Origin of the sequence: Rhizobium azibense, assembly GCF_004342325.1 — a bacterium.
Lineage (GTDB): Bacteria > Pseudomonadota > Alphaproteobacteria > Rhizobiales > Rhizobiaceae > Rhizobium > Rhizobium etli_B.
Map to the genome: position 1 here is coordinate 1 of NZ_SMBJ01000017.1, position 56,358 is coordinate 56,358.

Annotated in this window: 55 protein-coding genes and 1 tRNA gene; 25 read left to right on the forward strand and 31 right to left on the reverse strand. The window is 59.7% G+C overall.

All coding sequences use genetic code 11. The features are described from left to right. Positions 1-337 precede the first annotated feature (337 nt). Entirely contained in the window at positions 338-1,147 is an 810-nt protein-coding gene (locus tag EV130_RS29605) for a class I SAM-dependent methyltransferase (RefSeq protein ID WP_074061285.1), read from the forward strand. A gap of 34 nt (positions 1,148-1,181) precedes the next feature. Here the strand turns inward: EV130_RS29605 and EV130_RS29610 are convergent, their stop codons facing one another. Genes EV130_RS29610 through metG form a run of 3 tightly spaced genes read right to left on the reverse strand, consistent with a single transcriptional unit; the run spans position 1,182 to position 4,356 of the window. Continuing rightward, the gene (locus tag EV130_RS29610) at positions 1,182-2,009 is read right to left on the reverse strand and encodes an MBL fold metallo-hydrolase (RefSeq protein WP_132662483.1); all 828 of its coding nucleotides are present in this window, start codon (positions 2,007-2,009) and stop codon (positions 1,182-1,184) included. A gap of 4 nt (positions 2,010-2,013) precedes the next feature. Then, positions 2,014-2,796: a TatD family hydrolase gene (locus EV130_RS29615; RefSeq protein ID WP_074061287.1), complete on the reverse strand. Its 783-nt coding sequence runs from the start codon at positions 2,794-2,796 to the stop codon at positions 2,014-2,016. A 9-nt stretch (positions 2,797-2,805) separates the two neighbouring features. Further along, a complete protein-coding gene (metG, locus tag EV130_RS29620) occupies positions 2,806-4,356 on the reverse strand; it encodes a methionine--tRNA ligase (RefSeq protein WP_074063159.1) in 1,551 nt (516 codons plus the stop codon). 238 nt (positions 4,357-4,594) lie between these two features. Between metG and EV130_RS29625 the strand changes: the two genes are divergently transcribed. Next, positions 4,595-5,395 (forward strand): sulfite exporter TauE/SafE family protein, encoded by an 801-nt coding sequence (locus EV130_RS29625; RefSeq protein ID WP_074061288.1) that lies wholly within the window; start codon positions 4,595-4,597, stop codon positions 5,393-5,395. Here EV130_RS29625 and EV130_RS29630 read toward each other — a convergent pair whose 3' ends face one another. From EV130_RS29630 to EV130_RS29645, 4 genes are all read right to left on the reverse strand, one after another. Next, positions 5,396-6,421 (reverse strand): DNA polymerase III subunit delta', encoded by a 1,026-nt coding sequence (locus EV130_RS29630; RefSeq protein WP_132662484.1) that lies wholly within the window; start codon positions 6,419-6,421, stop codon positions 5,396-5,398. Then, a complete protein-coding gene (gene tmk, locus EV130_RS29635) occupies positions 6,414-7,097 on the reverse strand; it encodes a dTMP kinase (RefSeq protein ID WP_132662485.1) in 684 nt (227 codons plus the stop codon). The genes EV130_RS29630 and tmk overlap by 8 nt, the downstream gene beginning before the upstream one ends. 136 nt (positions 7,098-7,233) lie before the next feature. Continuing rightward, positions 7,234-8,427, reverse strand: coding sequence for a D-alanyl-D-alanine carboxypeptidase family protein (locus EV130_RS29640; RefSeq protein ID WP_132662486.1), 1,194 nt, complete (start codon positions 8,425-8,427; stop codon positions 7,234-7,236). A 72-nt stretch (positions 8,428-8,499) separates the two neighbouring features. Beyond that, a complete protein-coding gene (locus EV130_RS29645) occupies positions 8,500-9,585 on the reverse strand; it encodes a septal ring lytic transglycosylase RlpA family protein (RefSeq protein ID WP_132662487.1) in 1,086 nt (361 codons plus the stop codon). 820 nt (positions 9,586-10,405) lie between these two features. On the opposite strand from EV130_RS29645, the gene EV130_RS29650 reads away from it, so the two are divergent. Continuing rightward, positions 10,406-10,651, forward strand: a complete 246-nt coding sequence (locus EV130_RS29650) for a DUF982 domain-containing protein (RefSeq protein WP_074061292.1) — start codon at positions 10,406-10,408, stop codon at positions 10,649-10,651. Positions 10,652-10,988: 337 nt separating this feature from the next. Then, a tRNA-Ser gene (locus EV130_RS29655) sits at positions 10,989-11,078 on the forward strand. A gap of 312 nt (positions 11,079-11,390) precedes the next feature. On the opposite strand, the gene EV130_RS29660 is transcribed toward EV130_RS29655, so the two are convergent. Both EV130_RS29660 and EV130_RS29665 read right to left on the reverse strand, forming a co-directional pair. Continuing rightward, a complete protein-coding gene (locus tag EV130_RS29660; RefSeq protein ID WP_074063161.1) occupies positions 11,391-11,729 on the reverse strand; it encodes a hypothetical protein in 339 nt (112 codons plus the stop codon). Between the two features lie 260 nt (positions 11,730-11,989). Continuing rightward, positions 11,990-12,961, reverse strand: coding sequence for an acyltransferase family protein (locus EV130_RS29665; RefSeq protein ID WP_165918593.1), 972 nt, complete (start codon positions 12,959-12,961; stop codon positions 11,990-11,992). Between the two features lie 833 nt (positions 12,962-13,794). Between EV130_RS29665 and EV130_RS29670 the strand changes: the two genes are divergently transcribed. The 4 genes from EV130_RS29670 (at position 13,795) to EV130_RS29685 (ending at position 16,760) form a co-directional block, all read left to right on the forward strand. Beyond that, positions 13,795-14,265, forward strand: a complete 471-nt coding sequence (locus tag EV130_RS29670) for a cupin domain-containing protein (protein ID WP_074061294.1) — start codon at positions 13,795-13,797, stop codon at positions 14,263-14,265. A gap of 369 nt (positions 14,266-14,634) precedes the next feature. Next, positions 14,635-14,922 (forward strand): DUF1236 domain-containing protein, encoded by a 288-nt coding sequence (locus EV130_RS29675; protein WP_074061295.1) that lies wholly within the window; start codon positions 14,635-14,637, stop codon positions 14,920-14,922. A gap of 383 nt (positions 14,923-15,305) precedes the next feature. After that, positions 15,306-15,551: a DUF982 domain-containing protein gene (locus EV130_RS33900; RefSeq protein ID WP_074061296.1), complete on the forward strand. Its 246-nt coding sequence runs from the start codon at positions 15,306-15,308 to the stop codon at positions 15,549-15,551. A gap of 954 nt (positions 15,552-16,505) precedes the next feature. Next, positions 16,506-16,760, forward strand: coding sequence for a GlsB/YeaQ/YmgE family stress response membrane protein (locus EV130_RS29685; RefSeq protein ID WP_074061297.1), 255 nt, complete (start codon positions 16,506-16,508; stop codon positions 16,758-16,760). A 170-nt stretch (positions 16,761-16,930) separates the two neighbouring features. Here the strand turns inward: EV130_RS29685 and EV130_RS29690 are convergent, their stop codons facing one another. After that, positions 16,931-17,212 carry a hypothetical protein gene (locus EV130_RS29690; protein WP_074061298.1) on the reverse strand — a complete coding sequence of 94 codons (282 nt, stop codon included), beginning with the start codon at positions 17,210-17,212 and terminating at the stop codon, positions 16,931-16,933. Positions 17,213-17,430: 218 nt separating this feature from the next. Between EV130_RS29690 and EV130_RS29695 the strand changes: the two genes are divergently transcribed. The 5 genes from EV130_RS29695 to EV130_RS29715 are packed head-to-tail and all read left to right on the forward strand — an operon-like array spanning position 17,431 to position 22,896. After that, positions 17,431-19,323: a peptidylprolyl isomerase gene (locus tag EV130_RS29695; protein WP_074061299.1), complete on the forward strand. Its 1,893-nt coding sequence runs from the start codon at positions 17,431-17,433 to the stop codon at positions 19,321-19,323. A gap of 12 nt (positions 19,324-19,335) precedes the next feature. Continuing rightward, positions 19,336-20,352, forward strand: a complete 1,017-nt coding sequence (trpD, locus tag EV130_RS29700) for an anthranilate phosphoribosyltransferase (protein WP_074061300.1) — start codon at positions 19,336-19,338, stop codon at positions 20,350-20,352. 9 nt (positions 20,353-20,361) lie between these two features. Continuing rightward, positions 20,362-21,174, forward strand: a complete 813-nt coding sequence (gene trpC, locus EV130_RS29705; RefSeq protein ID WP_074061301.1) for an indole-3-glycerol phosphate synthase TrpC — start codon at positions 20,362-20,364, stop codon at positions 21,172-21,174. 1 nt (position 21,175) lies between these two features. Further along, positions 21,176-21,676, forward strand: coding sequence for a cyclic pyranopterin monophosphate synthase MoaC (moaC, locus tag EV130_RS29710; RefSeq protein WP_074061302.1), 501 nt, complete (start codon positions 21,176-21,178; stop codon positions 21,674-21,676). Continuing rightward, the gene (locus EV130_RS29715) at positions 21,673-22,896 is read left to right on the forward strand and encodes a molybdopterin molybdotransferase MoeA (protein WP_074061303.1); all 1,224 of its coding nucleotides are present in this window, start codon (positions 21,673-21,675) and stop codon (positions 22,894-22,896) included. Before moaC ends, EV130_RS29715 begins: the two co-directional genes overlap by 4 nt. 37 nt (positions 22,897-22,933) lie before the next feature. On the opposite strand, the gene EV130_RS29720 is transcribed toward EV130_RS29715, so the two are convergent. The 6 genes from EV130_RS29720 to EV130_RS29745 form a co-directional block, all read right to left on the reverse strand. After that, positions 22,934-23,584 carry a class I SAM-dependent methyltransferase gene (locus EV130_RS29720; RefSeq protein WP_074061304.1) on the reverse strand — a complete coding sequence of 217 codons (651 nt, stop codon included), beginning with the start codon at positions 23,582-23,584 and terminating at the stop codon, positions 22,934-22,936. A gap of 32 nt (positions 23,585-23,616) precedes the next feature. Then, complete coding sequence (locus tag EV130_RS29725) at positions 23,617-24,048, reverse strand: GNAT family N-acetyltransferase (RefSeq protein ID WP_074061305.1); 432 nt, start codon at positions 24,046-24,048, stop codon at positions 23,617-23,619. A 56-nt stretch (positions 24,049-24,104) separates the two neighbouring features. Further along, positions 24,105-26,003: a DEAD/DEAH box helicase gene (locus tag EV130_RS29730; protein WP_132662489.1), complete on the reverse strand. Its 1,899-nt coding sequence runs from the start codon at positions 26,001-26,003 to the stop codon at positions 24,105-24,107. A gap of 109 nt (positions 26,004-26,112) precedes the next feature. Continuing rightward, a complete protein-coding gene (locus EV130_RS29735) occupies positions 26,113-27,972 on the reverse strand; it encodes a CHASE2 domain-containing protein (protein WP_132662490.1) in 1,860 nt (619 codons plus the stop codon). A 6-nt stretch (positions 27,973-27,978) separates the two neighbouring features. After that, a complete protein-coding gene (locus EV130_RS29740; protein WP_074061308.1) occupies positions 27,979-28,497 on the reverse strand; it encodes a FecR domain-containing protein in 519 nt (172 codons plus the stop codon). Positions 28,498-28,647: 150 nt separating this feature from the next. Continuing rightward, on the reverse strand, positions 28,648-29,793 hold the full coding sequence (locus tag EV130_RS29745) for a citrate synthase (protein WP_132662491.1): 1,146 nt from the start codon (positions 29,791-29,793) through the stop codon (positions 28,648-28,650). Between the two features lie 83 nt (positions 29,794-29,876). Between EV130_RS29745 and EV130_RS29750 the strand changes: the two genes are divergently transcribed. After that, entirely contained in the window at positions 29,877-30,962 is a 1,086-nt protein-coding gene (locus EV130_RS29750) for a citrate synthase/methylcitrate synthase (protein WP_074061309.1), read from the forward strand. A 344-nt stretch (positions 30,963-31,306) separates the two neighbouring features. On the opposite strand, the gene EV130_RS29755 is transcribed toward EV130_RS29750, so the two are convergent. The 4 genes from EV130_RS29755 to EV130_RS29770 form a co-directional block, all read right to left on the reverse strand. Continuing rightward, on the reverse strand, positions 31,307-32,935 hold the full coding sequence (locus tag EV130_RS29755) for a CTP synthase (RefSeq protein ID WP_132662492.1): 1,629 nt from the start codon (positions 32,933-32,935) through the stop codon (positions 31,307-31,309). Between the two features lie 140 nt (positions 32,936-33,075). Continuing rightward, on the reverse strand, positions 33,076-33,543 hold the full coding sequence (gene secG, locus EV130_RS29760; RefSeq protein ID WP_132552950.1) for a preprotein translocase subunit SecG: 468 nt from the start codon (positions 33,541-33,543) through the stop codon (positions 33,076-33,078). Positions 33,544-33,647: 104 nt separating this feature from the next. After that, a complete protein-coding gene (gene tpiA, locus EV130_RS29765; protein ID WP_132552949.1) occupies positions 33,648-34,418 on the reverse strand; it encodes a triose-phosphate isomerase in 771 nt (256 codons plus the stop codon). 134 nt (positions 34,419-34,552) lie between these two features. Then, positions 34,553-35,437 carry a dienelactone hydrolase family protein gene (locus EV130_RS29770; protein ID WP_132662493.1) on the reverse strand — a complete coding sequence of 295 codons (885 nt, stop codon included), beginning with the start codon at positions 35,435-35,437 and terminating at the stop codon, positions 34,553-34,555. Positions 35,438-35,651: 214 nt separating this feature from the next. Here EV130_RS29770 and parE point away from each other — a divergent pair, with 214 nt between their 5' ends. Both parE and EV130_RS29780 read left to right on the forward strand, forming a co-directional pair. After that, positions 35,652-37,706 (forward strand): DNA topoisomerase IV subunit B, encoded by a 2,055-nt coding sequence (gene parE / locus EV130_RS29775; RefSeq protein ID WP_132662494.1) that lies wholly within the window; start codon positions 35,652-35,654, stop codon positions 37,704-37,706. 152 nt (positions 37,707-37,858) lie between these two features. After that, entirely contained in the window at positions 37,859-38,992 is a 1,134-nt protein-coding gene (locus tag EV130_RS29780) for an esterase-like activity of phytase family protein (RefSeq protein ID WP_132662495.1), read from the forward strand. 12 nt (positions 38,993-39,004) lie between these two features. Here EV130_RS29780 and EV130_RS29785 read toward each other — a convergent pair whose 3' ends face one another. Continuing rightward, positions 39,005-39,460, reverse strand: coding sequence for an OsmC family protein (locus tag EV130_RS29785; RefSeq protein ID WP_132662496.1), 456 nt, complete (start codon positions 39,458-39,460; stop codon positions 39,005-39,007). Between the two features lie 234 nt (positions 39,461-39,694). Here EV130_RS29785 and EV130_RS29790 point away from each other — a divergent pair, with 234 nt between their 5' ends. Next, positions 39,695-40,888 (forward strand): AI-2E family transporter, encoded by a 1,194-nt coding sequence (locus tag EV130_RS29790; protein ID WP_074061316.1) that lies wholly within the window; start codon positions 39,695-39,697, stop codon positions 40,886-40,888. Here EV130_RS29790 and EV130_RS29795 read toward each other — a convergent pair whose 3' ends face one another. Next, positions 40,889-41,347 carry a GNAT family N-acetyltransferase gene (locus EV130_RS29795; protein ID WP_074061317.1) on the reverse strand — a complete coding sequence of 153 codons (459 nt, stop codon included), beginning with the start codon at positions 41,345-41,347 and terminating at the stop codon, positions 40,889-40,891. It abuts the gene before it with no gap. Between the two features lie 122 nt (positions 41,348-41,469). On the opposite strand from EV130_RS29795, the gene EV130_RS29800 reads away from it, so the two are divergent. Further along, entirely contained in the window at positions 41,470-41,877 is a 408-nt protein-coding gene (locus EV130_RS29800; RefSeq protein WP_132662497.1) for a hypothetical protein, read from the forward strand. A gap of 3 nt (positions 41,878-41,880) precedes the next feature. Here EV130_RS29800 and EV130_RS29805 read toward each other — a convergent pair whose 3' ends face one another. The 3 genes from EV130_RS29805 to EV130_RS29815 all read right to left on the reverse strand — a co-directional run bounded on the left by EV130_RS29805 (position 41,881) and on the right by EV130_RS29815 (position 44,329). Continuing rightward, a complete protein-coding gene (locus tag EV130_RS29805; protein ID WP_074063163.1) occupies positions 41,881-43,020 on the reverse strand; it encodes a DUF2336 domain-containing protein in 1,140 nt (379 codons plus the stop codon). 92 nt (positions 43,021-43,112) lie between these two features. Next, a complete protein-coding gene (locus tag EV130_RS29810) occupies positions 43,113-43,745 on the reverse strand; it encodes a flavin reductase family protein (protein WP_074061319.1) in 633 nt (210 codons plus the stop codon). Further along, entirely contained in the window at positions 43,745-44,329 is a 585-nt protein-coding gene (locus EV130_RS29815; protein ID WP_132662498.1) for a nitroreductase family protein, read from the reverse strand. The genes EV130_RS29810 and EV130_RS29815 overlap by 1 nt, the downstream gene beginning before the upstream one ends. A gap of 114 nt (positions 44,330-44,443) precedes the next feature. Between EV130_RS29815 and EV130_RS29820 the strand changes: the two genes are divergently transcribed. After that, a complete protein-coding gene (locus EV130_RS29820; protein ID WP_132662504.1) occupies positions 44,444-45,538 on the forward strand; it encodes a hypothetical protein in 1,095 nt (364 codons plus the stop codon). Between the two features lie 160 nt (positions 45,539-45,698). On the opposite strand, the gene thrS is transcribed toward EV130_RS29820, so the two are convergent. From thrS to EV130_RS29840, 4 genes are all read right to left on the reverse strand, one after another. Beyond that, the gene (gene thrS, locus EV130_RS29825; RefSeq protein ID WP_132662499.1) at positions 45,699-47,702 is read right to left on the reverse strand and encodes a threonine--tRNA ligase; all 2,004 of its coding nucleotides are present in this window, start codon (positions 47,700-47,702) and stop codon (positions 45,699-45,701) included. Between the two features lie 123 nt (positions 47,703-47,825). Continuing rightward, positions 47,826-48,362 carry a DUF1697 domain-containing protein gene (locus EV130_RS29830; RefSeq protein WP_074061323.1) on the reverse strand — a complete coding sequence of 179 codons (537 nt, stop codon included), beginning with the start codon at positions 48,360-48,362 and terminating at the stop codon, positions 47,826-47,828. Between the two features lie 9 nt (positions 48,363-48,371). Then, the gene (yidD, locus tag EV130_RS29835; protein ID WP_132662500.1) at positions 48,372-48,812 is read right to left on the reverse strand and encodes a membrane protein insertion efficiency factor YidD; all 441 of its coding nucleotides are present in this window, start codon (positions 48,810-48,812) and stop codon (positions 48,372-48,374) included. Positions 48,813-48,931: 119 nt separating this feature from the next. Continuing rightward, positions 48,932-49,378 (reverse strand): iron-sulfur cluster assembly scaffold protein, encoded by a 447-nt coding sequence (locus EV130_RS29840; RefSeq protein ID WP_074061325.1) that lies wholly within the window; start codon positions 49,376-49,378, stop codon positions 48,932-48,934. 306 nt (positions 49,379-49,684) lie between these two features. On the opposite strand from EV130_RS29840, the gene folE reads away from it, so the two are divergent. The 3 genes from folE (at position 49,685) to EV130_RS29855 (ending at position 51,863) form a co-directional block, all read left to right on the forward strand. Beyond that, positions 49,685-50,299, forward strand: coding sequence for a GTP cyclohydrolase I FolE (gene folE / locus EV130_RS29845; RefSeq protein ID WP_074061326.1), 615 nt, complete (start codon positions 49,685-49,687; stop codon positions 50,297-50,299). A 23-nt stretch (positions 50,300-50,322) separates the two neighbouring features. After that, entirely contained in the window at positions 50,323-50,775 is a 453-nt protein-coding gene (gene hisI, locus EV130_RS29850) for a phosphoribosyl-AMP cyclohydrolase (RefSeq protein ID WP_074061327.1), read from the forward strand. A 116-nt stretch (positions 50,776-50,891) separates the two neighbouring features. Further along, positions 50,892-51,863: a patatin-like phospholipase family protein gene (locus tag EV130_RS29855; protein WP_074061328.1), complete on the forward strand. Its 972-nt coding sequence runs from the start codon at positions 50,892-50,894 to the stop codon at positions 51,861-51,863. A 16-nt stretch (positions 51,864-51,879) separates the two neighbouring features. Here the strand turns inward: EV130_RS29855 and EV130_RS29860 are convergent, their stop codons facing one another. Together EV130_RS29860 and EV130_RS29865 are read right to left on the reverse strand one after the other, a co-directional pair. Beyond that, positions 51,880-52,314 (reverse strand): CBS domain-containing protein, encoded by a 435-nt coding sequence (locus EV130_RS29860; RefSeq protein ID WP_074061329.1) that lies wholly within the window; start codon positions 52,312-52,314, stop codon positions 51,880-51,882. Positions 52,315-52,417: 103 nt separating this feature from the next. Then, positions 52,418-53,188, reverse strand: a complete 771-nt coding sequence (locus EV130_RS29865; RefSeq protein WP_132552942.1) for a rhomboid family intramembrane serine protease — start codon at positions 53,186-53,188, stop codon at positions 52,418-52,420. Positions 53,189-53,484: 296 nt separating this feature from the next. Between EV130_RS29865 and EV130_RS29870 the strand changes: the two genes are divergently transcribed. The 3 genes from EV130_RS29870 (at position 53,485) to EV130_RS29880 (ending at position 56,218) form a co-directional block, all read left to right on the forward strand. Further along, a complete protein-coding gene (locus EV130_RS29870) occupies positions 53,485-54,102 on the forward strand; it encodes a PAS domain-containing protein (RefSeq protein WP_074061331.1) in 618 nt (205 codons plus the stop codon). A gap of 123 nt (positions 54,103-54,225) precedes the next feature. Next, complete coding sequence (locus EV130_RS29875; protein ID WP_022715679.1) at positions 54,226-54,840, forward strand: PilZ domain-containing protein; 615 nt, start codon at positions 54,226-54,228, stop codon at positions 54,838-54,840. A 778-nt stretch (positions 54,841-55,618) separates the two neighbouring features. Continuing rightward, positions 55,619-56,218: a transglutaminase-like cysteine peptidase gene (locus EV130_RS29880; RefSeq protein ID WP_132662501.1), complete on the forward strand. Its 600-nt coding sequence runs from the start codon at positions 55,619-55,621 to the stop codon at positions 56,216-56,218. The last annotated feature ends 140 nt before the right edge of the window (positions 56,219-56,358 follow it).

A 56,358-nucleotide genomic window follows, 5' to 3' on the forward strand; every position in this document is an offset into this window, starting at 1 on the left:
TCGATCTGGGAGTAGGTGCGTGTCATGAGCATTCCTTGCGAGTGATAACCCATTGGTATCTATCGCAAGTCGCACTTCATCCTTGAACCCACCCCGGCTACACACACATGTCACATAACATAGATTATGGAACTACCGGAGACCACTAATCCGGATCAGCTCAGTCTGGAAAGCGGCCGGCCCTACTAGGTCTTTTTGGCTAGTTGCCTTGGCTGTTGTGTGCGACACTTTAAATGGAACAAGAAACTTTCGAGACGCTGCTCTGCGTTGCCTCGTGCGTCCATGGTAGATTGCTCGCTCGGAGCAATACGTCGGCACGGCAAGGAGAAGAAGACAAATGACCGTATCCGACGCGCATTTCCAGGGAGATATTCCCGCGATCTACGAGCAGTTCCTAGTGCCGATCCTGTTCGAGGGATACGCCTCGGATCTGGCGTCGCGCGTCGCGGACTGCCATCCAGGAAGCATTCTCGAAGTCGCCGCAGGATCGGGTGTGCTGACACGGGCTATGGCGGCCAGGCTTGCGCCGGAGGTTAAAATTGTCGCTACCGATCTAAACCAGGCGATGCTCGATATCGCAGCGAAGAAAGGCGTTGGCCGTCAGGTCGAGTGGAAGCAGGCCGACGCACTCGATCTGCCCTTTGAAAGCGCAAGTTTCGATGTTGTCGCCTGCCAGTTCGGCGTCATGTTCTTTTTGGACAAACAGCGCGGTTATTGCGAGATACTGAGGGTGCTGAAGCCCGGCGGGACATTTCTCTTCAACACTTGGGCCTCGCTTGCCGAAAACGAAATTGCCCGTACGGTTTCCGAGGCAATGGTCGCGGCTTTTCCCGATGACCCCACGCGCTTTCTCGAACGAACGCCGCATGGTTATTACGAGCGAGAGTTGATCGAGTCCGATCTCAGGCACGCGGGATTCCGGAAGGTGACGATCGAAACAATAGACATGACCGCGCATGCGCCCTCGCCGCGCGACGTCGCCATAGCATTCTGTCGGGGTACCCCGTTGAAAATGGAGATCGCCGCGCGCTGTGCCGATGACGAAAGGGCCGTTCAAGCGGTCGCAGCAGCGTTCGAAAAGCGCTTTGGCAGTGGACGGATTCGTGGAAATCTACGTGCTCATGTCGTTATGGCTGAAGTTCGCTAGCCGCTGCCGGTCGATATCCAGTTCCTAGGTCGTGCTAGATCGCGCGGAGTTCATCGATTTTCACCTCGAACTGCATCTGATCATAGGCGGGTTCGACGTGTTCGGGCGTCTCGGCCATCACGGTGTCGTAGTCGAGCGGCGTATGCATATGCGTAAGGATCGCCCGCTTCGGTTTCAGCCGTCCGATCCAGTCGAGTGATTGCTCAAGCGACAGGTGGCTCGGATGATAGCGGTATTGCAGTGCGTCGATAACGAGGATGTCGAGGTCCTGAAGCTTTGCGACAGTCTCCGGCGGAAAGTCGCTGATATCGCTGCAATAAGCGACGTCACCGATTCTAAAGCCAAGTGAATGAATATCACCGTGCTGCTGCAAATGCGGCCGGAATGAGATCGTGCCTCCAGCGCCGCTGATGGCGATAGGCGTCATATCGTCGATCAGGATCGGTTCGACGATCGGTGGGTAATTGCTGCCGGGCGGCGTTTCGATGCAATAACTGAAGCCCTGGCGGATGCGGTCCATCGTGAAGGGATTAGCATAGATCGGCACACGCTGCTGTGCATTGTGAAAATAGCCGCGCAGATCGTCGATGCCGTGAATGTGGTCGGCATGCGGATGCGTGTAAAGCACCGCATCGATGTGCTGCACCTTGGCGGCAATCATCTGCTCGCGGAAATCCGATCCGGTGTCGATGACGACAGTCGTGACCCCGCCGTTGTCGTCATATTGCTGCACCATGAAGGCTGCGCGCGTACGGCGGTTCTTAGGGTTAGCCGGATTGCAGGCGCCCCAATCGCCCGTAATGCGCGGCACGCCGGGCGACGACGCGCAGCCGAGAATGGTGAAGCGCCGCCGGTAGCTCACGCGGCTAGACCTTTGGCATCTTAGAGAAGAGCCGGAAAGCATTCTCGGTGGTGATCCGCGCCATCTCGGCGTAATTGACACCGAGCGTCTCAGCCAGAACCTCGGCAGTGTTCACGACATAGGACGGCTCATTGCGCTTTCCGCGCCAGCGTTTGGGCGCAAGGTAAGGCGCGTCGGTTTCCACGAGCAGCCGGTCGAGCGGGACTGTCTTTGCGATCGCCCGCAACTCCTCGGACTTCGGAAAGGTGAGGATGCCAGAGAAGGAAATGTAGCCGCCGAGGTCGACGCCGGTTCGGGCAAGGGCGGGGCCAGCCGAAAAGCAATGGAGGATGAAGGGGAAGGCCCCCTTCCCCGTTTCTGCTGTCAGGATTGCCGCCATGTCCTCGTCGGCACTGCGGCTATGGATCACTAGCGGCAACCGTGTTTCGCGCGCGGCAGCGATATGGCGCAAAAGGCCAGTCTTCTGGTTCTCCGGCTTCTGCGTGTCGTAAAAGTAATCGAGCCCGGCTTCACCGATCGCGACGACCTTCTCATGCTCGTTGGCGAGGCGCACGAGATCTTCGGTCTGAATGTCGAGTTCCTCATCCGCATTGTTCGGATGTGTGCCGACGGAGCAGAAGACTGAGGGATATTTCTCGGTGATCGCAAGCAGCTTTTCGAGTTTCCGTACCCGCGTCGAGATCGTCACCATCTGTTTCACACCTGCCTGGTGAGCGCGTGAGACGATATCGTCTAGCTCCTCCTCGAAATCGGCGAAATCAAGATGGCAATGGGTATCGATCAGCATGGCAGACCCTCAGGTTTCCGGCGCCACATACCGCGGGAAGACTGGCTTCGGGGCCTCCAGCGGCGTTCCGGGAACAAGGCGTCCGGCTTCGCCCGATTCCGAGAAATCGCGCTTGTCGACTGGCGCGGCTACGAGGTCGAGCAGCTTACCCGCCGATTCAGGCATGAACGGCTGCAGCAGGATCGCGATCTGGCGGACGACTTCAGCGGTGACATAAAGCACGGTGCCCATCCGCGCCGGATCGGTCTTCTTCAGCGCCCACGGCTCCTGGCTTGCGAAATAGCGGTCAGTCTCCGAAACGACGGCGATGATGGAAGCGAGCGCCCTGTGGATCATCTGCTTGTCCATGTCCTCGCGCGTGGACGCAAGCAGCGCATCGGCCTGCGCCAGCATCGCCCTGTCCTCGTCTGTCAGCGGTCCGCATTCCGGTATCTTGCCGTCGCAATTCTTGACGATCATAGACAGCGAGCGGCTCGCGAGATTGCCGATGCCGTTTGCAAGATCGGAATTGATGCGCGTGCCGATCGCTTCTTCGCTGTAGCTGCCGTCCTGGCCGAAGGAAACTTCGCGCAGGAAGAAATATCGCACCTGGTCGAGACCGAAATGGTTCACCAGATTGACGGGATCAACGACATTGCCGAGCGACTTCGACATCTTCTCGCCCTTGTTGAGCAGGAAGCCATGGGCAAAGACCCGCTTCGGCAGCGGCAGCCTGGCCGACATCAGGAAGGCGGGCCAATAGACTGCATGAAATCGGATGATGTCCTTGCCGATGACGTGAATGTCAGCCGGCCAGTACTTCGCCCTCGGGCCGTTCGGATCCTGGAGATAGCCGGTCGCTGTGATGTAGTTGGTGAGCGCGTCGACCCAGACATACATGACATGCGACGGATCGTTGGGCACCTTGATGCCCCAGTCGAAGGTCGTGCGCGAAATCGAAAGGTCCTTCAAGCCGGACTTGACGAAGGAAACCACTTCGTTGCGCCGTTCGGCAGGACCGATGAAATCGGGATTGTCCTCATAGTGCTTGAGGAGCTTGTCCTGGTATTCGGAAAGCTTGAAGAAGTAGCTTTCCTCCTCCACCCATTCGACAGGCGTACCCTGCGGCCCGTAGCGCACGCCGTCGGCGCGGAGCTCCGTCTCGTTCTCCTGGTAATAGGCCTCGTCGCGCACAGAATACCAGCCGGCGTAGGAATCCTTGTAGATGTCGCCGTTTTCCGCCATCAGATTCCAGATGTCCCTGGAGGCTTCGTGGTGACGGGCTTCCGTGGTTCGGATGAAATCGTCGTTCGATGCATTCAAGAGCTGGGCCATCGCCTGGAACTCGCCGGAATTGCGGTCGGCAAGCTCCTGGGCGGTAATACCCTCTGCGCGGGCCGTCTGCTGCATCTTCTGGCCGTGCTCGTCTGTGCCTGTCAGAAAGAAGACATCACGGCCATCGAGACGCTGAAAGCGCGCGATAGCGTCCGTCGCGATCAGCTCGTAGGCATGGCCGATATGCGGCTTGCCGTTCGGGTAGGAAATCGCGGTGGTGATATAGAAGGGCGTCTTGTCTGTCATGGCGGCCATCGTGTCCGGCTTACTCTCTCTGAATATCAGCCGCTCTTAGCGCATGTCATGAAGAAGAGAAACACTAAGTTTCGAAAGCGCTTATGATTTGGCGGTTTGCCGAAGCGCTGAGCTTGACTCGCTTTCTGCCACATTCTAGGCCTTGCGAAACTGAAGAACGGGGCGCAACCGACGTGAGATTTCTAGCAGCGGGCAAAAGGCGTTTCTCTGTCTGTCAGAGGTCCGTCGCTTGACGTTTCTCGATAATTTCCAGCCTCTCTATTCACTTTCCGGCTTTTTCGTCGGCGCGCTCGTCGGCATCACGGGCGTGGGCGGCGGCTCGCTGATGACACCGCTGCTCGTTCTGTTGTTCGGTGTCCATCCGGCAACCGCGGTCGGCACTGACCTGCTCTATGCCGCAATCACGAAGACGGCGGGTACAGCGGTCCATGGCATGCATGGCCGTATCAACTGGCGGGTTGTCGGTGCGCTCGGAGCGGGCAGTGTTCCGGCGGCGCTCCTGATGCTCTGGCTGATGGCCGGCGTCGACCGCAAGAGCGTCGAGGTTGCCCATACGATCACCGCAGCGCTTGGCTGGCTGCTCGTCATGACGGCCGTGATGCTTGTGTTCCGCGCGCAGATTCTCCGCTTTGCTCGCCGGGTCACTGGCGAGCGCCCCCCACCTCGTCCGGCGACCATTGCTGTTCTCACCGTCATTCTCGGGCTGGCTCTCGGCATGCTTGTCACGCTGACATCGGTCGGCGCCGGTGCACTCGGGGTCACTATCCTGCTTATACTTTATCCGCGGCTGGATGTCCGCGAAATCGTCGGTTCCGATATCGTCCATGCAGTACCCCTGACGCTCATCGGCGGCATGGGCTACTGGATCATCGGCGAGATCGACTGGCTCCTGCTTTTGGCACTGCTGGTCGGCTCGATTCCGGGCATCATCGCCGGCAGCCTTCTGGCGCCGAAGCTGCATGAACGCACGATTCGCATCGTGCTTGCGCTCACGCTCGCGATTGTCGCGTGGAAACTGCTTGCCGGCTGATCAGAGACCTGGCTGCTTGATATCGCCGAGAATGCTGAGGATCGTCTGCTTGCGGTCGAGGTTGTAAGCGACGGAGATGGCAAGCCGCTCGTTGATATCCGATTGCAGCCGTGCCATCCGTTCGGCGGCGGAAAGCTCGCCTGCTTGTGCCGCGTCGCGCGCTCGACGCATCAGGTCGTCGCCGACATGGCTCACGAAGAATTCGAATATCGTTTCGCTATCCTTGCCGGATAAGGCATCTGCCAGACGATGCATTGCCTTTCGAGCCGTCGGGCCTTGAGCCGACAGGACCTCGTTGTATGCGGCGATGATCTCGCCTCCCCCGTAGTTCAGGAGCTTCAGCGCCTCCCCGACGCTGCCTTTCGCGAGCGATAACAGCGAGGCATCGCTGCCGGTTACGCCGAGATTGGCGAGTGCCGCGCCCAAGGCGATATTATCCAGTGGCGAAAGCCTGAGCGGCAGGCACCGTGAACGGATCGTCGGCAGAAGTTTTCCCGGCGCATGCGAAAGCACGAGGAAGAGCGCCCGCTTGGGCGGCTCCTCCAGAATTTTCAAGATGGCATTGGCCGCATTGCGGTTCATGTCGTCTGCCGGATCTATGATGACGATGCGCCAGTTTCCGGTTCCGGAGGTCTGCGAGAAGAAGCGTCCGGCGCGCCGTACCTCGTCCACCGTGATCGCCGACTTCACCTTGCCTGTCTTCTCGTCGACGGGACGCGAAAGATAGAGCAGGTTATGCGATGCCCCGGAAGCGATCTGGCGGCTGACGGCAGAGGCCGCATCAGGATCGCCGATCGCTGCGGGCGCTGTTGCCGGATCGGGATTCGACAGAACGTAGTTTGCAAAGCGAAAAGCAAGCGTTGCCTTCCCGATCCCCTCCGGTCCCTCGATCAGGACTGCGTGGTGGCCTTTGCCGGAGCGATAGGATTGGGAGAGAAATGCCTGGGCTTCATCATGCCCGAAAAGTTTTGTGTTTTCGGCAGGCCAGATGGCGCCGTCCAGAAGCCCCGGCCGCTCATCACTCATGCGCGGCCTCCGGCATCTTGGCGGCGACAACCGGCCGAAGGAGCTGATTGACGATGGCAAGAATTTCCGCGGCAATCAGCTCTTCGTCCAGTGTCGCGTTGACGACGTGGCACCGCTCCGGTTCGCGCGCAGCTATATCGAGATAAGCTTCGCGGCGTTTTTCGTGCGTCTCAAGTTCTTCCTTTTCGAAACGGTCCGGTCCGTCCGCTGTTGCCGCACTACGCTTCTTTACTCGCTCCAGACCGAGCCTTGCGGGAATGTCGAGGATAAGCGTGCAATCCGGAACGACGCCGTTGACGGCAATCCGCTGCAGCGTCTCGATGAAGTCCGCCTCGAGATTGCCGGTCACGCCTTGATATACGCGCGAGGAATCCATGAACCGGTCGCAAAGCACGATCTTGCCCTGGAGAAGGGCCGGGCGAATGACCGCCTCGACGTGATCGTTGCGGGCTGCGGCGAAGAGAATGGCTTCCATGCGCGTGCCAAAAGCTTCCGCACTACCAGACAGCAGCACGTGGCGCACGGCTTCTGCACCCGGCGACCCGCCGGGTTCCCGCGTCAGCAGAACCTCATGGCCCCGCGCCCTCAGGGCTTCGGCTAGCCGGCGGATTTGCGTGGATTTCCCAGCCCCTTCCCCGCCTTCAAACGTAACGAACAATCCCGTACCGGATGACAATGACACATTCCCGTATTCTTCAGCGCCCACGCCGGGCGGGCTTTCTTCCTATCTATCCGAAGACAGGGCCAAGCGAAACCTTCAGGGTGGGCGCCTTCAGATCCTTCCCCGGCAATTTAGGTAACGAATATGGCGATCAGGTGGGCTCGGCCTTGTCCCAGAACCATGAGAAGAACAGCGATTCACCAAGTTCCAGAAGCGCGTCGACCGCGCGGCTCGTCAGCGAACCCTGCTCGACGCCATGTGCGGTGTAAAGTGGCACCTCGCGCAAAACGCGGCCGCCCGCCGAGATCACTAGCGTGCCCGCTTCGGCATCGGCAGCGATGGGCGCCATCAGCGGCCAGCGGTAAACGATCCGCGCCGAGAGCCTGTCAGGATTGCTTACCGGAATATAGACGCTGACAGCTCCCTTCGCGACGAGGTCCACTTTTCCGGCCCGGCCGCCATAGACGCTGGCCGCGCCCACGATTTCCTCGTCCGAAAAAAGCTGTCGATCCTCGAAGGCTGTCTGCCCCCATTCGAGGATGCGCTTTGCCTCCTCGGTCCGTTCCTTGTCGGAACCAATCCCGCCGAGCGCCAGGAAGAGCCGCTTGCCATCGCGCTCCGCCGAGGCGACGATCGAATACCCTTCGCCCTCTGCAAAGCCGGTCGCCAATCCGTCTGCGCCAAGTCCAAGGCCAAGCAAGGGATTTCGATTGCGCTGGAAAATCTTGTTCCACTCGAAATCCGGCTGCGCGAAATAATGATAGTATTCCGGATAGGATTGCTGCAGATCGATCGCAAGCCTCACCAAGCCACGCGCCGATACCTTGCTTCTGCCGTCCGGCAGGCCGGTCGAGTTTCCGAAGACCGTTTTCGGCATGCCGAGCACCTCCGCACGCCGCGTCATCGCGGCAGCGAAATTGCTCTCTGTGCCGCTCATGCCCTCCGCAAGAATGATGCATCCATCGTTGGCACCCTGGATGGCGACACCCTTGATCAGATCCTCGACGCGGATGCGGGATTTCAACGCTGCAAACATTGTGGCCGTCCGCGATGGAGCACCCCCCGTCCGCCAGGCATATTCGGAAACCGGATACTCGGTGTCGAGCGTGATCTCGCCTTTTTTCAATGAGCCGAAGACGAGGTCCATCGTCATCAGCTTTGCGAGCGAGGCGGGAGAAAAGCTTTGCTCCTCGTTCTTTGCAAGCAGCACTGTTCCGGTGGTCGCCTCGATCATGTAGGCCTGCGCGGCCTTTGTCACAAAGCCGGCGGGCGCGGTTTCGGCAGCGGAGGATGGCGATGCGAAGGGCAGAAGGCACGCGCAAAGACGAAGCAGACGCTTCAACATCGAGGCTCCATAGGATCGAAGGTTGGACTCCAGACGTTAGAGGCAGCGCGCGTTGCGCGCAATCGCTTCCAATCAGGGCGCGATCTGTTGTGCCTGCTGGCGCCTGAGGGAAGCCCTGATCGAATCCTGCGTCAGCCCGTCGTTACGGACCATGACAGCGTCGAATGCGAGCTCTACGTTCACCGTCTTCACGTCTTCGTCCTGGTAGCCCATCGCGAGCGAACTGTCCTGCCCGTAGCCATATGGACGCTCATAGGGAACGGGTCCGATTGTCGGCAGCACGACCATCTGCTCGAAAGCCTGTTCTGATTTTGCGAGAACGGGAGCTTGTGTCGCTACCGGTGCCCCATTGTAGCGCGCGCTCGGCGTCGAGCCACCGTAGGCCGTCGCAGACATGGGCACCGGCACACGCGATGGATCCACGGTCAAAGTCCCGAGGCTCTGGAGCTGATCGTTGGTGATCCGCTTGCTGTTCGACGCCACCATCACCCCAGTTGCGATCTGACCTCCAGGATTGACGCTCGGAATCCGGCTTCCCTTCGGAACATAGGAGGCCATCAGGTAGGGCATGTCGTGCCCATCCATACGCGCCTTGCCGACATACTGCACACGCACCTTGCCGGTGCCGCTGTGCTGCAGGTCGAGCATGTCCGCCGTCTTATTGGAAAGATCGATGATGCGGCCTTCATGATAAGGGCCGCGGTCGTTGACGCGCACCACCACCGATGAGCCGTTTTCGAGATTTGTGACACGTGCGTAGCTTGGCAACGGGAAAGTAGGATGGGCGGCGGAAAGATGCATCTGGTCGTAGACTTCGCCGTTTGCTGTCAACCGGCCGTGAAATGCGGAGCCATACCACGAGGCAACGCCCACCTTGTTATAGGCGAAGTCTTCTCTGGGATAATACCACTTTCCCTTGACCTCATACGGGTTGCCGACGATGTAGCGCCCGCCGCCCTTTGGTATGTTGGCGCCACTGGCAACGCGCGGGCTGGCTTTGACGCCATATTCTTTTTCGGAGAAGTATTCCTTGCCGTGAGCGCGCTTCTTCGGCGCCTGAGAAGCAGTACCGCAAGCAGTGACGGTGGCGCACATCAACGCCAACGCCAGCCACCGCGTACCCGTTGCGAAAGAGGTCGCCCCGCATTCCACTTTCATATGTCCCACGCCGCCCAAGATCGTATGGTTAAGAACCTGCCCGACAACGGGCCAGTCATGCCTACGCCCACTCGCCTAACGAGACTTTAACTCGGCAGGTATCGTGGCAGATTTGCGAATGATTTCGCGGCGATAGAAACAATTTTAATGGTTATGGTTTACAAAAACCTAACGCGGGAATCCGCAATCGTCATCCGGCCGGGACCCCCAGCGGCAGATTTGGGACCTGAACCGTTCCATTGGTCCATATCGCTTGCCCCTTCCCGCTTGATTTACTACTCCCGAGTAGCAAAATCGTAGCAATCCGTTGATGTGCTTACGATGCCGGTTTCATTGAGCTTCGGTTGAATGCAAATGACATCCCGATACATGGGTATATGAGTCGCAAGACCTCTGTATAATTTCGCAGGGTGCGCACACATGATAGGGTTCTCATAGCCGCCTAATCGGCCAACTCCCCCGATGGGGCGTCAGGTAGCGCCCGGTGTCTCTCCCCCGACTCATTCACCGGGGCCAGCGGATATCGCATCCGCATTGACCGTCTCGTCAGCCCCGAGGCGGTCTTTTTTTGGACTTCCCATCCTGTCACTCGTTCACGTATTCGGCCGTGGCGGGAATCGCCTCAGGCTTCTCGGACAAACGAAGCAAAACGCTTCCGCCGCCCGGTCCAGGATTGGCGCGAAGCCGAGCGCTTCTCAAACGAGGAGGTCGATTCGCGGGAAAGGCACCTCGTTGAAGCTGAAACCTCGCCACGTTGAAAGAATTGGCTTATGTGAGACGGGAGCCCTTGTAGGTTATCGAGGTCGGAAGGCTGGAAAGAATGCATATAAACTGGTCGAAGCCGGTAACCCTCGCTCTTGAAGGACCGGACCAATGGGTCGTCATCCATACCACTCAGGCTGCGGCGTGGGCGTTAATTGAAGACTGGCCCATCGAAGACGGTCCGGCGCTCAACAAGGCATGCGCCGTCTGCGCGGATGTCATGTCCGGGAAACGCAACAGAGAGGAAGCCCGACAAGCATTTATCGATGCTGCGATCGAGGCCGGAATTCCTATCAAAGATTGAGATCGAGCCACGCTCCGTTCATGCTTGAACTCCGGCGTGATGATCTTGCCGTCAATGTGAGGTGGGAGCGAGTTTGCGGAAATCACTCCTGTCCACAAACGCGATGGCCTTTGCCTCGTGTCGGCCGGGTCTCTGCCCTCTTGAAACAGGATCCAACTGCTCATGCGTTCATCTTCTGCTTCATTGCGGGATGGGCTGACAGGCAAATGCTGCGGAGCAAGTTGACGCTGCGATCAAAGCTGTTAAAAAGCCAGCCGTTGAGTGATTGGGTGATAAACAGGTATCTATGTTTTCGAGCTTTCAACAACTGTAGAAAGCTGAACCAAATCAATCAGACGGAAGAGTGTCCGAGTGGTTTAAGGAACCGGTCTTGAAAACCGGCGTGCGGGAAACCGTACCGTGGGTTCGAATCCCACCTCTTCCGCCATTTGTCTTGTTCAAGTTTTCCCAACAGTGCCACAAAGCCTTGGAACAAGGTTTTTTCGGCTTTTTCATTGCCACCCTTTCCCGTGCTTTGCCGCTCCACCCCACTAATTTGGGATGCAGGCGGGGTAGCGAAAGGATTGGTTGGGGGCATCATGCTGACGGATGTCCAAATCAGGAAGGCCAAACCGGCGGACAAGCCTAAGAAACTTCCTGACAGCGGCGGGCTCTATATCGACTAGATCATTGAAAGCGAAAAGCCGTCGGCATTCGCGCCGACCTCGACGTTTTTTCACCTGCCTGTGAGTGCTACCGGCTAAAAATCGAAATAGAGGGTCACTCCCGACCGCCGATGATAGCCGTAATAGTCAGGATAGCCGCCATAGTACCGAGGGTAGCCATAATACGTCGGATAACCGCGGTACCCATATGGGCGATAGTAGCAATTGCCGTAGTAACGGCAGGAACGGTAGGCGTATCGCCGGTTCCAATAGCGATCCGAACGCCAATGACCATGGTGCCGGTGTTTGACCTGCACCACATCGCCGGTTTGCACTTGTTCTGCTTTCGGCACAAAAACCGGCACGGCGTTTACCGGTAAGGCGAAGAATGCAGCCATGCCTACGGCTGCGAGGGCGGATAAGAGCTTTTTCATCGTGAACTCCTCCTCGCCGACCATCATAGAACCATCGAGCCTGAACCGCCAATGAACGTTGCGTGTGCCGCGAACTTTGCGCTTTTTTTGCGGAGTTCGCGCGTCAAAGGCACGCTCGTATCTTGCGATGAGGCCGCGAGGCAACAAAGTTTAATTCAAATGCGTAGGCCGCATTCGACGGTTTTTGATACTAATGCCGGAAATTTGCCGGCACGTTGATCGAAAGCGCCTTGCGCGGCCTCGGCTGGATTGAACGTTAGTCACTCCACGAGCAGGGACAAAAGCTTTATCTTTGACATCAGATTGCTAGCAATGAGCGAAGCGATGCTGACAATGATGATTGTGATTAGCACCCGTGCGATGGAAGACGGCGCAAAAACGGTTTGAACCAACCACAGGAACAATAGGTGGATACAGTACGATCCGAGCGTCTTCTCGCCAAGCTTCGCAATGGTGTCTGGCACGCGGCGTTGACAACCAAGGGCCAGAAAAAAAATCCCGACGGCGTAAGGGATGGTTGAGATGAAATAATTGATGTCAGTTGTGGGCGGCACTTGGAAATAGCGCCACAATAAAAAGCTCTCGAGGCACTGAAGCAGCAATCCGGCCGATGCAATTGCGACAGACTGCTTTATCGTCAACGAAAGGTCGGACTTGCCGATCCAATAGCCCATCGCGATGAAGATGCAGCCAAAAAACGGTCCGTCGCGGAAGTTCCAGTGTATTGGCCCTTCCATATTCAGTTCCACGAAGGGCACTCCCAGGAAGTAGAGCAATATACCGGCGACGAGTGCTCCGCTTTTGCCTGACACCTTCAGACAAAGAGCGAATGTGACGGCGCTCACGCCTAAAGACGGCAGGAACCAAAGATGGTAAGCGGGAACGCCTTCGACGAGAAGCTGCCGGACTCCTATAATCCCGCTATTGCCAAAAAGGAGTTCATGCGCCAGCAGGTATATGAGCAGCCATCCGACAAACACAGGGAGAAGCCGGATAAGATAAAGCTTGGCCACGGGAACCAAGTACAGGGGTTTCCTGCTGAGAAAGTATCCTGCCACAAGAAAGAAATAGGGGACTGCGAAACGTGGAACGAGCAAGAAAAACTCTGTTGCACGGGGCCCGATGTAATAGCCGCGCGCGTGAGCTGCGACAACAGCGACAAAGGAGACGACCCGAAACAAGTCGATGCCCATATGACGTTTGGGACTCAACACATTCGTTGGCTGGCTCACGGCAGGAACTCCTTGGATGCCGATATCGTCGGCCCAATCGGCTGAGTCAAAAAATCTGGTTGCGATAGACTGCAGCGCATTCGCTTCGTCTCGGTGGCGCGCCCCGATGCCGGGAAAAGCTCCACTTCGCATGTGCAATAACTACCGGAATGCCGTAAAGGTGTCGAGCCCGGATACAACGCTGAGGCGATCTTATATCGCACGCTGCTTTCGTGTCGGTTGATGAAATTGGCTGTCGTTAGCGGTCATGGGGGGCGCTGGTCGCAACCGGGAACATTCCACCACCTCGGATGTTCGACGGAGTGGATCGCGCAGCCAAGATCTCCTGTAACCGTGCTCAGCCCTTGCACGAGGCTGTGCGGTCCGCCTCAATTCCTCGGGCATCGGTATGTAAGCGTACAGAAACCATAAGCCAGTATCATGCGTTCATCTTCTGAACGTCTTCCGACGTTCCTCTTCGTCGTCAACAACTAGCCCCGATTTCGTCGGGGCTTTTTTGTCTGAAGGAGCGAATGTGATTATTCGAACATGCCCTGCGAGTGGTTTGAAGCGATGCACGCGGCGATGGTTCGTTGAACCGTTGCGCTGTCTCGGATGCTAGGAAAACCTAGCGATGCCTTTTCTGTCCACACTCGTGGCAACTCCACAAATGCTCCGACGCTTCCCGCGTCTTTGGCGAGAAGAGACTTCTTCGGCTTCAGAGGAGCCATCAGTCCATTCAGCATTCTTGAAGGGGAAAACTTGCTCAGTAGCGGTGCACCGGCGTACTATCCACGTTTCGCGAGCCTGCCCCTGCGCTCAGCCGAGGTAGGGCCCGGCGAGGGAGGTTTGTCATGAGAATTGCATCGATATTCGCGACCGGCTTGATCGGATTATGTGGGATGGCTTCCTTTGCTTCGGCAGGGGGTACGCACACATTGGTCACTCCCGATGATGTGCAGTGGGGCCAGGCTCCTAAGGTGCTCCCCACCGGAGCAGAAGCGGCGGTCCTGTTCGGCGATCCCAGCAAGGAGGGCCTCTTTGCCCTCCGGATCAAGGTGCCAGCGGGCTATGCGATCCCGCCGCACACGCATCCTGTGCATGAAGTGGTCACAGTCATGTCAGGGACCATCAATATCGGAATGGGCGAAACCGCCGATCCAAGCGCCGCCAAGGCACTGCCTGCAGGCAGTTTCATCGCGTTGCCGCCGGGCACGGCGCATTTTGCTCGCTTCGACGAACCGACGGTCATCCAAATTACGACGATTGGGCCATGGGCAATCAAGTATATCAATCCGGCTGACGATCCACAGAAGTCGCAATAGCCCACCCCTCGGTTAATGGCCAACTGCCCCACCGCCGAGGGCGGCGGGGCGTCATTAACAAAAGTTGGCGATAAGGCCATCTCCACCATATCTGTTTTGCTCGCGAATCTGCCTCGGAATTTCGATCGCGGCCCTTAAGGATGGGCGTTCGCAACAAATCGGCCAGCCGGGATGGGATGGGCTCCAACAAGCTCGTCACAAGTGCGGTTCTAGGCGGCGAACAAAGGGCTGACGCTCACAAAAAAGTTCAAGAAAGAAATAAGAGACAGGGCCGGGCCACAGGTTCGCGCTGCACTCATTCCGTGCAGCGGAGGAACTATATCCTTGCCGGCAGCGTTTTACCGCCACACTGAAATCTTGGAGGATAACATGAAAAAACTGGTCATCTCTGCCGTATCGCTGTTTCTGTCGTTGGGGGGTGCCGCGGTCGGGCAGACAGCGACGGTTACCGTTCCCGGCGAGGTCAGAACCTATGTTCTTGAGCAGCAATCGCCGTCGGTCACGTTTGAAGGCGATGTTGCAGTCGGTACGACGCTTCCTGACACGGTCGAGATCAACACCATCCCCGATCAGCCTGAATACGGTTATGTGGTCGTCAATAAGAAGCGCGTGCTCGTCAATCCCAATACCCGCGCGGTGATCGAGGTCATCGAATAAATTTAAAGCACTGCGGGCCCCCCACGGGCGGGCCCGCGCTTCCCCCGTGCCAATCCACCAGGGACTATTGCCGGTCTTGAGAGGCGTATGCCGGCCTCGCTGATGAAGACAGCTCAAAATGGCTACTTTGCGAGCAATGCCGAGAAACACGGGCCGACGTGACTATTTGGGTTTGCAGTACTGCGCCAGACGTGACGTGTCGATGCTCTCAAAGAGAGGCAATTGGCGGCCGAAGAACCTGGTATCCCCTTATTAGCCGTTGGTCGGCGCCTATTTTACGATCGGTTACTGAAATCCGTGCCGCCCTGCATTCTGCTACACTCTCTCGCGGAACAGAACTTCATGGCTATCCGTTGAAAGGATCGCCAAGGAGATTGCACATTATGAGCTCGGACATCTGGGAACGCAGCATCGAGTTGATCGACTGCAACGATCATTTCCGCACCGTCAAAAATACAAGAGAAGCCGTTGCGTTTCTGATGACGTCTTGGCCCGATCATAAGGGGCCTGCATATGCGGCAGCTCGGAAGGCCTGCCTTCGAGCGCTCGAGGGCGAAAAGCCGGAGATAGATCCTCAGACCGCTTTCATCGCAGCAGCAGCGGAATCCGGAATTTTGAGGGCCAACTAAATCGCTCATGCCCCGGATGCTCATAGATTCCGGCGCACCGACCGGCGCGATGCGGCCATAGACGTCCTGTGATATGCAAACTCGCACTGCCGGGCGTTCCGGCCTGCCGGGCTCAAATGTCTTTTCTGTCCATAACTCGTGGCGGACGCTCGCTCCTCTGGGTTTTCAGCAGAAAGCAGACACGCCGAACCCTCCCATATCCCAATATCTTACGATATCCGGTCTCATTGGCGCCCTATAAGAGTTGTATGTCCTTGAGCGCCTGGCGGGCGCTCGGATTTGAGCGGGTCGTGGCGTCGGCGGGGGCGCAAGCTTCGACCCGCTCTTTCTTTCTATCAACGGAGCGCGCCCATGTTTTGGGATTTCATCACGATCGCAGCGATTTTCGGCGGCTTCTTTCTTGTGCGAGAGGCACAAACCGTGCTCGCGAAAGCCCGCCTGTCGAACTGGAACAGCTTCACCTTCCGATGAAGGACAAGGAAGCGACAGCTGGATTTTCAGGCGCCCGAAAATTGCTCCAATCCTATATCGCTGTGGTTGTGGTGTCGTTGCTGGGAGAACAGCTCGATCCTCTCAGCGACACCGTTTCCAGTTTTCAGAGTACGACTGGATCGCTGTGAGATCGCAGCTTGGATCACCTCGCGGTGACGTTATCCACCGGTCGGCATTAAAGGCAGCCGTTTTATCCAAACTTCGCAGTTAACCGCCTGTAATATTTAGCTTGCCCAGCAAAGCGAATGATCTATCCTCAAGAATCACAGAGCTGCGTAGAAATGTGCAACGAGAGTTCGCGAAAGTCGCCGGGTTTTGCAGTTCCTGCCCTCCCCGGCCTGTTTCTTTGTAGTTAGCTTGTTTATTTCACATACCCGGTAACACTGCCGCTACCCTGATACTGTAAGGAACGTTTCTGCAGGTTTTGCGTTCATTTGTTGCTTCTCTAGGAGGGAGATCACCATGGAAGGCGAAGGCGTAGGTTGGATTGCGGCGATTATCATCGGCGGTGTCGCCGGCTGGCTCGCCGAAAAATTCATGCACAGCAATATGGGCCTGCTCATGAACATCGTTCTCGGCATTGTCGGCGCGATCGTTGCTAATTTCATTCTCGGCGTACTGAATATCCAGCCGCTCGTAGGCTGGCTCGGATACCTGATCACCGGTTTCGTGGGCGCTTGCGTTCTTATTGCGCTCGGACGCCTCGTGCGACGTTGATTTAATCGTGGAAAAGCCGGAACTCCCGCTCCAGGCTAATAAATCGAGAGACTGGAACATCGGATATGATGTCCCAGTCTCGTTTGCTTCTTGCCCGGCCTGAACTTTTGTTCGAAAAAACGCAGAACGCTTGCGCGTTTCGGGCTTTTCTTGCGTCGATTGCCGTCGTTTCAGCGGCGGCTCATGAGGCCGAAGAGGTAGGCAATGCCAGCGGTTACGGCGAGTGCGAAGATTGGCTCTTCACGCACTTTCTCGCGCACGCGCTCGGTCAACACTGACGCCTCGTCGGTAACAGCGGTCTTTGCGCCCTGCCCCAAGGCAACGACGCTCTCGGACAGCCGTGCCAAATCCTCGCGCAACGCGGTGACTTGAGCCGAAAGATCGTCTGCTGCGATTTCCGCCTTCACGCGGGCGCCCGTGGTTTGTCCGGAGGCGGTCTTGAGTTCGGCCATTGTCAGCTCCTCTTTTTGCGGATGCGGCTTCAACGACGTGAGGGCCGAAAGGTTCCGTTCACCGCTCCATTTCTTGAACATGATCGCCTTCCAGGACGTTCGCCGGCACCTGCCATGTTTTCGCGCGCGGGCGCTTCATTTCCTTACGCGTTTGTTCTAAGGAACGTCGAAAGCTTTGCCCGTGAAAGGGCGAAATATAATGCGAGGTTTGCGTTTCGATGTTCCATTTCCTGAGAAGAGCCGCCCGGACCTGGGTTGCCAAGCTCCTGATGCTTCTTCTGGTCGCTTCATTCGGCGTATGGGGCATTTCCAGTTCGCTGCTCACCGGCAGCAGCAGCACGGCCGTGGTCACCGTCGGTGACCAACAGGTAGATGCCACCGAATTCCGCCTTGCCTACCAGCGACAGGTCGCAAGCCTCAGCCAGCAGTTCGGCATGCGTCTAACGCCCGAGCAGGCCAAGGCCTTCGGCGTCGAGCAGCAGGTGATCGCCCAGCTCGTCGCCGGTGCCTCGCTCGACCAGCTTGCCGCCGACATGAATCTCGGGCTTTCCGAAGATCGCCTCGCCCAGCTGATCGCTGACGATCCGGCGTTCAAGGCCGTCAACGGCCAGTTCGATCGCACGCTCTTCACCTCCCGCTTGCGCAACGCCGGCATCCGTGAGGCGGACTATATCAGCGAGCGTAGCAAGGTCGCCGTGCGCAGCCAGATCGTCGATGCGGTGTCGAACGGCTTTATCGCTCCAAAAACGCTCGTCGACGCGCTGAAGCTCTACCGTCAGGAAAGCCGCGACATCGACTACTTGCTGCTGACGAACGCGAACATCGAGCCTATCAAGGCGCCGGGCGATGATGTGCTTTCAAAGTGGTTCGATGGCGTCAAGAGCCGCTACCGCGCGCCGGAATATCGCAAGATCGCCTATCTGAAGCTCGAACCTGCCGACATTGCGGATGCCTCGACCGTCACGGACGATCAGATCCGCGAGGATTTCGACAAGCGCAAGGACAGCTATCGCACGCCGGAGACGCGCACGATCGAGCAGCTGACGTTTGCCAGCAAGGATCTGGCGACTGCTGCCGAAACGGCGCTCAAGAGCGGCACCGGCTTCGACCAGCTCGTGACCGACCAAGGAAAGACGGCAAGCGACGTGCTGCTTGGCGATTTCACGAAGGACAAGGTTCCGGATCAGGCCATCGCAGATGCCGCCTTCGCAGTCGCCAGGGACGGCGGCACGACGCCGGTCGTCGAAGGCTCCTTCGGCCCTGTTATTCTCCGCGTCTCCAACATCAAGCCGGAGAGCGCCAAGAACTTCGACGAGGTGAAGGAAGACATCCGCAAGCAGTTGGCTCTTGTCAACGCATCGCAGGAGGTGATCAACGTGCACGATCGCATCGAGGATTTGCGCGGCTCCGGCCAGACACTCGAGCAGATTGCCGATCAACTGAAGCTGAAGGCCGTCGTGATCGATGCCGTCGATCCGAGCGGGTTGGACAAAGACGGTAACGAGGTCAAGGACGTCCCTGCCAAGCCGCAGTTGATCGGCGAAGCCTTCAAGACCGAATCCGGCGTTCAGCCGCCGGCACTGTCACTCGGCAATGACGGTTATGTCTGGTTTGACGTGCGCGAGATCATACCGGAGCGCGATCGCCCGCTAGCCGAAGTGCGCGACAAGGCCGTGCAGGATTGGACCGCCGAACAGCAGAAGCTCGAACTTGCCAAGAAAGCTGGAGAGCTGAAGCAGGAAGCGCAGAAGGGCAAGACGCTAGCCGACATCGCAGCTCCGCTCGGCATTGCCGTCGAAAGCAAGAGCGGCATAACGCGCGGCACCGAGGACGCCGTTCTCGGCCGCGCCGGCGTGACCGCTGCCTTCTCGGGTCCGGTCGATACGGTTGCAAATGCCGTTGGCGGCGATCCCGGCACGCAGATCCTTTTGAAGGTAACGAGCGTCAACGCAGAACCGACCGGCGATGTGCTGAACAATCAGGATGCGCAGATCACTGCCATGGCAAACGCTGCCGGCGACGATATTCTCGACCAGATGGTGAACCTGCTGCAAACGCACTACGGTGCGTCGATCAACCAGACGCTCGCCGATCAGGCAGCCGTTCGCTAGGAGCTGTAGCGCATGACCGATCTGAAGCCTCTTTTGGCCAAGGCTGCGAGTCGCGAGCCTCTGACCCGTGACGAGGCCCGCGAGGCCTTCGAAATCCTGATGTCCGGTCAGGCGACTCCTTCGCAGATCGGTGGTTTCTTGATGGCGCTGCGCGTCCGCGGCGAGACGGTCGATGAAATCGTCGGCGCTGCGACGACCATGCGCTCGAAGATGCTGCGGGTGGAAGCGCCTGCCGATGCGATGGATATCGTAGGCACCGGCGGTGACGGCAGCGGCACCTACAATATTTCGACGCTGGCGGCGCTGATCGTCGCGGGCGCCGGTGTTCCGGTCGCCAAGCACGGCAACCGGGCACTGAGTTCGAAATCGGGAGCCTCCGACAGTCTGGCAGCTCTGGGCGTCAAGCTCGAGATTGCGCCTGAAGTGATTACGCGATGCATCACCGAGGCGGGTGTCGGCTTCATGTTTGCCCAGCAGCACCATTCGGCGATGCGCCATGTCGGGCCTTCCCGCGTCGAGCTTGGGACCCGGACGATCTTCAACCTTCTCGGGCCGCTGACGAATCCGGCCGGAGTGCGCCGTCAGCTACTCGGTGTCTTTGCGCCGCAATGGGTCGTGCCTATCGCTGAGGTGATGCGCGACCTCGGTTCGGAGAGCGTCTGGGTCGTGCATGGTGATGGCCTCGATGAAATCACCACCACTGGCAAGACCAGCGTAGCCGCGCTTGAAAACGGCAAAATCCGCACCTTCGAGCTTTCTCCAGCGGATTTCGGAGTTTCACCCTGTGCACTTGCGGCGATCAAGGGCGGCGATGGCGTCGCCAATGCTGCAGCACTTCGCGAAGTGCTGAGCGGTGCGAGGAATGCCTATCGCGATATCGCCCTTGTCAATGCGGCTGCCTCGCTCGTCATTGCCGGCAAGGTAGAGACGATCGCCAACGGCATGACGCTCGCGACCGAATCGCTCGATAGCGGCGCGACCGCCGCAGCCCTCGATAAACTGATCGCCGTTTCGAACGATATCGACTAGGATTGGCCGATGACCGATATCCTGAAAAAGATTGAGACCTACAAGCGCGAGGAAATCGCCGCCGCCAGGGCGAAGGTTTCCCTTGCCGACTTGAAGGCGATGCAGGCAGGCAAAACCGCGCCGCGCGGCTTTCATAAGGCTCTCGTTGCCAAGCGCGATGCCGGACTTTACGGCCTGATTGCCGAGATCAAGAAGGCAAGCCCTTCTAAGGGTCTCATCCGCCCGCATTTCGATCCGCCGGCGCTCGCCAAAGCCTATGAAGCCGGCGGTGCCGCGTGCCTGTCCGTCTTGACCGACACGCCAAGCTTTCAAGGCGCGCCCGAGTTCCTGACGACTGCACGCGAAGCCTGCTCCCTTCCGGCCCTGCGCAAGGATTTCATGTTCGAGACCTACCAGGTGCACGAGGCACGCGCCTGGGGCGCGGATTGCATCCTGCTGATCATGGCCTCGCTTACTGATGACGAGGCTGAACGGCTGCAAGATGAAGCCTTTGCGCTGGACATGGACGTGCTGGTCGAAGTGCATGACGCCGCAGAAATGGAGCGGGCGCTGAAGCTCTCCTCACCGCTCGTTGGCATCAACAACCGCGACCTGCGCACCTTCAAGGTCAGCCTGAACGTCAGCGAAGAGCTTTCGGCGATGGTGCCGGAGGACCGGCTGCTGGTCGGCGAAAGCGGCATCTTCACGCATGCCGACTGCAAGCGGCTGCGGGCGGCCGGCATCAACACCTTCCTCGTCGGAGAAAGCCTGATGCGCAAGGATGACGTGACGGCTGCGACCCGCGCTCTGCTCTTCGGCGAAGCGGCAATCGCGGCGGCGTGACATGAGCGGCGAAAAGCCAGGACTTACCCATATAGCCGCCTCCGGTGAGGCCCACATGGTCGATGTCGGCGGCAAGGCCGATACGGTTCGCGTTGCAACCGCCCAAGGCCACGTTAAAATGGCGTCGCAAACGCTGCAATTGATCCTTGAAGGAAACGCGAAGAAGGGCGACGTCATCGGCACGGCGCGGCTGGCCGGCATCATGGCGGCCAAGCAGACGTCCAGCCTTATCCCGCTCTGTCATCCACTAATGCTGACGAATGTGAGCGTCGAGATCGAGCAGGATGTCGCCCTGCCCGGCCTGCGCGTCACAGCGACCGCCAAGCTCACCGGCAAGACCGGCGTTGAGATGGAAGCGCTAACCGCAGTGTCCGTCGCCTGCCTCACAATCTACGACATGGCGAAGGCCGCCGACAAGGCGATGGAGATCGGAGGTATCCGGCTTCTCGAAAAATCGGGCGGAAAATCCGGCGACTTTGTCCATCCGCAGGCTCGCCGATGAGCCTCCTTCCGGTCGCAGAGGCGCAAGGCAGGTTGCTGGGGCAAGCCAAGCCGATTTCCGATGTAGAGACCGTTTCGCTTGCTGACGGCGATGAGCGCGTGCTTGCGGTCACCTTGACGGCGCGGCTGACGCAGCCGCCCTTCGATGCGTCTGCGATGGACGGCTACGCGCTACGCCGCGAGGATGCACCAGAACCTGGAGCCGAACTCAAGATCATCGGCACGTCCGCGGCAGGACACGCGTTTGACGGCGCCGTAGGCAAGGGTGAGGCGGTCCGCATCTTCACCGGCGCGCCGGTTCCCTCCGGCGCCGACAGCGTCCTGCTGCAGGAGGATGCTGAGAAAGTCGATGGAGGCATTCGCACGAAGTATCCTGTGCGCCAGGGCCAGCATATCCGTCCCCGCGGGCAGGATTTTTATGAAGACGAGGCGGTGCTCAGCGCCGGTACCGTCATGGATTTCACGCGGCTTACAGTGGCCGCCGCAATGAACCATGCTTCGCTCGACGTGCTGCGCAAACCGCTGGTGGCGATCCTTGCAACCGGTGACGAACTGTTGACGCCAGGAAGCGACCTGGGTTCCTCCCAGATCGTGGCGTCGAACACTTTCGGTATAGCGGCGCTGGTGCGCAAGGCTGGCGGCGACGTACTCGATCTCGGTATCGCGCCCGACGACAAGGTTGCTATCACGGCGTCGGTTCGCAGGGCTCAGGCGGCTGGTGCCGACGTCATCGTAACGCTCGGCGGCGCCTCCGTTGGCGACCATGACCTCGTGCAGGCCACACTGGTCGCGGCGGGTATGAAGCTCGATTTCTGGAAGATTGCCATGCGGCCGGGCAAGCCGCTGATGGTCGGCAGCCTCGGAAGCAGGCACGTACTCGGCCTGCCGGGCAATCCGGTTTCAAGCCTCGTCTGCGCCTTGCTGTTTCTCGAGCCGCTGGTCCGCAAGCTCGCCTGCCTGCCGCCGGTCAAGCGCGACGCTATGGTGGAGGCGGCTGTTACCCTCGCCTCCAACGATCAACGTCAGGATTATGTACGGGCAAAGCTCGCCAAATCCTCCTCCGGCAAGTGGCTGGCGGAGCCGTTCGGCAAGCAGGATTCGTCGATGATGAAGGTCTTTGCCCATGCCGACTGCCTGATCATCCGTCCGCCCCATGCGCCGCAGCTTCCGGCGGGCTCCCCCTGCCCGGTGATGCTGCTCCGGCCGGAGCTTCTCGGCTGACTTTCATGGAGAAGTGCGGTCCGTCGCGACCGCGGATCTAAAGCGAATACACCCCGCTCACGTTCTCCATGTCGGCCCCGAAGTCTGCGACGGCGTATGCCCTCACCAGCCGAAGCCGCTCACGGGGTAATGGCGCCCTGCCTGGGTCGCCGATCAGGACGCCGATGCCAGCGGCTCGGCAGCGGACGAGAAACGGCAGGATGCGGCTTGCAAGCCTGGCGTCGTAGAACACGTCGCCCGCCAGGATGACGTCGCAATCGGGAGGCGAATCGTCGAGGATATCGGCCTGCAGCGTTTCGATCGTAGTGCCATTTGCAGCAGCGTTGAGTTCTATCGCAGCAATCGCGTGAATATCGATGTCGATGGCGGTGATATGGGCAGCTCCTGCATTCGCAGCGGCAATAGCAACAAGGCCCGAGCCTGAACCGAGATCGAGGACATGGCGGTCGCTGACGGTTTGGGGCTGCGAGAGGATATGGCGGGCGAGAACCGTTCCGCCAGCCCAATGGTAAGCCCAGTAGGGTGCGGCGCCAACCGCACCGTTAAGCCTTGCCAGTCGCCCCAGGCCGCTCTCGGAATGTGCGGAATAGAGCAGTATCTCGGGAACTGACCGGACCGGCTGAAGGCGGAGGTTTTTGCGAATGAAATCTTCCGCTGCAGGATATTGCGGGCTGTCTTTGCCTGTCATTGGCGCCCTCGTGTCCACCGGAACTCGCGCGTTCAGTAGTTTCTCATGGCGAGATGCGGCATGCCTCCGTCGAGAAACTCATCGCCGAATGCAGTAAAGCCGAACTTCTCATAGAGCGCGACCTTGTCGCTTTGAGCCGTCAGGTAAAAGCGATTGCCGCGAACCGCGCAATGCGCCTCCATCGCAAAGCGGATCATCGCACTTGCGATGCCATGACCGCGCCATTGCGCTCCGACGGCCACGCGCCCGATCTTTACGTGATCGTCGAGATAGACGATCCGAAGCGTGCCCGCGACTTCGCCTGCCTGGATGGCGACGATGTGGTGGGCGCTTAAGTCGGCTTCATCAAATTCTTCATCAGCAGGTACATTCTGCTCACTGATGAAGACGGAGCGGCGCAACTTGAAAGCCTCGTTGCACAAGGTGCTGAAGAGCGGAACGGATAAAATCACTACCTCTGTCATGGCCACCTTCCTCAGGGAGCATAAACGGAAGGCGCCAATTGTCAGTCCGTCTCTACTCAGCCTTGCTTCTTCTTAGCGAACTTGCCCTTCGGCTCGAAACCACCCTTGCCTTCGAATTTAGGCTTTTTCGCTGCCTTGCCCCAAGGCTTGGCGTCGCGTTTCTCACTGTGATCGCCGGTTGCCGGAGCCGTTTTTCCCTTGAAGTCCTTCTTGAACTTGCCCTTAGGGCGATCGTCATGAGATGTGTCCTCACGGCGCTCGCCGTATGCCTTCTTTCCGGCATAAGGCTTTGCAGCAACCGGACGGCTGAAATCCGGGGTGCCGTTCAGACGCGTCACGCGGATGCCACGCTCCATCGTCTTGTTCGGTCCGACCGCTTGCGCGAAGGCTTCGGCGCTATCGGCAGAGATTTCCACATAGGTCTCTTCCGGTTGCATCTTGATCGCACCGATCTCGCGTTTCGTCAGATTGCCATTGCGGCAGAGCATCGGGATCAGCCAGCGCGGTTCGGCATTCTGCTTTCGGCCGACTGAAACCGAAAACCAGACACTCGGGCCGAAGTCGTCACGAGGGCCCTTCTGGCTCGGCTCACGGGGTTCGAAGGCATTGTCGCGACGCTGTCGCTTCCGGTCACCTTCGATCGAGACTTCGATCAAATCTTCCGGTGCCGATTGATTGGAGCGATAGAGGCGCACGAATGCTGCGGCAAGCTTCTCTGCTCCGTGCTTGGCAATGAGCTGGCTGACCAGTGCTTGATCCTCGTCGCGCCCTGCCTCGCTGAGGATGGGGTCGGCGAGCAGGCGCTCGTCGTCGCGCCGCATCACATCTTCGGCCGACGGTGGAAGAGCCCAGGTGGCGGCAATTCCGGCACTATCGAGGATGCGCTCCGCCTTACGGCGGGCATTGAGCGGCACGATCAGTGCGCTGACGCCCTTGCGCCCTGCCCGGCCGGTGCGGCCGCTGCGATGCAGCAGCGTCTCCGGATTGGTCGGCAGGTCGGCATGGATGACGAGGTCGAGGCCCGGGAGGTCGATGCCGCGGGCGGCGACATCCGTTGCGATGCAGACGCGGGCGCGGCCGTCGCGCATCGCCTGCAGGGCGTGCGTCCGCTCGTTCTGCGTCAGTTCGCCGGAGAGTGCCACGACTGCGAAATTGCGGTTGTTGAAGCGGGCCGTCAGATGATTGACCGCAGCGCGCGTCGAACAGAAGACGATGGCGTTGGTCGCCTCATAGTAGCGGAGGACATTGATGATCGCATTTTCGCGGTCAGCCGGCGCAGCGGCAAGCGCGCGATACTCGATATCAACATGCTGCTTTTCTTCGGTCTGCGTCGAAATACGCACGGCGTCGCGCTGGTAGCTCTTGGCCAGCTTGGCGATGGCGGAGGAAACCGTTGCCGAAAACATCAGCGTCCGGCGGTCGTCGGGTGCCGCTTCGAGGATGAACTCCAGATCTTCACGGAAGCCGAGGTCGAGCATCTCGTCCGCCTCGTCGAGCACGACGGCCTTCAAACCGGACATATCGAGAGCTTTCCGGCGGATATGGTCGCAAAGACGTCCGGGAGTACCGACGACAATATGGGCGCCGCGTTCCAGCGCACGGCGCTCGCTGCGGATATCCATACCGCCGACGCAGCTGACGATCAGCGCGCCTGTCATCTCGTAAAGCCATTCGAGCTCGCGCTTTACCTGCAAGGCAAGCTCGCGGGTCGGCGCGATCACGAGCGCCAGTGGTTCGGCGGCGGGTTCAAAGCGCTCCTCGCCTTCGAGTAGCGTCGGCGCCAGCGCAAGGCCAAAGGCGACGGTCTTGCCCGAGCCGGTTTGCGCCGAAACCAGCGCATCCGAAGCGACAAGCGCCGGATCGAGCATAGCTTTCTGAACGGGGGTCAGCGCTGCATAGCCGCGCTTTGCCAACGCCTTGGCGATCGCCGGTACGACGCTGTTGAGATCTGTCATCTGTCTGTCTTTCGGAATATCGGGCGCAGAAGCGCCGTGGCCGGAACCTGCCGGCAGAGCGGTTGGCGCGTTCCTACCCGCTAAGACGGCAAATGTCAAAGCGGCAATATCAGCCGGCGCAGCGCCACAGCCAGACGTCGATGCTGCCGGAACGGCCGCGGATTTTCGTCTCCAGCGGACCTTCGAGCGGACCTGCCGGCGACGGGCCGGCGCCGGCGGAGGCTGCGTGGACAAGTGCCGCACTAAACGCGATCTCAGCGCCGCGGCTGGCAGCAACTTCCATCAGACGGCTGGCGACATTGACGGTGTCGCCAGTTGCGGTGATCTGCTGGCGGTCGCCGGTGCCGAGTCGCGAGGCGACGACAGGCCCGCAATGGGCGCCGATCTTGAAGCCGATCTTCCGCCCCCCTTGGAGGTCTGAATGCGAATCGAGCCAGGAGCGCATGCGATCTGCGAGCGCCAGCGCGCAGGCGGCGGCGCGCGAAGCATCGTCTTCGGCTGGGTGCGGCAGCCCGAACAGGATCATCGCGCCGTCACCCATGAAGCTCGTGATTGCGCCGGCATGCGCCCGCGCCTCCTGGTCGGCTATCTCGAAAAAGCCGCTCAGGATCTCGCGCACGGTTACCGCTCCGACCGCTTCGCTAAGCCCTGTAAAGCCAGAGAGATCAATGAAGACCACCGCAGCCTGCTGCCGGACTGGTTCGGCAAGGAAGGATGGATCGCGTGCGAGCCACGCTCCAAGGCCGGGTGCTTCGATGCGTTGCAGGAGCTCGCTTTGGGCAGCGAAATGGCGCGCTTGGCGGCGTCCCAGAAAAAGTTGCGCTGCGCCGAAGACGAGAACCGGAGGCAATGCCGCGGCAATCGGCAACGCTGCGCTCAGCCAATAGCCTGCCTTGAACATGGCAAGATTGATGGTCGCCCAGACCACAAGGACGACGGCGATCAAGACGAAACCGATCAGGCTGCGTCGCCAGGCTATCAGGCCAACGAGCGCAAGCGGCAGGAGCACCGCGACAGTGGCATCCAGCCGGCGGATATTATGGTCGCGGACGATGCTATCTCCAGCGATCAGATGCGCGATCGCGGTTGAAATGACCTCTACCCCTGGGAGAACCGGATCGAATGGCGTCGGAAAAACGTCGCCACCGGCCGTGACGGTTGCGCCAATAACGACGACGCGGTTCTCGATTGCGTCTGCGGGCAACTTTCCACCGAGTGCATCCATCAGGCTGAAAGTTGGGATCGTCCGGCGCGGGCCATAGAAGGTAAGCGGTAGGCGCTGACCAGTGTCGGTCGGAATATGCTTGTCGGCAAAGGAGATTCTGCCCGGCTGGAAGGCGGGATCGCGATCGAGCGCCAGCGAGGCCGCGCGCAGCGGAAACGAGGGATCCACGCGCCCGGCGCTTCGCGAGATCAGCGGAATGAAGCGGGGGACCCCCGTCTCATCCGTTGCAACATTAACGACGCCGGTGGCTGCGATATCGGAAAAGCGCTTGAGAGGAAGGAGCAGGCTGTCGGCCACGGGAATGCCTGAAAGAGGATCGTTCGGATCGCTCGTCACCATCTGTTTACTTTCCGGAAAGACGGCGGCAGCCGCGATGACGGAGGGCACAAGCCCGAGCGCCGATGCAAGTGCGACGTCCCCTTCCTCGGGGCCGGGATCGATCAAGAGAAGATCAATTGCGATCGTCTTCGGCTTCAACGCGGCAACGGCAGTGATTGCACGGGCAAGAGTTGCCCGACCGACGGGAAAACCGTGCGAAGCTGCGGTGCGGTCGTCTATCGCAATGATCGCGACGGCAGGTGGCGGCGTCTTGCCACCGATCAGCACGCTTCGAATATCGGTCAGCGAAGCTTCCATGCGGTCGAGGAACCCGGCGCTGCCGGTGAGATGCAGGGAGCCTAGAAAGCCTCCCCAGAGCGCCGACAGAAGAAGGGCTGCAGTGATCAGAAATCGCTGGCGCGGCATGAGGGTCTACTGGCCGAGGCGGGCAAGCAGGGCGGCGGCGCGGGCGGCCGGCCAACGGCGCACCTCGAGCGCACCCGTGCCGCTCACAACGTCGACACCCTCGCCGGGGCCCAGCACCACGGGATCACCGGCAGGACGGCGCACGGCAACGGAGCCCTGGACCACGAGCACGGAGGTCTGGCCGCCTGCGACATCGACCGCCCATTGCGTACCGCGCACCGCAGCGATTGCCTGCGGCGTCACCACCTGAAAGCCGCCCGTGTTGCGGGCGTCGTCGACATCGACCAGGATTGCCTTGCCACGCAGCGACACAACATCGGGGCTGCCATCGCGGTTGCGGTCATTCAGCCTGAAGGCGGCACCCGCCTCGGCGGTTACCGTTACCCCGTTGGGGCAGCGGAGAATCTCACGCCCGCCCGCTGCATTCTCGACAGTGCAGCCGCCCGTTTGGCCAAGCGCTGCGCCCGCCGGCAGCAGAAATGCTGCAAGGGCGGTTGCGGCAGAACCGCGCAGGAATGCTGCCATTACGCTCATGATACGTCCCCACCTCGCGCAAGCACTCCACACGGGCATGGTGTTCGCCATGCGGTCAAGCGCTTGACCCGGCACCGCCACCATAAAACAAAACAAGGATTTCGTATGCAGAAAAGCGCAAGCTGGCAAGGCCTGCCGGCCTTACGCACCAGCGGTTTCAATCGACGGACCGGTGTAACGGGCTCTTGGACGAATGAGATGGCCGCTCTCGACCTGTTCCATCGCGTGCGCCAGCCATCCGCAGCTGCGGGCGAGCGCGAAGATCACGAGCGGCGCATCCTGTGGGAGCTCGAAGCGTTCCGCCATTGCCGTCAGCGCGAAATCGATGTTGACGCGCTCGCCGATCATCGCTTCGCCGGCCATTCGGATCTCGAGAAAAACCTCCGATGGCGTAAAATGCGCAAGCAGTGCCTCAGCGCGGATATCACCCTCCGGATAGAGCGGATGACCGAAGGCGCAAATCCCAGTGCCCTGCGCCAGGATGCGGCGGATGGCTTGCCTGGCGCCAATGCGCGTAGCCGTCTCGGAAAGCGTTGCCACGGCCTCCCAAGCGCCGCCGTGCAGCGGACCCGTCAACGTTGCAAGGCCGGAAAGCACCGATGCGGAAAAGGGCGCACCCGTGGAAGCCGTGACGCGTGCGGCAAAGGCCGATGCATTGAGCTCGTGATCGGCAAGAAGCACTAAAGCGCGGCGCACCGCATCGCTGGCTTCTGGCCGGCCCCAGCTTTTTGCAAGGCGCCGATGGAGAGGTTGGTCCGATGCGCCTGGCGCGAGCGCAGAGGCGATCGTCGTCATGACATCTTGCGCTTCGGCTCTCAAGGTCGCGAGCGAACGGCCGAGGCTCGGCAGGTCTTGAGGCACGCGGGCTGCGAGGGCCGAGAAAGCGGCAGCAACGGACGGAACGCGCGCCTCGCTCCCGCCTTCGGCGATGTTGATAGGCGTGGCCTTGCTCCAAAGAAGTGCCGCTGCCTCTTCAAGCGTTGCATATTCGCAAAGCTTGGCGGCATCACGTCCGCGATAGTAGAGACGGCCATTGACGACGGTTGAAACCGCTGACGGAAGGACCGGATCGCCCCACCGGATGGCCTCCGCTGCGACGGTCTCGATCTTGCGCCGCCCTGCGTGGCGCTCGGCGAGCCGTGTGATGTCGGCGGTGTGGTAGAGGCTGCGGCGCGGGTCGGACGGATCGGGTTTGGCGCGTATGCGTCCCCGGCTGACATTGGCATATAGCGTCTGCGGTTTGGTGCCAAGACGGGATAGCGCTTCCTCTGCAGTCAACCAGGACATCGAAACCTCATATTGATCAATTTCATCAAGATTGACGTCAACCAATCTAGGGTCGATCTTCTTATCCGTAAAGGAGAATGGTTATGAAAAACGGTTTGGACGATGTGATTGCCGCAGAGACGCGGCTTTCGGATGTCGATGGCCCGGGCGGTCGGCTGATCATTCGCGGCGTGTCGCTCGACGACCTCGTTGCTGACGGCACCTATGAAAGCGTCGCGGCGCTGCTGCTCGACGGAGTTATGGAAGCGCATGTCAATGCCGAGGGTTTGAAAGAACGGCTCGGAGCCGCACGCGCAGAAATCTACGCATATGTCGTGGCCGACGCCACCCTCCTCGCCCTGCCGCCGGTCGATGCCATGCGGGCACTGATTGCGCGACTTCCTGACGGCGAGGATTTCGAAACGGCGGTCATGCTCCTTGCGGCCCCGGCCGTGTTCCTGCCGGCGGTTCTGCGGCTGCAGTGCAAACAAGCGCCTGTTCGGCCGGATACCTCGATATCGCAAGCCTCGGACATCCTACGCATGATGACGGGCAGGCTCCCGAGCGTCGAGCAAACGGCTGCGCTCGACGCCTATCTGGTGACGATTTCTGATCACGGGTTGAACGCCTCGACCTTCGCATCGCGGGTGATCGCCTCGACGAATGCCGGCCTCACATCCTCAGTACTCGCAGCGATCAGCGCGCTGAAAGGTCCGCTGCATGGCGGCGCGCCGGGACCTGTCCTCGACATGCTGGATGCGATCGGCGCCGAAAGCCATGCGAAAAACTGGCTCGCAACCGCCCTTGACCGCGGCGAGAGGCTGATGGGCTTCGGCCATCGCATCTATCGGGTCCGCGACCCGCGTGCCGACGCCTTGAAAAATGCCCTGAAGCCTCTTGTTGCAACCGGCCAGGTCGATCCAGCGCGAATCACTCTGGCCGAGGCGATCGAAAAGGCTGCGCTCGCGATCCTCAAGGAACGTAAGCCGGATCGTCGCCTGGACGTGAATGTCGAATTCTATACTGCGTTGCTTCTGGAATCGCTTGGCTTCCCGCGCGAGGCCTTCACCGGCGTCTTTGCGATCGGCCGCACTGTCGGCTGGATTGCGCATGCGCGCGAGCAGCAGCTTGAAGGCAGGTTGATCAGGCCAAAGTCTGTTTATGTTGGGCCTTTTCCGATCGCGGCATGAACAGCGCTCCGGCGGCAGGTTCACGCCCGCCTCCGGATCTGCAGGCTCCCGCGATTTTAGACATCGATGAACCGTGCCCGTGGCGGGCCTGGAGCTGGCATAGATGCCGCCTCCTCAAGCCGGGAAACGACGATCCGATCCAACCGCAGAAACGGTCTAGAGCTGGTGTGCAATGGCAATGACCGTGTTGCCAGCCATGGAGTCGTAGTGCGTTTGAAGAGCGTGGCCACGGCATCCGGCAACCATTCGGCCATGGCGGTGTTACGGATGCCGAATGCAAGGGCATCTGGTAGGTGTAGTCGCCTCCTCTTGTCACATGGAGGCGACGTGTTTCAGGGGCGAAATCAGACCAGCCGGCTCTGCTCGGTTGCGGCTTCAATGAAGCTTGCAAAGAGCGGATGCGGGTCGAGCGGGCGCGACTTGAGTTCTGGGTGATACTGGACGCCGATGAACCAGGGGTGATCCGGATATTCGATCGTTTCGGGCAAGACACCGTCCGGCGACATGCCGGAGAAAACAAGGCCGCAGTTTTCCAGGCGGTCCTTGTAGTCGACGTTTACTTCGTAGCGGTGGCGATGGCGCTCGGAAATGTCTGTCGAGCCGTAGATTTCGGAAATCTTCGTACCCCTCTTGAGCGACGCCTTGTAGGCGCCGAGCCGCATCGTGCCGCCCAGATCACCCGAAGCCGTGCGCTTCTCCAGGGCATTGCCCTTGATCCACTCGGTCATCAGACCAACGACCGGCTCCTTGGTCGGGCCGAACTCGGTGGAGGAGGCATGCTCGACGTCAGCAAGATTGCGTGCGGCTTCGATGACCGCCATCTGCATGCCGAAGCAGATGCCGAAATACGGCACCCTTCGCTCGCGGGCGAAGCGGGCGGCGTGGATCTTGCCTTCCGAACCCCGCTCGCCGAAGCCGCCGGGAACGAGAATACCGTGGACCTTTTCGAGGTACGGCGCGGGATCTTCCTTTTCGAATATCTCCGATTCGATCCATTCGAGATTGACCTTGACGCGATTGGCGATGCCGCCATGATGCAGCGCCTCGATCAGCGACTTATAGGCATCCTTGAGGCCAGTGTACTTGCCAACAATCGCGATCGTGACTTCCCCTTCCGGCGTGCGGATGCGGTTGCAGACTTCTTCCCACGGCTCAAGACGTGGCTTTGGCGCCGGCTCGATGCCGAAGGCGGCGAGCACTTCGCTATCGAGGCCTTCCCTGTGATAGGCCATCGGCACATCGTAGATGTTGGCGACGTCGAGCGCCTGGATGACGGCGGACGGACGTACGTTGCAGAAGAGCGAGAGCTTGCGGCGCTCGGCTTCCGGAATTTCTCGGTCGGCGCGCACCAGCAGGATATCGGGGTGAATGCCAAGCGCCTGCAGTTCCTTCACGGAATGCTGCGTCGGCTTGGTCTTCAACTCGCCGGCAGCCGGTATGTAGGGCATCAGTGTCAGGTGGACGTAGATCGCCGCGCCGCGCGGCAGGTCGTTGCCGAGTTGGCGGATCGCCTCCATGAAGGGCATCGCCTCGATATCGCCGACCGTGCCGCCAATCTCGCAGATGACGAAGTCGTAGTCGTCATTTCCCTCCACCACGAAATCCTTGATCTCATTGGTAACGTGCGGAATGACCTGGACGGTTGCGCCGAGATAGTCGCCGCGGCGTTCCTTGTCGATGATGTTCTTGTAGATGCGGCCGGTGGTGATGTTGTCGGTCTTGGTCGCCGAACGCCCGGTGAAACGCTCGTAGTGGCCGAGATCGAGGTCGGTTTCTGCGCCGTCGTCAGTGACGAAGACTTCGCCGTGCTGGGTCGGGCTCATGGTGCCCGGATCCACGTTCAGATAGGGGTCGAGTTTGCGAAGCCGCACCCGATAACCACGGGCCTGCAACAACGCTCCGAGAGCCGCAGCCGCAATTCCCTTGCCGAGAGAGGAAACCACGCCGCCAGTGATGAATACGTATCGCGCCATGGGAGTCACCGGATACCTTTTCAAAAACGATTCCACCAGCCCAAAAATTCTTTTCCAGAACTTTTGGTGCCAGCTCGGAATCTGAACAAAAGAAAACCGGCAGACCCTGGGGCCTGCCGGCGGTTTATTGGTTGACCGGGTTATTGCCCCGTTGGGACGCCCGTTCCGTTTTGTGCCGGGGCTGCCGGAGTCGCAGGCGTTGCCGGGGCTGTCGCAGGTGCGGTAGTCGTAGGCGCCTGAGCGCCTGGGGCTGCGCCGCTGTTTGGAACGCCGTTGCCGGCAGGCTGGTTCTGGGGCTGCTGCTGAGTGCCGCCGCCAAGCGAATCGAGAATTCCGTTGCCCTGCCCGCTGGTTGCGGGGATGCGGTCGAGAATATCGGTCGGATTGCTCTGATAGCGCGTCAGGATGCCGAGCCCCAGCGAGGTGATGAAGAACAGCGCTGCGAGGATAGCAGTCGTACGCGTCAGCGCATTGGCCGTTCCGCGCGCCGACATGAAGCCGGAACCGCCGCCGATGCCAAGGCCGCCGCCTTCCGAGCGCTGGATGAGCACGACGCCGACAAGCGCCAGCACGATCATGAGGTGGATGACAATCAATACTGTCTGCATGGGTCCAGTCCTGCCCGCATGCGGCGGGCATCGAATAAAATCTGGCGCTGTTTACATGAGGTGATCCGCTATTCCAAGCCCTTGGGCCCAGAATATATATGGCATCACGCGAGCAGCGCTTCGTATGCGCCGTAGATGGCGAGGAAATCGGATGCTTTCAAGCTCGCGCCGCCAATCAACGCGCCGTCGACATTGGCGATGCCCATCAGTTCCCTGGCATTGCCGGGCTTGACGGAGCCACCATAGAGAATCCGGACTTTCCCGCCATTCGCGCCGAAACGAGCAATGAGTTCCGAACGCATGAAGGCATGCGCCCTCTCGACGTCCTGCACTGTCGGCGTTAGGCCGGTGCCGATTGCCCAGACAGGTTCGTAGGCGATCACGGTGTTTTCCGGGGTCGCGATGTCTGGGACAGAGGCGGAAAGCTGTCGCTTGAGAATGTCAAGCGTCTGCCCGGCCTTGCGCTGGTCGGCCGTCTCGCCGATACAAATGATGGCGGTCAGATCGGCAGCGAAGGCGGCCCCGGCCTTGGCGCGGACGAGATGGTCGGTCTCGGCATGGTCCGTCCGGCGCTCCGAATGGCCGACAATCACATAGGTTCCGAAGCAATCGGCAATCATCTCGGCTGAGATATCGCCGGTATGCGCGCCCGACGGGCTCTGATGGCAATCCTGCGCACCAATCGCAAGCGGGCTGTCGGTGCAGAGCGCGGTCGCGACATAAAGCAGCGTCGCGGGCGGGCAGATGAGCGCCTCGACCTTCTCGGCGATGGGCGAATGCACGCCTTCCGCAATCGCCTTGATCTGATCGAGAGAGGCGCGCGTGCCGTTCATTTTCCAGTTTCCCGCCACGAGCGGGCGCACGTCAGGTGTCATGCCAGCCTTCCCAATTTCTCCGTATTGAGCGGCCTTAGCAAAAGCAGTCGGCATTGAAAAGCTTTTGAACCTTCACGTAAGGGAAATAGGGGCCGATTTGCCGTGCAAATGCCAAAAAAATGGCGGCGCACCGTCTAAGAAGCGAGAATCGAGTTCAAAACCTTCCGCCAATCGATCATGCGGATCGGCGTGCCGTGATTGCCATTTTGAAAAAGCGTGAAATGGGCAGGATATTTCGCCTCATGAAGTTTTTCGAAGAGAGCTTGCTGGCCGGCAGCGGCATAGACCGGATCGCGGCTGCCATGGACGAACCAAAGCGGCAGCTTGGCCTTGTAGAACGCGCTCCTTGCGAAATCCGGATCCGTGACGCCGCTCATGACGACCATGCCCTTCAGCAATTTGACGCTGCCTGCATCGCGCGCAATTCCCCAGCAGACCTGACTGCCCATGGAAGCACAGGAAAGGATTACCGGGCGGCCGCCGGATTTCGAGCTCGCATAGCGGATCAGCTCGGCCATGTCTGTCACGCCCTCGCCGTCGAAGGTGCGCACAGTCGGCGAATAGTAGACTCCGCCATTGGCCACGGCCAGGTTTTTGAGCCGATTGAAGTTGCCGCCGAAGCTGTAGTCGTTGACGCCGAGCCGCCGGTCGCCGTCGCGCCCGTGGATGAAGATCACGGTGAATTGCGCATTGTCTACCGGTCCCACCCTCGTGAGCTCCACCCTGCGGCCATTGAGCGACAGCGTTTGGTCCTGCTGCTGCTTGCGCACAGCGAGCGACACGTATTTCTGCTGCACGCGCTTCTGCGGGATCTGGTCGCGGCCGTTGATGTCGCGCATCTCGTCATATTCGATGGCTTCGAAGGCACCGCCATCGGAGGTTTGCAACACGTTCTGTCTGGAGAAAAGTTCCTCCTTGTAGGGCGCCAGCGTGTCGGCTGCTGCGCTGCCGATCCTGGCGGACAGGAAAAAGGTCGCAATTGCGGCGACAATCGTGCAATGACTTGTGGACATTCTCATTCGGGCGGTTTCCTAACCATCATGCCGCTTGCCATTCTAGGCCCGGCAACGCAAACCAATCGATAGAATCCCGCCATACGGGCGGCGTCGCCTAACGAGGCGATTTCTGGCAGAATCTGCCTGATTCGCTAACGTGACATCAAATGCGGTGATTTTGGGTCTGCCCCCTAGCGCACATGCGGCCCAAGACAGGATTGAAGATCTGAACGACTCCATGGATGACAGCAACGACCTCTTTTCCGCAATGCCCCTGATGCCGAAGCAGGAGGCGGCCGCAAAGCCAGCCGAAAAGCCTGCTGCGGCCTCTGCGTTGCGTCCTGCCCCTGTAGCATCGGGCTCCGACGACTATGGTGCATCCTCCATCCGGGTTCTCGAAGGCTTGGAACCGGTGCGCATGCGTCCCGGAATGTATATCGGCGGCACGGACGAAAAGGCGCTGCACCACCTCTTTGCCGAAGTCATCGACAACTCGATGGACGAAGCGGTCGCCGGCCATGCGAACTTCATCGAGGTGCATCTCGATATCCAGGGCTATTTGACGGTCAGCGACAATGGCCGCGGCATCCCCGTCGAGAACCATCCCCAGGTTCCGGGCAAGTCGACGCTCGAAGTCATCATGACCAAGCTCCATGCCGGCGGCAAGTTCGACGGCAAGGCATACGAAACCTCAGGCGGTCTGCACGGCGTCGGCGTTTCGGTCGTCAACGCGCTGTCGGATTATCTCGAGGTTGAAGTGGCGCGAAACCGCAAGCTCTATCGCCAGCGTTTCTCACGCGGCATGCCGCAAGGCGGTCTCGAGGAGCTCGGCGATGTGCATAACCGCCGCGGCACCCGCGTGCGCTTCCATCCCGACCCTCAGATTTTCGGCGATCATGCGAAATTCGATGCCGGGCGCGTTTTCCGCATGGCACGCTCGAAAGCCTATCTTTTCGGCGGCGTCGAAATCCGCTGGAGTTGCGATGAAGGCGTGCTGGCGGACGGCTCGGAAATCCCGGATAAGGCAGTCTTCCACTTTCCCGGTGGCCTGAAAGACTACTTGAAGGCGACGATGGGCAAGGAATTCACTGTCACGCGCGAAATCTTCGCCGGCAAGACAGAGAAAGCAAGCGGTCACGGTTCGCTCGAATGGGCGATCACCTGGTACGGTGGCGACCAGCAGATCCACTCCTACTGCAACACCATTCCCACGCCAGAGGGCGGCACGCACGAGGCGGGCCTGCGCATCGCGCTGACCAGGGGGCTGAAGGCCTATGCCGACCTGACGCAGAACAAGCGCGCAGCACAAATCACCACCGACGATGTGATGATTTCCGCAGTCGGCATGCTGTCGGTTTTCATCCGCGAGCCGGAATTCGTCGGGCAGACCAAGGACAGGCTTGCGACTGCCGAGGCGCAGCGCATCGTCGAGAATGCGCTTCGCGATCCCTTCGATCATTACCTGGCGGACAATCCCAACGAGGCCGAAAAGCTGCTCGACTGGGTAATCGAGCGCGCCGAAGAGCGTTTGCGACGCCGCAAGGAAAAGGAAGTCAACCGCAAGACGGCGGTGCGCAAACTGCGCCTTCCGGGCAAACTAGCCGATTGCGCACAGAACACCGCTCAGGGTGCCGAACTCTTCATCGTCGAAGGCGATTCGGCAGGCGGTTCCGCCAAGCAGGCGCGCAACCGCGCCAATCAGGCGATCCTGCCTTTGCGCGGCAAGATCCTGAACGTTGCGAGCGCCGGCCGCGAAAAGCTGGGCGCCAACCAGCAGCTTGCGGATCTCGTCCAGGCCCTCGGCTGCGGCACCCGCTCCAAATATCGCGAGGAAGACCTACGCTACGAGCGCATCGTCGTGATGACCGATGCCGATGTCGACGGTGCCCACATCGCGTCGTTGCTGATCACATTCTTCTATCAGGAGATGCCCGAGCTCGTGCGCGGCGGCCACTTGTTCCTGGCCGTGCCTCCGCTCTACAAGATCACCCAGGGTGCCAAGTCCGCTTATGCGCGCGACGACGCCCACCGCCAGGAGCTGATGGAAACGGAATTCAAGGGCAAGGCGAAGATCGAGATCAGCCGCTTCAAGGGGCTCGGCGAAATGCTGCCGGCGCAACTCAAGGAAACGACTATGGATCCGACCAAGCGCACGCTGCTGCGCGTGGTGATCGACGACGTCGATTTCGAAGGAACCCGCACCGCGGTCGACGACCTGATGGGCACGAAGCCGGATGCGCGCTTCCGATTCATTCAGGAGCGTGCTGCCTTTGCCGAAAACCTCGATATTTGAGCTTCCGCAATTTCACGGAACTGACGAAGAACCATAACAACTTCGTCAAATAACCGGTGCATGAGAAAAGACGCGACCGGCGCATCCTTTTCTTTGCAGACGGGGTAGCGCGGTTCGTTCCGCTCTTCACGCGTGCCTGCCGGATGTTTGCCATGACCAAGCGTTTCCTCGCGACTGCCAGCTTTTCGCTCCTCTCCAGCGCCGCTCTCCACGCCACCGATATCGGCGCGACCTTCGAGACTCCATGCCCCTTCGGCGACTGCGCGGCCAACATCTCCCTCACCTATCTCGGTGAATTCGTCATCCCGACAGGCCACAGGGAAAACGGTGTCGAATTCGGCGGCATTTCCGGCCTCGATTTCGACGCGGCAACGGGCCACTACATCGCCATCAGCGACGACCGCTCGGAAAGAGGTCCGGCTCGCTTTTACGAGCTCGCAGTCGATGTCGACGGTGCCGGCCTGAAGGGTATTGCCGTTGTCAAGCAAGTGACACTGAAGGACAGGAGCGGCAAACCCTTCGCCAGGCGCACCGTCGATCCCGAGTCGATCCGGCTCGGCCGGGATGGTATCTACTGGGGCAGCGAAGGCGACGGCAAGGCGCTGATCGCCCCCTTCGTCCGCGTGACCTCGCAGGACGGCGTGTTCATGCGCGAGTTCAAGTTGCCGGAAGGCTTCGCGCCGACGGCCGACAAGTCGACGGGCATCCGCGACAACCTCGCCTTCGAAGACCTGGCAATCGCGCCTTCCGGGGATGTCTTTGTTGGCGTCGAGGCGGCGCTCTACCAGGACGGCCCGGCAGCTTCGCTGATGGGGGCCAGCCTGTCGCGCATCATCCGCTACGATGGGACGACCGGCGAGCCAAAGGCGCAATATGTCTATCCAATCTCGCCGATCCCACAGGCCGCGCAGAAGGCTGACGGCAGCAACGACAACGGAATGTCGGAGATCATCGCGCTCGATAACCACCGGTTGCTCACTGTCGAGCGCAGCTATGCCCAGGGCGTCGGCAATAATGTGAAGATCTTCATGATCGATCTCGATGGCGCTACCGACGTCTCGGCGATCGCCTCGCTTTCGAAGACCGATCAGCGTGTGGTTCCCGTCCGCAAGAGCCAAGTTCTCGACCTGCGTGCATCCGGCCTCATACCGGACAATATCGAGTCCATGGCGATCGGCAAGGCTAAGGACGGCAGCGACGTGCTGATCCTCGGCTCCGACAACAACTTCTCGACCAGCCAAAAAACGCAGTTTTACGTCTTCGAAATACTGCGCCGTCCGAAGTAGCAACCCGTGCAGCTAGTCGAGGCGAACCTCGATATTCGTCTTCACCGAATTGGCGAGGAAACAGAGTTCATGGGCCTCATGATGAAGCTTTTCTTCCATTTTCCGGCTCGGCGCTTCGTCCGCATAGATCACGGCGGGCTTCAGCTCGACGCGGCTCACGAGCATTTTTCCGTCGACCTTCTCCATGATCCCAGTCGCGGTATCGACATAGCTGTTAACGACGATGCCCTTCTTCGAGGCAAGCCACAGGTAGAACAGCATGTGGCAGCTGGAGAGCGCCGCGACATAAGCCTCCTCAGGATCGACGTTCTCGGCGACCGAATACGGAAGCGGTACGTTGTGCGGCGAAGCCGATGCGGGAACCGAAAGGCCCCCATCGAAATTCCACATATGACCGCGGCTGTATTTTCCGTCCGTGAAAGTACCTCCGCCGCGCTGCCAAGATACTTCCGCTGAAAATTTCGTCATCGGTCGAACGATTCCTATGAAACCTGATGCCCCACCCTGCGGCCATTTTCACCGGCTAACAAGGTCCGGAGGAAATTTCCGTCACATTCCGTACAGAGGCTTAAGATATCCCCTTGCCCCGGTGCCTTGGCGCCTTCGATTGGAAGAGGCGCCGGTCATTAGACGATCGACATGCTTGCGTCCGCGCTTCCAATGGCGCATATCCGTGATTGAGAAGAAGGAATAAAAAGCGACGTGAGCCTCTCGAACAACAAGAAACTGCCTGGCGAGCCGCGGTGGCTTGGGCCTTCTGCGCCCACACGCACGCCGCTCATTCCCTCGATTTCCGCGGCCCGGTGGCTTTTGATCCTGATCGTTGCTGCAGGCGTCTATTTCTTCTACGGCTTCGTCGTTCCGGTTCTGGCCGCACTCGTCATCGGTTTTGCAAGCTGGCCACTTTATCGCAGACTTCTTGGGCGCGTCGGCGGCAATACGACGATCGCAGCCACGATCGCGATCATCCTCATCGTGACCTTCCTCGTTATTCCGATCGGGCTCGCGATCACCTATACGACGGGCGAGGTGCGCGAATGGGTCGCCTGGATAATTCACGCCAACCGGCAGGGTGCCCCGACGCCACAGTGGATCCTCGCCTTGCCTTTTGCAGGGCCTTATCTCGACGATCTCTGGGTGAAATATATCGGCAGTCCCGGTTCCGTGGGTGAGGTCATTCAGGCTGTCAGCGGCGCCAATATCGGCAATATTTACCGCGCGGTCCTCGCAGCCGGCGGCGCGTCGTTCCACCTGCTTCTGACGCTGCTTTTTATGCTGATTGCACTGTTCTTCGTCTATCGCGACGGCGCGTCCTTCTCGCGTCAGATCGACATGCTTGGCGAACGGATCCTACCCAATCGCTGGGAACGGATTTCGCGCGTCGTTCCGGCAACGATCAGTTCCACCGTGATGGGTATGACGCTGATCGCGATCGGCGAAGGCATCGTCCTCGGCGTCGCCTATTGGATCGCAGGCGTCCCATCGCCTGTGACACTCGGCGTCTTGACGGGCATCATGGCACTGATACCCGGCGGCGCGCCGCTCTCGTTCACCTTGGTTTCGATCTATCTCGTCGCCAGCGGATCGCATGTCGCCGGGGTCGCACTCTTCATCTGGGGCACCGTCGAACTCTTCATCGTTGACAAGACGCTGCGTCCGAAGCTTGTCGGCGGGCCGATCAAGCTTCCCTTCCTTCCGACTTTCTTCGGCCTCGTCGGCGGCGTGAAGACCATGGGCTTCCTCGGTCTCTTCATCGGCCCGGTCTTGATGGCACTGCTCGTCGCGATCTGGCGCGAATGGATGCACGAAGTGAAGACGAACGATCAGACCGCGCTCGGCCCGGAAGTCATGATCGACGAGCAGGCGCCGCCGGTGCAGCGCGCTGCCGACGGCTGATCATTTGAGCCGCTTTTCCATGAAGAGGCTGAGCGGATCCGGCAGATACGAGCCGAAGGGTCCGATGTCGGCATAGCCGTATTTGCGATAGAGACCGACCGCCTCCGGTTGATAGATGCCGGTCTCGAGCCGGATTGCATCAAGACCCACCGCCCGGGCATGCTCCTCCAGCCGCTCCATCAAGCGGCTCGCGATCTTCAGTCCTCTTGCCTGCGGATCGACGAACATGCGCTTGATCTCCGCCGTACCGTCTCCCGCCTCCAGGAGTGCCGCACAGCCGACGATCTCTCCTGCATTCCGCGCCACGAAGAAGCTTACCATGGACTTTTCCAGGGTCGAGAGATCGACCAGGTGATTGCTTTCGGCGGGATAAAGCGACTGCGTATAGGCATCCGAAAGCTCGAGCAGGCGGATGATTTCCTTCTGACGCGGCGATTCAAGAGCGACGGTGACGGACATGGCATTCCCCGGTTCTTCGGGCCCCACCCCGCGGCGCATGACGAAAGGTTAATGCAGCCGCCATCTTTCGGTTGGAATTGCCCCGTTTATGACATGGATTTCAATAACCAAAGGGTTCGATTATGCAAGCCGTCGCCATGACGATTCTCGGATGCAATGATTCAGTGACGCAATGCAATTATGTCGCAACGATCGATAAGCACTGGGATTCGGTGGCCATGTGCGATGCCCAGTCGGAAAAGCGGCTAAAGTCCTTCACCGGTGCCAACTACCCGACCGTGGTCGCCGTCTGCAAAGCACCGAAGCCCGAGATCGCACCGGACCAGCCCAAAGTCGCTGAATCTCTGTCCGCTCAGGTGCCGCCTTTTCAGGAGACTGGAAGAAAAGGCGTTGGCGCTTTCGCCATACGCATTCCCGATCAGGTTCGCGCGCACTTGCCAACCGGCGAAAGCGTCAAGCACACGCTGGAGAAGCCGGTGCATTTCGTTACAGATGGCTATTCCTGGGCGGTTCAGCGATTCAAGAATTGAAAACTAGGCTGCCGCGAGCGCCGTCAGCGATGCATAACTGCGGGCCGATTGGCGTTGCTCAGCGATGTGAAGCTTCTCGACCAGATCCAGCAACTCGCTAACGGCGTCGTGGGTGCCGTCGTGGTGACGGAATCGTTCGAGCAGCCTGCCGCAAACGTTGGCAAGCATTGTGCCTGCGGTCTTCTTGGAAGCTTCGCGCCAGAGAAGCGTCGCCTCGACGAACACCGTGCTGATCTCGCGGGTGAGCCCGGCGGCCTCGTAGAGGGCGCGCACCGCATGCATGCGACCGGTGGCGAGGATCGAGCGTACACGCCTTTCGGTGCAGCCGGTGAGATTGACGATAGCGCCGGCGAAGAATTCCACCTTGCCGGAGCAGAGGGCATGCATGAGAAATGACGGCGTCAAATGGCCACTAAGACGCAGATGTTCGACGAGATCGCCGATCTCGCATGGCCGGGCATCGCCGACAAGCGACACGACGGCCGCCTGCGTCGCCTCGCGGCTGATGCGCTGCAGACGATTGAGGCCGATCGCTGCCTGGGCCAAGGGAAAGGCGATCAATGCATTGCTGACTTGCTGCGTCAACAGCTGACGGGCATCGACCGGCAGATCGGCGCGATCAAGCAGAAGATTGCGGATATCGCAACAGTCGCCCAGCCGCTGCGCAATACGCTTTAGGGATACTGGAGCAATCGCGGCTCCCTGGTTTTCGAGAAGGCATAGGATATCCTCTTCATCGCCAACTTCCGCAAGAGCAGCTGAAACAGCACGCGAGATCGATGCACGTGCGGCGATCAGGATACGGGTGACGCTGCCGCCGCGGGCTGCAAGATCGACGAGATCGGCGTCCGAAAGAAGCGGGGAATAGGTCACCGCGTGGCAGGCGATCCCCGGCTGGTCTTCGGCGAGGGCAAGAATGAGCGCGCGCGGCGCTTCGTCGGACCAAGCAATCGCTTCGGCCAGTGCCAGGCGCACGCGCGGCGATGGATCGTCGAGCAGGAAGGTCATCGCCATTTCCGCGGCCTTGCGTTCCTCAGGAAGCATTTCGGATTGCAAATAGGCACGGCCGAGCGCACTAGCAGCGCGAGCCCTGTCTCCGGCCTTGGCCGTTTCAACCCAGCGAAGAAAAGCGTCTACGATCACATTGCGCCCCAACCTGCGAAGGCGATTCCTTCGCGTTCTACCCTTGGAATGAGGCTACTGAGAAATGGTTTATGATTGGTTCACCATATTCATTAACCCTTCCCGGCCGCGATCAGATCGTTCCGCACCTGCGGGCGCAGCAGCTCGAAGACGTCGCTGCCTTCGCTGTAATCCATATACCCCATGCGTGCCACCGGCCGCGCGATCGACATATCGAGGCGCCCCTCGCGGATGATCTGCTCGTCGATATGGATGCCGACGACCTCGCCGAGGACCATGACGCTTTCAGAAGGCTTGCCCGAGAGGCTCTTTGGTTCGATCAGTTCGGTAACCTTGCATTCGAGCACCGCGAAGGCCTCGCCAACATAGGGCGCATCGACAAGTTCACCCAGCTTTGCCGTCAAGCCTGCCAGCTCGAACTCGTCGATCCCGTAAGGCAGCGCGGCCGACGACAGGTTCATCTGTTCGACAAGGTTGCGGCTGACGAAATTGCAGGTGAAGACACCGGTTTCGGCTGCGTTGCGCTGGCTGTGCTTGCGGCCGCTGGAGGAAAACATCACCAGCTTCGGCCGGTCGGAAACGGCGTTGAAGAAGGAGTAGGGGCCGAGGTTCAGAGAGCCGTCCCTGCCCTTCGTTCCGATCCAACCGATCGGACGCGGCGCGACGATCGCCTTGAACGGATCGTGCGACAGGCCATGGCTGTTCGTATCGGTAGGATAGAACATCAAGCCTCTCCACCAACCCAAGTGACGGTTTCCGATATTTCCGGACGGGGTCGTTCAACAGCCGGAAAATTTGTCGAGCCGATATGGACGAAGCCGGCAATCCGCTCGCCCGGGTGGACGCCAAGCAGCGGATAGGCACGCTCGTCATAGGCGAACCACTCGGTCAGCCAGTTGGCCACCCAGCCATGGGCGTTCGCCGAAAAGATAATATTGAGGCAAACAGCGCCTGCTGACATGATCTGTTCCCATTCCGGGATCTTGGAATGCGGCCCGGCTTTGCTGACGACGGCGACGACGACCGGCGCGCGGGTGAAGCGCGTCCGCTCGACCTCGGTCATTTCCTCGGAAAGATCGGGCTTGGCTTCGAGCGCGAGCTTCAGAAGCTCCTTGCCGATATGGACGCGCTCTTCGCCGCGATAAACGATGAAGCGCCAGGGCGCGAGCTTGCCGTGGTCGGGAACGCGAGATGCCAGACGGAGGATTTCCCCGATCTCGGCCTTTTCCGGTCCGGGTTCGCACATCTGGAATGCGGGGATGGAACGGCGCACGGCGAGGTAATCGATGAGCTTGATATCGGATTTCATGCGGGAGAAACTTTCATTTTCATGACAGCGGGATGGATGGGTCTTGAATTTGCCATCGCGTTGGTCTTGAAGTGGCCTCTGTGATTTCAGAAGTCAATCTTGTTCAGGAAACACATGTCCGGCATTTCGCCTTTCGCGCATATGGCTCTTGCCCTTTTTCTGGCGGCTTGGGTGCCTATTGGCGCAAGCGCGCAGGACGCGTTTAAGGAATTCAAGCAGCTCGATACAACGGCGAAAATGCCGAAGCTCAATGCTTTCATCGCCCCCGGCAACGCGCCGCAGGGAGGCGCGTTGCACGAGGTCGAGATCGAGGCGAAGCTGACGGCCGACGGCCAGCCGGTGGAAGACGGCCTTTCCTGGTACGTGTTCAGCCCCATCGCCGGCGCTGATGGCAAGCTGCCGCTCGTGGCGAGCGCCCGAGGCGGGTCGGCGGCCTTCCAACTGGCGCCGGGCGACTATCTGGTAAACGTATCCTTCGGCCGCGCCGGTGTGACCCGGAAGGTGAACGTTCCCGAAAGCGGCAAGCTCGACAAGCAGGTGATGGTGCTCGATGCGGGCGGCTTGCTGCTCAATGCCGTGTCAGGCTCCGACGTTCGCATCCGCCCCGATCAGCTGCGCTTCTCCATCTACTCGTCGGAAGTCCGCGACGACGGCGAACGCGGATTGGTGACGGCAGACGTCTCGCCGAACACCGTCGTCAGGCTGAATGCCGGCACCTACCACATCGTTTCCGAATATGGCGACGTCAACGCCGTCATCCGCGCCGATATCCAGGTGGAAGCGGGAGGACTCACGGAAGCGACCATTCAGCATCGTGCAGCACAGATCACCTTCAAGCTGGTTTCCGAAGCCGGAGGCGAAGCGATCGCTGATACGGCATGGTCGATCCTTACGGCTGCGGGTGATAGCGTCGGCGAAAGCGTCAGCGCTTTCCCCACGATGGTGCTGGCCGAGGGCGAATATTCGGCCGTCGCGCGCAACAAGGACAAGATCTATCAGCGCGACTTCAAGGTCGAGGCGGGTAAGAATAGCGATGTCGAAGTGCTGATGAAGAACGAGCAGCCGCAGGAGCCGGCAAGCGCGGCAACGACGCTGCAGCAGGAACCGCAGCCATCAGCGGCCGGCGAACCGCAGAGTTCCACGCAGGCGCTGCCTTCCTATGAGCAACTGCTGCCGGGCAGCGCCACGGCGGGCGCCGATACCGATTGAATTTTGAGATGCGTTTGCAATCCCTCCTTCGGACCAAGCTGCCGGCGCGTCTCAATTCGAGCGCGACGGCTGCTCGCACATCACAGCTCGTTTGAAACGCAAAGCCCTCCGGTCCCAGGTGAAAGACCGGAGGGCTATTTCAAAGCGATGACAGCGTGACTCAGGCAGCCTTCGACTTCTTGGCTTCGATTTTGCGGCGCATATCCGGAGGCGTCGCTTCCCAGGAAAGGCTCTCGATCGCCGCCTCGAGCGGCATCGACGTCTGGTCCTGGCTGCCAAGGCGGCGGATGTTGACAGTCCGTTCCTCTGCTTCCTTCCGTCCGCACACGATGATGACGGGAACTTTCGTAATGGAATGCTCGCGGATCTTGTAGTTGATCTTCTCATTACGGAAGTCGGTCTCGACGTTGAGTCCCGCTTCCTGCAACGCTTCGGCAACTTCTGCGCCATAGCCGTCCGCTTCCGAGGTGATCGTCGCGACCACGACCTGCAGCGGCGAGACCCAGAGCGGCAGATGACCGGCGAAGTTTTCGATCAGGATCCCGAGGAAGCGTTCCATCGAGCCGCATATGGCGCGGTGGATCATCACCGGTTGCGTCTTCTCCGAATTGCTGTCGATATAGAAAGCTCCGAAGCGCTCGGGCAGGTTGAAGTCAACCTGCGTGGTGCCGCACTGCCATTCACGGCCGATCGCGTCTTTCAGCGTATATTCGAACTTCGGGCCGTAGAACGCGCCCTCGCCCGGCAGAATGCCGGTCTTGATATCGTTCGACTGCTGCTGGATCGTAGTGAGCACGTCCATCATGACGCTCTCGGCGCGATCCCACAGCTCATCCGAACCGACGCGCTTGTCCGGGCGCGTGGAGAGCTTGATGGTAATCTCGTCGAAACCGAAGTCCTTGTAGACCGAGAGGATCAGGTCGTTGATCTTCAGGCACTCGGCGGCCATCTGCTCGTCGGTGCAGAAGATGTGCGCGTCGTCCTGCGTGAAGCCGCGCACCCGCATCAGGCCGTGTAGAGCCCCTGACGGCTCATAACGATGGACCGTTCCGAATTCCGCCAGACGGATCGGCAGTTCGCGGTAGGATTTCAGCCCGTGCTTGAAGATCTGCACGTGACCCGGGCAGTTCATCGGCTTCAGTGCGAAGACGCGGTTGTCTGCTTCCTTGTCATCCGGATGCGTCAGCGCATGCGCCGATTTCACCGCAAACATGTTCTCCTGGTACCAGCCCCAATGACCCGATGTTTCCCAAAGGGAAGCATCAAGAACCTGCGGCGCGTTGACCTCCTGATAGTCGGCAGCAAGGCGGCGGCGCATGTAGGCGACCAGCGTCTGGAAGATACGCCAGCCCTTGCCGTGCCAAAAGACAACCCCCGGTCCTTCTTCCTGGAAGTGGAACAGGTCCATCTCGCGGCCGAGACGGCGATGGTCGCGCTTTTCGGCTTCGGCGAGCATGTTGAGATAGTTGTCGAGTTCGGACTGTTCGGCAAAGGCCGTGCCGTAGATACGCGAGAGCATCGGATTGTTGCTATCGCCGCGCCAATAGGCGCCTGCCACCTTCAACAGCTTGAAAGCCGAGCCGATCTGACCGGTCGATGCCATGTGCGGGCCGCGGCAAAGGTCGAACCAGTCGCCCTGATAGTAGATTTTCAGATCCTGGCCTTCCGGGATCGCATCGACGAGTTCGACCTTGTACTGCTCGCCCTTGGCGGCGAACACTTCCTTGGCCTTCTCACGCGACCACACTTCCTTGGTGAAGGGGGCGTTGCGGGCGATGATCTCCTTCATCTTCTTTTCGATCTTCGGCAGATCGTCCAGCGTGAAAGGTTCGTTCTTGGCGAAGTCGTAATAGAAGCCGTTCTCGATGACCGGACCGATCGTCACCTGTGTGCCGGGCCAGAGCTCCTGCACGGCTTCTGCCATGACATGTGCTGCGTCGTGCCGGATCAGTTCCAAGGCGCGCTTGTCATTGCGGGTGATGATCTCGATTTTGCCTGTCGTAACCGGGTCGGAAAGGTCGCGCACGGTGCCGTCGATCGCAATGGCGACAGCCTTCTTGGAAAGTGACTTGGAGATGGATTCGGCAACGTCGAGGCCGGTCGTGCCGGATTCGAAATTTCGTTGATTGCCATCGGGGAAAGTCAGGGAAACGGATTGGGACATATCGATATTCTCCTTGTCCAGTCCCGCCAACGAATGCGGGTGGTTGCAATGAAACGCTTCTTCGGCACAATCGTGCTGCCGCCTGATACCGAGATTTGGCGTGTGAGTAAAGGCAAGGCCCCCTCAGCCGATCATTTCGGCAAGGCCGCGCACGGTATTCCAATTTCGCAGCGTTCCGACGCCCATGCGCCCGGTCGTGAGCGCCGACAGCAGCTTCCATTCGCTGGGTTTTCCGCCGAAATCGATCCAGAGGTCGCCGTTGGCAACCGCCAAATGCTGGTTGGCTTCGACGTACGGCTGAAGCCTATCTAGGGCGGACTGATCGAGCGGCTTGCGCATCACGCGCACGATCACTTGGCTGCCATCGCCATCCGGAAACGGATTTGAGTTCGCCATCGTCAGCCAGTCCGCGCCCTTGCGGGCGATGATGTCGACGGGTTTTGCAAACTTTGTTTTGAAGGCAGCTTCAAACTTCGCTTCGATGTCACCGAGCGGCGCACTGTCTGCTTCAAAGACGATATTGCCGGTCGAGGCTAGCGTGCGCGGATTGTTGAAGCCGAGCGCTGCGGCGATGTCGCGTAGATCAGACATGACGACCCGGCGCCCGGGCGCAAGAGCAATGCTGTGGAGGAGCGCAACGTAGACGGTTTTACCGTTCATGGCTTTCCGTCAACCTGACTTCCGTTTGAGCACATAATAGCGCCAGGGCGTCCACCAATGGAATCGTTCCTCCAGCCCTTCAGGCACGGGATCGAGACCACTCGTCCCGCCCGGCCCGCAGCGCCCGACGCGAAAGAGCGTCATCCACCCGCCTGCCCACAGGCCGTGGCGTGCGATCGCCTCGTAGCCATATTCGGAACACGTCGGAATATGCCTGCACGAGTTGCCCACAAATCCGGATAAGGTCAGTTGATAAAGCCGGATCAACTCCATGCCGAGCAGCCGGTCCGGGGTCTTGCGAAAAGGTCCGGTATAGTTTCGACAGTATCTTGCCGCTTGTCCGGAGTACCTTCTGTCACTTCGTGAGGTTTCCGGGGCCATTGGCCGGGAGACCCGGCTTTTGGGGAGATCTTCGTCGTCATCGTGATTAAGAGAGCAAGATTCGCACATGGCCTAACCTCCGCGTCTTGAGGAGGAGCCTGCAGTGCCGCACGATGCCGATCTTGCCCCTTGTGGGGGTGATGTCGCGAGCTGACAGATGGGGATGTCACATAGCGGAATACTCAAGTTCACGCCTCGGCCATTTCTGCGCGCATGGCCTCGATTTGCCCGACGGCATCGACGACAGCGTCGAAAGTCAGCATGGTGGACGCGTGGCGAGCCTTGTAATCCTTGACCGGGCGCAGGTAGCGCATGTCCTCGAAGCGGCCGCCCGGGCCCTCTCCGTCCGCCTTCAGCATGGCGAGCATGTCTTCGCGGGCCTTGCGGAGTTCGCTGGCCGTTGCGCCGATCACGTGCCGGGCCATGATCGAGGACGATGCCTGGCCGAGTGCGCAGGCTTTGACGTCATGGGCAAAAGCGGTGACCGTATCGCCCTCCATCTTCAGCCAGATCCGCACTTTTGAACCGCAAAGTCTCGAATGCGCCTGTGCGCTTGCATCGGCATCGGCGAGGCTGCCTGTCAGCGGAATATTGCCTGCAAATTCGAGGATTTTGCTGTTATAGATGTCTTCCATGAGAAATTCCGCTCCAGATTGCCGCGGATCGGCCTATTTCGGCGGTCATTGTATCATAAACAAAAAACACACCGTGTCGTGCTAGCATACTTACATGAAGACGCCGTCTTCCTATATGTATGTCGTTCGAAGACCATGAAAATGCAATGGTCCTCGGGTAAGTTTGATTGGGAAACCGTGCCGGACGGGCTATAAGTTGCCCCGAAAGCCCCGGAGCCTGCCAAAGGTGCAACATTCCTGACAAGGGATACCAGTGGCGAGTCCGAACGACGGTCCAGACTTTGTGGACCAGGAGACTTGAGCAGTATGGACGCCATCGTAAAGAATTTTCCGCAGACCAGCCGTGACACCGAGCGCCCCAGCCAGAAGGAAGCTGAAGAGGCGATTCGCGTTCTGCTTCGGTGGGCTGGTGACGATCCCTCGCGCGAAGGGCTTATCGATACGCCTGCCCGTGTCGCCAAAGCCTATCGCGAACTTTTCGCCGGCTACGAAATGGATCCGGAAGACGTCCTGGGCCGCACCTTCGAAGAGGTCGCCGGCTACGACGACATGGTTCTGGTGAAGGATATTCCGTTTTACTCGCACTGCGAACATCACATGGTGCCGATTATCGGCAAGGCACATGTCGCATATATGCCGGACGGCAAGGTGCTTGGACTTTCCAAGATCGCCCGCGTCGTCGAGATCTATGGCCGCCGCCTTCAGACACAGGAAACAATGACTGCACAGATCGCCAAGGCGATCGATGATACGCTGGCTCCGCGCGGCGTTGCTGTCATGCTCGAAGCCGAACATATGTGCATGGCCATGCGGGGCGTACAGAAACAGGGTTCCACGACGCTGACGACAACCTTTACCGGGACCTTCAAGGCCGAGCCCGCCGAACAGGCGCGATTCATGACCATGGTGCGGAGCCGCTGATACGGCTCAATTGAAAGAGCCGAATGATGCCGTTTGCATTCAATGCGCCGTCCGACGACAAATCCGAACTGGAAGATGCCGGCGATTTCACGCCTCGCTTCGACGATCGCGGTCTGATCACCGCGATCGTCACCGACGTGCATGACGGCGAGATCCTGATGGTTGCACACATGAACGCGCAGGCGCTGGCACTGACGATCCAAACGGGCAAGGCCCATTATTTCAGTCGGTCGCGCGGCAAGCTCTGGATGAAGGGCGAAACCTCCGGCAACCTCCAAATGGTCAAGGAGATCCGTACCGACTGCGATCAGGATGCAATCTGGCTTAAAGTAGAGGTCGCAGGCCACGACGCGACGTGCCATACTGGTCGCCGTTCCTGCTTCTACCGCACGGTGACGCTCCAGGACGGAAAACCAATGCTCGATATCGTGGATGACGAGCGGCATTTCGACCCGAAAGACGTCTACGGAAAATAGCGCGCGTGTCGGTGACCTGCTCGCTATTGAGACAGATAGCGCTGCTGTATACGATTTGGAAAGGGAACGGGGAGACTATAACAAACTGAAATATTTCTGCCTTGAGGAGGCATGCCATGCTGAACTGGAGTTTGCATCGTCAGAGCTCTGAATCAGGTGGTTCAGGTTCCGGTGTCTCGACAGTTCCAGAAATGACCGCTCCTCCGACGTCCACTCTTCCCCCTAAAAGAGCAAAGATTGCACTGGCGCTTGGCGGCGGCGCGGCGCGCGGTTGGGCACATATTGGCGTGCTGCGCGCACTGGACGAGGCCGGGATCGAAGTTGGCATGATCGCTGGAACTTCGATCGGTGCGCTGGTCGGCGGCTGCTATCTTGCCGGCAAGCTGGATGAGCTCGAGGCCTTTGCCCGTTCGCTGACAATGCGCCGCATTGCGAGCCTGCTTGATCTTACCATCGGCGGCAGCGGACTTTTCGGCGGCATGCGCCTGACCAAGCGCATGCAGGAGCATCTCGAAGGTCTGAACGTGGAAGACCTCGACCGTCCCTTTGTCGCCGTAGCTGCTGAGGTGAATACCGGCCACGAGGTCTGGATCTCCAGCGGGTCGCTGATTACGGCGCTGCGCGCATCCTATGCCCTGCCCGGCATCTTCGAGCCAGTCCGCAGTAACAGCCGCACGTTGGTCGACGGCGCGCTGGTCAATCCGGTGCCGGTTTCCGTTTGCCGCAGCTACGAGCAGCAGCTCGTCGTGGCTGTTAACCTGAACTACGACCTCTTCGGCCGCTCCGCAGTCGTCAAGCACAATGCGAGCCTCACGCTTCAGGAGATGCAGAAGCAGGAGGAAGCGCCCTATGCGCGCCTGGGAATGACCGGCGTGATGGTGCAAGCCTTCAACATCATCCAGGACAGGATTTCGCGCGCTCGCCTTGCCGGCGATCCGCCGGACATTTCGCTGCATCCACGTCTCAGCGACATCGGCCTTTCGGAATTCCACAGGGCTGGCGAAGCGATAGAGCGTGGATACGAGGAAGCCAGAGCGCGCCTTCCCGAACTCCGGCGGATGCAGGAAGCGTTCGCCACCCAGGCGTGATGGTGGGCCGAATGCCTCAGCCTGCGATATAGGCCTTGATTTCTTCTGCCTCGCGCTCGACTTCTGCGATGCGCGTCTTCACGACGTCGCCGATTGATACGATGCCGACAAGCTTTCCGTTGGTTTCGACCGGCAGATGGCGGAAACGTCGGCTGGTCATCAGTTCCATCAATTCATTGACGGTCGTGTTCTCGTGGCATCGGAAGACCCTCGATGTCATCAGCGAGACTACCGGCTGATCAAGGCAGTCCTTGCCGAACTTTGCAACCGCATTGACAAGATCGCGTTCGGTGAAGATCCCGGCAATACGGCCCTCCTCGCTGACGATGACAACGGCACCTATCTTGCGGCTGCTGAGCACTTTCGCCGCTTCGCCGGCGGTCGTGTTCGCCCCGGCCGTGACGACGTTGCGGCCCTTCAGGTCGAGGATGGCCTTTACGGTGTTGGACATTCGAAACCTCCCATGTCGAAAGTGAAACACTTAGCTGAACAGAGGCACCTGCGAAGGGCTCTTCGTCCCAACGCGGATCAACCCGAATGGTGCACTCCAAAGTTCAAGATTGCAATATATCCGGCTCTTGTGAAATCTCAGGCTCTGCAGGAATCTTCCGGTCGAAGAACGAGAAAAGGAAGAATCCGAAAATGAAACCACCGATATGTGCGTCCCAGGCGATCGGCTGGTTTGGATCGCCGATCAGCGGAATGCCGACGGCGATCAGCCCGTTGCCAATCAGCCAGAAGACCGTGAAAACGACCACCGTGCGGCTACGAAAGGATTGAGCCACAGACAGGCGCGGATTGAGATGTGCCGGACGCGGCACCTTCCGCTCCGGCGGAAACGCAAAACGGCAGGCCGCTCCCATGAGCCCCGAAACGACACCGGACGCGCCGATGAGCAGGGTCGGGTCGCCCCAGTTCAATCCGGCATGAAGCGCTGCCGCGGCGACAGATGAAAGAATCCAGAAGATGACATAGCGCAAGCTCCCGATGCGGCGCACGACCGGCGCGCCGAAAGCCATCAGCCACAGGCCATTGAAAAGGATGTGCTCCACGCTGCCGTGCAGCAGCGAATAGGTCACCGGCGACCAGAGCCATTGCAGCCCCTGCTCGGAGAACGGGATCACATAGCGTACCGGAATGAAGCCGAAAGTGATGAAAAGCCAGTCGACCGCGTTTGCGGAGAGGAGCAACGACTGGACCGCATGGATCGCACCGAGCAGCCCGAGTGTAGCCAGCAGAATGCCCGGCAGATTGAAAACCGGCGTCCGGTTTCTTTTTATCGGGATGTCCTCAACCGTTTCCGGCTCCCTCTTGTGATTGTCCATATGCGTCCTCGCCGGATTGAGGCCTCAGCCTTACAGGAGCGAAGATCAAAAAAAAAGCCGCCCGGATGAACCGGACGGCTTGCGAGCGTGCCCCGAGAATGACCCCGCGCCCGATCAGTGAAGTGCTGAACTTCGTTTCCGAAGCGATACCCGACAGTTGCACAGCACGTGACAGACCTCAATCGAAACCGTTTCTTAACCTTAACCGGCAGCGGTTGGCATGAAATCCGCATGGTAAGCATTACGAGAGCCATTCAGGCGTGAATTTGAACCGAAATGAAACAGGTTGGTGTGCCGTGCGTCATCAGGCGATCATCGATATTTACGATTACTGGAACCGCCTGCGCGGTGCCAGCGATGCACCGCTGAAATCGCAGATCGAACCGTCGAGTCTTGGCAACCTTCTGCCAAGCCTCTTCATCCTTGAGAAGAACGACGATCTGGGCGCCGTCACCTTCCGGCTTGCCGGCACCAGGATCTGCGACCTCTTCGGACGGGATCTGCGCGACGAGAGCTTTGCCGAACTTTTCGGCGATGGCCATGCCGATGATATTGAGGCAACGCTTCTGGGCGCGATGCATCACGTCATCCCGACCCTGCTGAATGCGACCGGTTACAGCACCGCCGGCCATCAGGCCACCTTCGAGATCATCGTCATGCCGCTGCGCTGCGAAAACGGCTGCCGCGCCCGGCTGCTCGGGGCCATTGCGCCGTCTGTTACGGCAAGCTGGCTGGAAATCGTGCCGCTCGACTTTCTGGCGCTCGACCGCAGCCGCCTGCTTCGCGATAACCCCGAGCAGAATGGCGGCGGGTCCAATTGGCCATACACAGCTGCCGCCGAGCCTCCGAATGGCTTAAGTGCTGTCCTCGGTCGCATGATGTCTTCATTGTTTTCCGGTGCGGCACCGCGCTGAACGTCTCATTCCGGCACAGCCTTATCCTATGCTTCAAGGTGTAGTCGCGCCCTTCAGGACAACCTTCTGTTAAGGGATTGCGGGTAATGATTGTCGTATAACATTTTATGAAGAAGCGCTTTCATGCACTCATTCCAGCAAGCCCAGACGCCACGGACAACAGTGCCGCGCCCTGAGCAGGGTGTCTTCCAGCGCGTGCCCATCAATATGCAGGGCCGCCTCATGCTTGCGAACTACGAGGAATACGAATGCACGGTGATCGATATGTCGCCCGGCGACATGTATGTCACCTGCGCCGGGCGGCCGCGCGCCAATGAGCGCGTCGTCGCCTATATCGATCACCTCGGCCGTGTCGAGGGTAACGTTCTGACCGTTGACGTGCGCGGCTTCACGATGTCGATCAACGCCACCGAGCGCAAGCGGGAGAAGCTTGCCGCACAGCTCACCTGGCTTGCCAACAAGCACGAGCTCGGCCTGCCGGAAGACCGGCGTCATGATCGCCTGACCCCGCGTGAGACGAAGACAGAGCTAACGCTTGAGGATGGCACGCGCTACACTTGCCGCATCATGGACTTGTCGTTGTCGGGTGCTGCAGTTGACGTGGAGGTGCGCCCCGCTCTCGGCACGCCAGTGCGCCTCGGCAACATGCGCGGCCGCGTCGTGCGCCACTTCAGCGAGGGTGTCGCGCTCGAGTTCCTCTCGCTCCAGTCCCGCGAGACGTTGCGCGAATTCCTCTAAGTGACTGCTGTCATGGATATGACCGATGAAGGCAGCGTGCAATTTGCACGACCGTGAGGCGGCACCTATCTTTCTCGCCGATCGGCACGGTTTGCCCAACTGCTGGCGCGATCAGGACTGTGTTCTGGCCCGAGCGAGGATCGTCACGCACCATTTCTGCAACGGCGCATGGCTTGATGACTAAGTCCTCATTCGCAATCCAGGACGGCTGTCGAAATTACCGGTGCCGGGCCGCTTCGACCTTGAAGCGCCGCTGACGACCACCCGGGAACTGCCGAAGCGCGGACCGGCAGCCGCCTCGACGTGGTTGAAAATGCCACGCGTTCCACATCGAACACGCTATCTCTTCCGCCATCATCGCCGCAATCGATGAATATCGCGAAATTTCCCAAAATTAATTTTCGGGGCATTGCTGCGAAAAACGCGCCGCAACCGCGGTTCGAAGTGACCCAATTGAGGATTTCGGTGTCTTCTTCATGCCGCGCGAGCTTGCTTTCCACCGGGCAGCGCGCTGCAATATCTGGTCGCATCGGTCGCTGTTGTTAACCTTTTCGCTGAACGACAGCGCCTGCGGCGCGCTCAAGCCTTGCGTCAACACATAAAATTTTACTCGAATTTACATCGAAACTGCGCCGAGTTTTATGCGTATTCGATTTTGTTTTTAGTCAGGTTTTACGCGCTTTTGAATCAACTAAGCTATTAAATTTACTGCGTAATTTTGCGCAGGATAAAAACGTCCGTGTCATTGTCATCCTCACAAACAGGGACGACAAAGACAATGTTCAATGCACTCAAAGGCACCTTTCTGGCCGGTATCTTGATGATGGCAATGGTGAGCGCGGGCCAAGCGACGCCTGCCAACATGACGCTTGCAGGCAACACAAGCCCGCCGATCGGCCACTATGAATTTTGCAGGTCAAACTCGAGCGAATGCGCCTATGAGGGTGGCGACGCCGGGCCCGCGATCCTGACCCAGGAGCGTTGGAAGGCCATTCTCAAGATCAACTACGAGGTCAACTCGCAGATCCAGCCCATGACCGACAAGGAAATCTACGGCGTCGAGGAGCGCTGGGCCTACCCGCGCAGCGTCGGCGACTGCGAGGATTTCGTGCTGCTGAAGCGCAAGATGTTGATAGACGCTGGCATCTCACCATCCGATGCGCTGATAACGGTTGTCATGCAGCCGAATGGTGAAGGACATGCCGTGTTGACAGTGCGCACCGACCATGGCGACTTCATCCTCGACAACATGCGCAACAAGGTGATGCTGTGGGCGGATACCGAGTACACCTTCCTGAAGCGCCAGTCCGCCGATGATCCGGCACGCTGGATGAAGCTGCAGGACGGCCGTGCCGTCGCGGTTGGTAGCGTACGCTAAGACAAGTTGCCTCGCCGAAAATCCAGGCGTGCGCCACTCGGCCCGGTCAATCCCCTACATCCCCGTCCCGACCGGCGCCTGGAGCCGCTCCCGCTGTCCCGGGAGCGGCTTGCCCGTTTTGAGGGGGCGGCAATCAGCAT

Coding starts and splice junctions, on each gene's coding strand:
- EV130_RS29730 (WP_132662489.1), bottom strand. CDS start 26,003: ATGACAGATCTCAACAGCGTCGTACCGGCGATCGCCAAGGCGTTGGCA.
- trpD (WP_074061300.1), top strand. CDS start 19,336: ATGACCGATCTGAAGCCTCTTTTGGCCAAGGCTGCGAGTCGCGAGCCT.
- EV130_RS29645 (WP_132662487.1), bottom strand. CDS start 9,585: ATGAAAGTGGAATGCGGGGCGACCTCTTTCGCAACGGGTACGCGGTGG.
- EV130_RS29810 (WP_074061319.1), bottom strand. CDS start 43,745: ATGTTCTATCCTACCGATACGAACAGCCATGGCCTGTCGCACGATCCG.
- EV130_RS29780 (WP_132662495.1), top strand. CDS start 37,859: ATGACCAAGCGTTTCCTCGCGACTGCCAGCTTTTCGCTCCTCTCCAGC.
- EV130_RS29670 (WP_074061294.1), top strand. CDS start 13,795: ATGAGAATTGCATCGATATTCGCGACCGGCTTGATCGGATTATGTGGG.
- EV130_RS29650 (WP_074061292.1), top strand. CDS start 10,406: ATGCATATAAACTGGTCGAAGCCGGTAACCCTCGCTCTTGAAGGACCG.
- EV130_RS29685 (WP_074061297.1), top strand. CDS start 16,506: ATGGAAGGCGAAGGCGTAGGTTGGATTGCGGCGATTATCATCGGCGGT.
- EV130_RS29860 (WP_074061329.1), bottom strand. CDS start 52,314: ATGTCCAACACCGTAAAGGCCATCCTCGACCTGAAGGGCCGCAACGTC.
- EV130_RS29800 (WP_132662497.1), top strand. CDS start 41,470: ATGCAAGCCGTCGCCATGACGATTCTCGGATGCAATGATTCAGTGACG.
- EV130_RS29865 (WP_132552942.1), bottom strand. CDS start 53,188: ATGGACAATCACAAGAGGGAGCCGGAAACGGTTGAGGACATCCCGATA.
- EV130_RS29830 (WP_074061323.1), bottom strand. CDS start 48,362: ATGAACGGTAAAACCGTCTACGTTGCGCTCCTCCACAGCATTGCTCTT.
- EV130_RS33900 (WP_074061296.1), top strand. CDS start 15,306: ATGAGCTCGGACATCTGGGAACGCAGCATCGAGTTGATCGACTGCAAC.
- EV130_RS29815 (WP_132662498.1), bottom strand. CDS start 44,329: ATGAAATCCGATATCAAGCTCATCGATTACCTCGCCGTGCGCCGTTCC.
- EV130_RS29795 (WP_074061317.1), bottom strand. CDS start 41,347: ATGTCCGTCACCGTCGCTCTTGAATCGCCGCGTCAGAAGGAAATCATC.
- EV130_RS29880 (WP_132662501.1), top strand. CDS start 55,619: ATGTTCAATGCACTCAAAGGCACCTTTCTGGCCGGTATCTTGATGATG.
- parE (WP_132662494.1), top strand. CDS start 35,652: ATGGATGACAGCAACGACCTCTTTTCCGCAATGCCCCTGATGCCGAAG.
- EV130_RS29725 (WP_074061305.1), bottom strand. CDS start 24,048: ATGACAGAGGTAGTGATTTTATCCGTTCCGCTCTTCAGCACCTTGTGC.
- folE (WP_074061326.1), top strand. CDS start 49,685: ATGGACGCCATCGTAAAGAATTTTCCGCAGACCAGCCGTGACACCGAG.
- EV130_RS29755 (WP_132662492.1), bottom strand. CDS start 32,935: ATGGCGCGATACGTATTCATCACTGGCGGCGTGGTTTCCTCTCTCGGC.
- thrS (WP_132662499.1), bottom strand. CDS start 47,702: ATGTCCCAATCCGTTTCCCTGACTTTCCCCGATGGCAATCAACGAAAT.
- EV130_RS29695 (WP_074061299.1), top strand. CDS start 17,431: ATGTTCCATTTCCTGAGAAGAGCCGCCCGGACCTGGGTTGCCAAGCTC.
- secG (WP_132552950.1), bottom strand. CDS start 33,543: ATGCAGACAGTATTGATTGTCATCCACCTCATGATCGTGCTGGCGCTT.
- EV130_RS29630 (WP_132662484.1), bottom strand. CDS start 6,421: ATGAGTGATGAGCGGCCGGGGCTTCTGGACGGCGCCATCTGGCCTGCC.
- EV130_RS29770 (WP_132662493.1), bottom strand. CDS start 35,437: ATGAGAATGTCCACAAGTCATTGCACGATTGTCGCCGCAATTGCGACC.
- EV130_RS29605 (WP_074061285.1), top strand. CDS start 338: ATGACCGTATCCGACGCGCATTTCCAGGGAGATATTCCCGCGATCTAC.
- EV130_RS29675 (WP_074061295.1), top strand. CDS start 14,635: ATGAAAAAACTGGTCATCTCTGCCGTATCGCTGTTTCTGTCGTTGGGG.
- EV130_RS29640 (WP_132662486.1), bottom strand. CDS start 8,427: ATGTTGAAGCGTCTGCTTCGTCTTTGCGCGTGCCTTCTGCCCTTCGCA.
- EV130_RS29785 (WP_132662496.1), bottom strand. CDS start 39,460: ATGACGAAATTTTCAGCGGAAGTATCTTGGCAGCGCGGCGGAGGTACT.
- EV130_RS29750 (WP_074061309.1), top strand. CDS start 29,877: ATGAAAAACGGTTTGGACGATGTGATTGCCGCAGAGACGCGGCTTTCG.
- metG (WP_074063159.1), bottom strand. CDS start 4,356: ATGACAGACAAGACGCCCTTCTATATCACCACCGCGATTTCCTACCCG.
- EV130_RS29660 (WP_074063161.1), bottom strand. CDS start 11,729: ATGAAAAAGCTCTTATCCGCCCTCGCAGCCGTAGGCATGGCTGCATTC.
- tpiA (WP_132552949.1), bottom strand. CDS start 34,418: ATGACACCTGACGTGCGCCCGCTCGTGGCGGGAAACTGGAAAATGAAC.
- EV130_RS29875 (WP_022715679.1), top strand. CDS start 54,226: ATGCACTCATTCCAGCAAGCCCAGACGCCACGGACAACAGTGCCGCGC.
- EV130_RS29855 (WP_074061328.1), top strand. CDS start 50,892: ATGCTGAACTGGAGTTTGCATCGTCAGAGCTCTGAATCAGGTGGTTCA.
- trpC (WP_074061301.1), top strand. CDS start 20,362: ATGACCGATATCCTGAAAAAGATTGAGACCTACAAGCGCGAGGAAATC.
- hisI (WP_074061327.1), top strand. CDS start 50,323: ATGATGCCGTTTGCATTCAATGCGCCGTCCGACGACAAATCCGAACTG.
- EV130_RS29615 (WP_074061287.1), bottom strand. CDS start 2,796: ATGCTGATCGATACCCATTGCCATCTTGATTTCGCCGATTTCGAGGAG.
- EV130_RS29735 (WP_132662490.1), bottom strand. CDS start 27,972: ATGCCGCGCCAGCGATTTCTGATCACTGCAGCCCTTCTTCTGTCGGCG.
- EV130_RS29820 (WP_132662504.1), top strand. CDS start 44,444: ATGTCCGGCATTTCGCCTTTCGCGCATATGGCTCTTGCCCTTTTTCTG.
- EV130_RS29720 (WP_074061304.1), bottom strand. CDS start 23,584: ATGACAGGCAAAGACAGCCCGCAATATCCTGCAGCGGAAGATTTCATT.
- EV130_RS29690 (WP_074061298.1), bottom strand. CDS start 17,212: ATGGCCGAACTCAAGACCGCCTCCGGACAAACCACGGGCGCCCGCGTG.
- EV130_RS29740 (WP_074061308.1), bottom strand. CDS start 28,497: ATGGCAGCATTCCTGCGCGGTTCTGCCGCAACCGCCCTTGCAGCATTT.
- EV130_RS29745 (WP_132662491.1), bottom strand. CDS start 29,793: ATGTCCTGGTTGACTGCAGAGGAAGCGCTATCCCGTCTTGGCACCAAA.
- yidD (WP_132662500.1), bottom strand. CDS start 48,812: ATGTGCGAATCTTGCTCTCTTAATCACGATGACGACGAAGATCTCCCC.
- EV130_RS29840 (WP_074061325.1), bottom strand. CDS start 49,378: ATGGAAGACATCTATAACAGCAAAATCCTCGAATTTGCAGGCAATATT.
- moaC (WP_074061302.1), top strand. CDS start 21,176: ATGAGCGGCGAAAAGCCAGGACTTACCCATATAGCCGCCTCCGGTGAG.
- EV130_RS29715 (WP_074061303.1), top strand. CDS start 21,673: ATGAGCCTCCTTCCGGTCGCAGAGGCGCAAGGCAGGTTGCTGGGGCAA.